51 protein-coding genes and 1 pseudogene (2 of these 52 only partly in view) are annotated in these 56,758 nt (G+C 73.7%); 40 read left to right on the top strand and 12 right to left on the bottom strand.

From position 1 onward, the window contains the following. From D7294_RS25535 to mshC, 5 genes are all read left to right on the top strand, one after another. Positions 1 to 199, top strand: partial view of an LLM class F420-dependent oxidoreductase gene (locus D7294_RS25535; protein ID WP_120683775.1) — the end only. The gene continues 851 nt to the left of window position 1, outside the view; 199 of the gene's 1,050 nt are visible here — the last part of the coding sequence; its start codon lies off the left edge, out of view; the stop codon is at positions 197 to 199. A gap of 68 nt (positions 200 to 267) precedes the next feature. Beyond that, positions 268 to 969, top strand: a complete 702-nt coding sequence (locus D7294_RS25530; RefSeq protein ID WP_120683773.1) for an MSMEG_4193 family putative phosphomutase — start codon at positions 268 to 270, stop codon at positions 967 to 969. Positions 970 to 1,044: 75 nt separating this feature from the next. After that, positions 1,045 to 1,638, top strand: a complete 594-nt coding sequence (locus D7294_RS25525) for a DUF3090 domain-containing protein (protein ID WP_120683771.1) — start codon at positions 1,045 to 1,047, stop codon at positions 1,636 to 1,638. Beyond that, entirely contained in the window at positions 1,599 to 2,510 is a 912-nt protein-coding gene (locus D7294_RS25520; RefSeq protein WP_120683769.1) for an SCO1664 family protein, read from the top strand. The genes D7294_RS25525 and D7294_RS25520 overlap by 40 nt, the downstream gene beginning before the upstream one ends. A gap of 198 nt (positions 2,511 to 2,708) precedes the next feature. Continuing rightward, positions 2,709 to 3,938, top strand: a complete 1,230-nt coding sequence (mshC, locus tag D7294_RS25515; protein WP_120683767.1) for a cysteine--1-D-myo-inosityl 2-amino-2-deoxy-alpha-D-glucopyranoside ligase — start codon at positions 2,709 to 2,711, stop codon at positions 3,936 to 3,938. Between the two features lie 198 nt (positions 3,939 to 4,136). Here mshC and D7294_RS25510 read toward each other — a convergent pair whose 3' ends face one another. The 5 genes from D7294_RS25510 to D7294_RS25490 form a co-directional block, all read right to left on the bottom strand. After that, the gene (locus D7294_RS25510) at positions 4,137 to 5,123 is read right to left on the bottom strand and encodes a PAC2 family protein (protein ID WP_120683765.1); all 987 of its coding nucleotides are present in this window, start codon (positions 5,121 to 5,123) and stop codon (positions 4,137 to 4,139) included. A gap of 168 nt (positions 5,124 to 5,291) precedes the next feature. Continuing rightward, positions 5,292 to 6,899: a glycerol-3-phosphate dehydrogenase/oxidase gene (locus D7294_RS25505; protein ID WP_120683763.1), complete on the bottom strand. Its 1,608-nt coding sequence runs from the start codon at positions 6,897 to 6,899 to the stop codon at positions 5,292 to 5,294. Positions 6,900 to 6,904: 5 nt separating this feature from the next. Continuing rightward, the gene (gene glpK / locus D7294_RS25500; RefSeq protein WP_120683761.1) at positions 6,905 to 8,428 is read right to left on the bottom strand and encodes a glycerol kinase GlpK; all 1,524 of its coding nucleotides are present in this window, start codon (positions 8,426 to 8,428) and stop codon (positions 6,905 to 6,907) included. Positions 8,429 to 8,464: 36 nt separating this feature from the next. Then, positions 8,465 to 9,277: an MIP/aquaporin family protein gene (locus tag D7294_RS25495; RefSeq protein ID WP_120683759.1), complete on the bottom strand. Its 813-nt coding sequence runs from the start codon at positions 9,275 to 9,277 to the stop codon at positions 8,465 to 8,467. A 148-nt stretch (positions 9,278 to 9,425) separates the two neighbouring features. Then, positions 9,426 to 10,190 carry an IclR family transcriptional regulator gene (locus D7294_RS25490; RefSeq protein WP_120683757.1) on the bottom strand — a complete coding sequence of 255 codons (765 nt, stop codon included), beginning with the start codon at positions 10,188 to 10,190 and terminating at the stop codon, positions 9,426 to 9,428. A 218-nt stretch (positions 10,191 to 10,408) separates the two neighbouring features. Here D7294_RS25490 and metH point away from each other — a divergent pair, with 218 nt between their 5' ends. The 3 genes and pseudogenes from metH (at position 10,409) to D7294_RS25475 (ending at position 16,612) form a co-directional block, all read left to right on the top strand. Continuing rightward, on the top strand, positions 10,409 to 13,921 hold the full coding sequence (gene metH, locus D7294_RS25485; RefSeq protein ID WP_120683756.1) for a methionine synthase: 3,513 nt from the start codon (positions 10,409 to 10,411) through the stop codon (positions 13,919 to 13,921). A 125-nt stretch (positions 13,922 to 14,046) separates the two neighbouring features. Then, positions 14,047 to 14,730 (top strand): annotated as a pseudogene (locus tag D7294_RS25480) (HAD family hydrolase); the annotation flags it as partial. A gap of 283 nt (positions 14,731 to 15,013) precedes the next feature. Next, positions 15,014 to 16,612, top strand: a complete 1,599-nt coding sequence (locus D7294_RS25475) for an ABC transporter substrate-binding protein (RefSeq protein WP_241562612.1) — start codon at positions 15,014 to 15,016, stop codon at positions 16,610 to 16,612. Between the two features lie 76 nt (positions 16,613 to 16,688). On the opposite strand, the gene D7294_RS25470 is transcribed toward D7294_RS25475, so the two are convergent. Beyond that, positions 16,689 to 17,357 carry a response regulator gene (locus D7294_RS25470; RefSeq protein ID WP_120683752.1) on the bottom strand — a complete coding sequence of 223 codons (669 nt, stop codon included), beginning with the start codon at positions 17,355 to 17,357 and terminating at the stop codon, positions 16,689 to 16,691. Positions 17,358 to 17,429: 72 nt separating this feature from the next. Next, positions 17,430 to 18,494 (bottom strand): RecB family exonuclease, encoded by a 1,065-nt coding sequence (locus D7294_RS25465; protein WP_120683750.1) that lies wholly within the window; start codon positions 18,492 to 18,494, stop codon positions 17,430 to 17,432. Between the two features lie 77 nt (positions 18,495 to 18,571). On the opposite strand from D7294_RS25465, the gene D7294_RS25460 reads away from it, so the two are divergent. The 3 genes from D7294_RS25460 (at position 18,572) to D7294_RS25450 (ending at position 21,615) form a co-directional block, all read left to right on the top strand. Then, entirely contained in the window at positions 18,572 to 19,894 is a 1,323-nt protein-coding gene (locus D7294_RS25460; protein WP_120683748.1) for a site-2 protease family protein, read from the top strand. A gap of 31 nt (positions 19,895 to 19,925) precedes the next feature. Continuing rightward, positions 19,926 to 20,813, top strand: coding sequence for a tRNA (adenine-N1)-methyltransferase (locus D7294_RS25455; protein ID WP_120683746.1), 888 nt, complete (start codon positions 19,926 to 19,928; stop codon positions 20,811 to 20,813). A gap of 160 nt (positions 20,814 to 20,973) precedes the next feature. Further along, positions 20,974 to 21,615: a hypothetical protein gene (locus D7294_RS25450; RefSeq protein ID WP_120683744.1), complete on the top strand. Its 642-nt coding sequence runs from the start codon at positions 20,974 to 20,976 to the stop codon at positions 21,613 to 21,615. Positions 21,616 to 21,667: 52 nt separating this feature from the next. Here D7294_RS25450 and D7294_RS25445 read toward each other — a convergent pair whose 3' ends face one another. Then, positions 21,668 to 21,979, bottom strand: a complete 312-nt coding sequence (locus D7294_RS25445; protein ID WP_120683742.1) for a ferredoxin — start codon at positions 21,977 to 21,979, stop codon at positions 21,668 to 21,670. A 224-nt stretch (positions 21,980 to 22,203) separates the two neighbouring features. On the opposite strand from D7294_RS25445, the gene arc reads away from it, so the two are divergent. The 16 genes from arc to D7294_RS25360 all read left to right on the top strand — a co-directional run bounded on the left by arc (position 22,204) and on the right by D7294_RS25360 (position 39,853). Beyond that, positions 22,204 to 23,988: a proteasome ATPase gene (gene arc / locus D7294_RS25435; protein WP_422070740.1), complete on the top strand. Its 1,785-nt coding sequence runs from the start codon at positions 22,204 to 22,206 to the stop codon at positions 23,986 to 23,988. A 194-nt stretch (positions 23,989 to 24,182) separates the two neighbouring features. Beyond that, a complete protein-coding gene (gene dop, locus D7294_RS25430) occupies positions 24,183 to 25,694 on the top strand; it encodes a depupylase/deamidase Dop (RefSeq protein ID WP_120683738.1) in 1,512 nt (503 codons plus the stop codon). Between the two features lie 123 nt (positions 25,695 to 25,817). Then, positions 25,818 to 26,036, top strand: a complete 219-nt coding sequence (locus D7294_RS25425) for a ubiquitin-like protein Pup (RefSeq protein WP_120683736.1) — start codon at positions 25,818 to 25,820, stop codon at positions 26,034 to 26,036. 141 nt (positions 26,037 to 26,177) lie between these two features. Then, entirely contained in the window at positions 26,178 to 27,023 is an 846-nt protein-coding gene (prcB, locus tag D7294_RS25420; RefSeq protein WP_120683734.1) for a proteasome subunit beta, read from the top strand. Positions 27,024 to 27,112: 89 nt separating this feature from the next. Continuing rightward, positions 27,113 to 27,919, top strand: a complete 807-nt coding sequence (prcA, locus tag D7294_RS25415; protein WP_120683732.1) for a proteasome subunit alpha — start codon at positions 27,113 to 27,115, stop codon at positions 27,917 to 27,919. A 110-nt stretch (positions 27,920 to 28,029) separates the two neighbouring features. Then, the gene (locus D7294_RS25410; protein ID WP_120683730.1) at positions 28,030 to 29,295 is read left to right on the top strand and encodes an MFS transporter; all 1,266 of its coding nucleotides are present in this window, start codon (positions 28,030 to 28,032) and stop codon (positions 29,293 to 29,295) included. Between the two features lie 9 nt (positions 29,296 to 29,304). Continuing rightward, the gene (gene pafA, locus D7294_RS25405) at positions 29,305 to 30,666 is read left to right on the top strand and encodes a Pup--protein ligase (protein ID WP_120683727.1); all 1,362 of its coding nucleotides are present in this window, start codon (positions 29,305 to 29,307) and stop codon (positions 30,664 to 30,666) included. Between the two features lie 105 nt (positions 30,667 to 30,771). Next, the gene (locus tag D7294_RS25400; RefSeq protein ID WP_120683725.1) at positions 30,772 to 31,767 is read left to right on the top strand and encodes an FKBP-type peptidyl-prolyl cis-trans isomerase; all 996 of its coding nucleotides are present in this window, start codon (positions 30,772 to 30,774) and stop codon (positions 31,765 to 31,767) included. A gap of 73 nt (positions 31,768 to 31,840) precedes the next feature. Beyond that, a complete protein-coding gene (locus D7294_RS25395) occupies positions 31,841 to 32,212 on the top strand; it encodes an FKBP-type peptidyl-prolyl cis-trans isomerase (protein WP_120683723.1) in 372 nt (123 codons plus the stop codon). A gap of 117 nt (positions 32,213 to 32,329) precedes the next feature. Next, positions 32,330 to 33,286 carry a helix-turn-helix transcriptional regulator gene (locus D7294_RS25390; RefSeq protein ID WP_120683721.1) on the top strand — a complete coding sequence of 319 codons (957 nt, stop codon included), beginning with the start codon at positions 32,330 to 32,332 and terminating at the stop codon, positions 33,284 to 33,286. Between the two features lie 16 nt (positions 33,287 to 33,302). Beyond that, a complete protein-coding gene (locus D7294_RS25385) occupies positions 33,303 to 34,343 on the top strand; it encodes a helix-turn-helix transcriptional regulator (RefSeq protein WP_120683719.1) in 1,041 nt (346 codons plus the stop codon). Between the two features lie 12 nt (positions 34,344 to 34,355). After that, entirely contained in the window at positions 34,356 to 34,583 is a 228-nt protein-coding gene (locus tag D7294_RS25380; RefSeq protein WP_120683717.1) for a hypothetical protein, read from the top strand. A gap of 138 nt (positions 34,584 to 34,721) precedes the next feature. Then, on the top strand, positions 34,722 to 35,000 hold the full coding sequence (tatA, locus tag D7294_RS25375; protein WP_120683715.1) for a Sec-independent protein translocase subunit TatA: 279 nt from the start codon (positions 34,722 to 34,724) through the stop codon (positions 34,998 to 35,000). Between the two features lie 115 nt (positions 35,001 to 35,115). Continuing rightward, the gene (tatC, locus tag D7294_RS25370; RefSeq protein WP_241562611.1) at positions 35,116 to 35,994 is read left to right on the top strand and encodes a twin-arginine translocase subunit TatC; all 879 of its coding nucleotides are present in this window, start codon (positions 35,116 to 35,118) and stop codon (positions 35,992 to 35,994) included. Between the two features lie 18 nt (positions 35,995 to 36,012). After that, positions 36,013 to 36,963 carry a diacylglycerol kinase gene (locus tag D7294_RS25365; protein ID WP_120683711.1) on the top strand — a complete coding sequence of 317 codons (951 nt, stop codon included), beginning with the start codon at positions 36,013 to 36,015 and terminating at the stop codon, positions 36,961 to 36,963. Between the two features lie 82 nt (positions 36,964 to 37,045). Further along, positions 37,046 to 39,853 carry a DEAD/DEAH box helicase gene (locus D7294_RS25360; RefSeq protein WP_120683710.1) on the top strand — a complete coding sequence of 936 codons (2,808 nt, stop codon included), beginning with the start codon at positions 37,046 to 37,048 and terminating at the stop codon, positions 39,851 to 39,853. 69 nt (positions 39,854 to 39,922) lie between these two features. Here D7294_RS25360 and D7294_RS25355 read toward each other — a convergent pair whose 3' ends face one another. Further along, positions 39,923 to 40,852, bottom strand: a complete 930-nt coding sequence (locus D7294_RS25355; protein WP_241562610.1) for a 5'-3' exonuclease — start codon at positions 40,850 to 40,852, stop codon at positions 39,923 to 39,925. Positions 40,853 to 41,018: 166 nt separating this feature from the next. Here D7294_RS25355 and D7294_RS25350 point away from each other — a divergent pair, with 166 nt between their 5' ends. The 3 genes from D7294_RS25350 (at position 41,019) to mycP (ending at position 44,395) form a co-directional block, all read left to right on the top strand. Continuing rightward, complete coding sequence (locus D7294_RS25350; protein ID WP_120683706.1) at positions 41,019 to 42,074, top strand: DUF2510 domain-containing protein; 1,056 nt, start codon at positions 41,019 to 41,021, stop codon at positions 42,072 to 42,074. A 67-nt stretch (positions 42,075 to 42,141) separates the two neighbouring features. Next, entirely contained in the window at positions 42,142 to 43,092 is a 951-nt protein-coding gene (locus D7294_RS25340) for a hypothetical protein (protein WP_158674692.1), read from the top strand. Between the two features lie 70 nt (positions 43,093 to 43,162). Beyond that, positions 43,163 to 44,395 (top strand): type VII secretion-associated serine protease mycosin, encoded by a 1,233-nt coding sequence (mycP, locus tag D7294_RS25335; protein WP_120683700.1) that lies wholly within the window; start codon positions 43,163 to 43,165, stop codon positions 44,393 to 44,395. On the opposite strand, the gene D7294_RS25330 is transcribed toward mycP, so the two are convergent. Next, positions 44,358 to 45,485, bottom strand: a complete 1,128-nt coding sequence (locus D7294_RS25330; protein WP_206619567.1) for a serine hydrolase — start codon at positions 45,483 to 45,485, stop codon at positions 44,358 to 44,360. The genes mycP and D7294_RS25330 overlap by 38 nt on opposite strands. Before the next feature lie 196 nt (positions 45,486 to 45,681). Here D7294_RS25330 and D7294_RS25325 point away from each other — a divergent pair, with 196 nt between their 5' ends. Both D7294_RS25325 and D7294_RS25320 read left to right on the top strand, forming a co-directional pair. Beyond that, entirely contained in the window at positions 45,682 to 46,407 is a 726-nt protein-coding gene (locus D7294_RS25325) for an SseB family protein (RefSeq protein WP_174248440.1), read from the top strand. Positions 46,408 to 46,541: 134 nt separating this feature from the next. After that, complete coding sequence (locus D7294_RS25320) at positions 46,542 to 47,288, top strand: MIP/aquaporin family protein (protein ID WP_120683691.1); 747 nt, start codon at positions 46,542 to 46,544, stop codon at positions 47,286 to 47,288. Here D7294_RS25320 and D7294_RS25315 read toward each other — a convergent pair. Beyond that, positions 47,242 to 47,712, bottom strand: coding sequence for a DUF1844 domain-containing protein (locus D7294_RS25315; RefSeq protein WP_241562609.1), 471 nt, complete (start codon positions 47,710 to 47,712; stop codon positions 47,242 to 47,244). The genes D7294_RS25320 and D7294_RS25315 overlap by 47 nt on opposite strands. 361 nt (positions 47,713 to 48,073) lie before the next feature. On the opposite strand from D7294_RS25315, the gene infC reads away from it, so the two are divergent. The 7 genes from infC (at position 48,074) to pheT (ending at position 55,687) form a co-directional block, all read left to right on the top strand. Continuing rightward, positions 48,074 to 48,688 (top strand): translation initiation factor IF-3, encoded by a 615-nt coding sequence (gene infC, locus D7294_RS25310; protein WP_120683689.1) that lies wholly within the window; start codon positions 48,074 to 48,076, stop codon positions 48,686 to 48,688. A gap of 61 nt (positions 48,689 to 48,749) precedes the next feature. Next, on the top strand, positions 48,750 to 48,944 hold the full coding sequence (gene rpmI, locus D7294_RS25305) for a 50S ribosomal protein L35 (RefSeq protein WP_120683687.1): 195 nt from the start codon (positions 48,750 to 48,752) through the stop codon (positions 48,942 to 48,944). Between the two features lie 112 nt (positions 48,945 to 49,056). Then, positions 49,057 to 49,443: a 50S ribosomal protein L20 gene (gene rplT, locus D7294_RS25300; protein WP_120683685.1), complete on the top strand. Its 387-nt coding sequence runs from the start codon at positions 49,057 to 49,059 to the stop codon at positions 49,441 to 49,443. A 363-nt stretch (positions 49,444 to 49,806) separates the two neighbouring features. Beyond that, a complete protein-coding gene (locus D7294_RS25295; protein ID WP_120683683.1) occupies positions 49,807 to 50,688 on the top strand; it encodes a TrmH family RNA methyltransferase in 882 nt (293 codons plus the stop codon). Between the two features lie 87 nt (positions 50,689 to 50,775). Then, positions 50,776 to 51,855, top strand: a complete 1,080-nt coding sequence (locus D7294_RS25290; RefSeq protein ID WP_120683681.1) for a sensor histidine kinase — start codon at positions 50,776 to 50,778, stop codon at positions 51,853 to 51,855. 179 nt (positions 51,856 to 52,034) lie between these two features. Continuing rightward, on the top strand, positions 52,035 to 53,165 hold the full coding sequence (gene pheS, locus D7294_RS25285) for a phenylalanine--tRNA ligase subunit alpha (protein WP_120683679.1): 1,131 nt from the start codon (positions 52,035 to 52,037) through the stop codon (positions 53,163 to 53,165). Further along, positions 53,165 to 55,687: a phenylalanine--tRNA ligase subunit beta gene (pheT, locus tag D7294_RS25280; protein WP_120683677.1), complete on the top strand. Its 2,523-nt coding sequence runs from the start codon at positions 53,165 to 53,167 to the stop codon at positions 55,685 to 55,687. The genes pheS and pheT overlap by 1 nt, the downstream gene beginning before the upstream one ends. Positions 55,688 to 55,813: 126 nt before the next feature. On the opposite strand, the gene ligD is transcribed toward pheT, so the two are convergent. Continuing rightward, positions 55,814 to 56,701 carry a non-homologous end-joining DNA ligase gene (gene ligD, locus D7294_RS25275; protein ID WP_120683675.1) on the bottom strand — a complete coding sequence of 296 codons (888 nt, stop codon included), beginning with the start codon at positions 56,699 to 56,701 and terminating at the stop codon, positions 55,814 to 55,816. 30 nt (positions 56,702 to 56,731) lie between these two features. On the opposite strand from ligD, the gene ku reads away from it, so the two are divergent. After that, positions 56,732 to 56,758 carry the beginning of a non-homologous end joining protein Ku gene (gene ku, locus D7294_RS25270; RefSeq protein ID WP_120683673.1) on the top strand. Its footprint extends 1,086 nt past the window's final position, so only the first 27 of its 1,113 coding nucleotides appear in the window; it begins with the start codon at positions 56,732 to 56,734; the stop codon falls past the right edge of the window.

Below are 56,758 nucleotides of genomic sequence, written 5' to 3'. Positions count from 1 at the left end.
CGCGGCGGCGGTGCCGGCGGCCCTGCTGCGCGCCACCACGCTGACCGGGCCCGTCGCCGCCGTCGCGGACCGGATGCGGGCCTACGCGGATGCCGGGGTGACCACCCTGACCCTGGCCCCGGCCGGGTTCACCCTGGCGGAGCGGCTGGCCGGGCTGCGCGCCGGGGTCGAGGCCCTGGAGTCGGCCGGCCTGGGCTGACGCGGGCCGCGCCCGCCGCCCCGGCGGGGGCCATCGGGGCCGCCCGCCGCTCGCCTAGGCTTGGCGGCATGCCCACCCTGCTGCTTCTCCGGCACGGCCGCACCACCGCCAACTCCTCGGGCCTGCTCGCCGGGCGCGCCCCCGGCGTCGGCCTCGACGAGTACGGCGCCGCGCAGGCCGCCGCCCTGCCCGGGCGCCTGACCGGCATCCCGCTCGCCCTCGTCGTGCACAGCCCGCTCCAGCGGTGCGTGGAGACGCTGGCTCCGCTGCTCGCCAGGCGAGGCGACCTGCCCACGCACGCCGACGAGCGGATCACCGAGTGCGAGTACGGCGAGTGGACGGGCCGCGCGCTCGGGGAACTCGCCGGGGAACCCCTGATGGCCACCGTCCGCAGCCACCCCTCCGCGGCGGTCTTCCCCGGCGGCGAGTCGCTGCGCGGCATGCAGGCCAGGGTCGTGGAGGCGGTGCGCGACTGGGACGCCAGGGTCGCCGCCGAGCACGGCCAGGAGGCGATTTGGCTGATGTGCACCCACGGTGACAACATCAAGGCGATAGTGGCCGACGCGCTCGGCCTCCACCTCGACCTCTTCCAGCGCATCGCCCCCCACCCGGCCTCCGTGACCGCCATCCGCTACGGCGCGCCGCCCACCGCCCCCCTCCTCCTGCGGTTCGGCGACACCGGCGACCTCGCCGAGTTCGTCCCGCGGACCGAGGCCGCGGCGCGGGATGCGGCGGAGGCGACCCGGGCCCCGGTGGGGGGCGGGGCCTGAACCCGTGAGGGCACCCGTGATCGCCAGGCGCAGTAGGGTGCCAGTGTCCCCAGCAGTCGACCCCCGGAGCAGTGCGTGTCCCGTCAGGTGTTCCTCTACGACCCGCCCGACCGCTTCGTCGCCGGGACGGTCGGGCTGCCTGGCCGCCGTACCTTCTTTCTGCAGGCATCGGCGGCGGGCAGGACCACCAGCGTCGCCCTGGAGAAGGCCCAGGTGGAGGCGCTGGCCGAGCGCATCGACGAGCTACTGGACGAGGTGGTGCGGCGCTCCGGCGGCAACACCTCGGTGCCGGCGGTGGCCCCCGCGGAGCTGACCGACACCGGCCCCCTCCAGTCCCCCGTCGAGGAGGAGTTCCGGGTGGGCACCATGGCCCTCGCCTGGGACAGCGAGAACGAGCGCATGATCGTCGAGGCCCAGGCACTCGTGGAGCTCGACGCGGACTCCGAGGAGGAGTTCGCCGAGGCCGAGGAGCGCCTGCTGCGCGACGACGAGAACGGCCCGCCGATGCTGCGGGTGCGCCTGAGCGGGACGATGGCGCGCGCCTTCGCCAAGCGCGCCCTCGAGGTGGTCAACGCAGGACGGCCGCCGTGCCCGCTGTGCAGCCTGCCGCTCGACCCGGAAGGACACGTATGTCCGCGCCAGAACGGATACCGCCGCAGCCGGAGCTGACCGCCGACGACGCCCAGACGCTGGCCCGCGGCGAGCTGACCGTGCACGGCCGCATCACCTCGGCCTCCAACACCGTGCTGTACGCCACCGCCGACCTGGCCGGGCACCGCCTGCCCTGCGTCTACAAGCCGGTGGCGGGGGAGCGGCCGCTGTGGGACTTCCCCGACGGCACCCTGGCCCAGCGGGAGGTCGCCGCCTACGAGGTCTCGCGGGCCCTCGGCTTCGACCTGGTGCCGCCCACGGTGCTGCGCGACGGGCCGCTGGGGGAGGGCATGGTCCAGCTGTGGGTCGGCCCGGCGCCCGGCGCCGCGCGGGAGGAGGACGAGGAGGCGGAGGAACTCGCCCGCAAGGAGGCCGCGGAGGCCGAGGCGGGCGGCGGCGCGGGCCCCGGGCAATTGCTCGCGCTGCTCGACGCCGAGGAGCCGGGGGAGGGCTGGAAGGCGGTCGGCTTCGCCCGGCTCGACGAGCACAGGACGGCCCTGCTCGTGCACGCCGACGACGAGCGCCTCGCCCGCGTCGCCGCCCTCGACGCGGTGATCAACAACGGCGACCGCAAGGGCGGCCACCTGCTGCCGCTCCCCGACGGCCGGCTCTACGGCATCGACCACGGGGTCACCTTCCACACCGAGAACAAGCTGCGCACCCTGCTGTGGGGCTGGGCCGGCGAGCCGCTGCCCGCCCGCGTGCTGTCCGCGCTGCGCCTGCTCGACGCGGAACTGGCCGAGGGCCGGCCGCTGGCGGACCGGCTCCGGGAGCTGATCACCGCGCAGGAGTGCGCGGCGCTGCGGGCCAGGACGGCCGGGCTGCTGCGCAGCGGCCGCTTCCCCGAGCCGAGCGGCGAGTGGCCCGCGATCCCCTGGCCCCTGGTCTGAGGCCCGGCGCCTCCCGGGGCCAGGCCGGGGCCGGGCCCCCGCCGCTCCCGGACCGCAACCGGCCGCGCCCGCATGGCCGCTTGGCCGCAACCGCCGCGCCCGCCCGGCCGCACCGCCCGCCTCGGCCCGGGACCCGGCCCCGCGGGCGGCGGGCACCGCGCTGTCGTCCCGGCGCGAGGCGCCGGTTAGGCTCGGATCATGTACGCCTGGCCCGCTCCCTCAGTCCCCGTTCTGCCCGGTCAGGGCCCCGACGTCGCCATCCACGACTCGTCGCGCGGTGGCCGGGTGACCCTCGCCCCTGGACCGGTCGCCCGCCTCTACGTCTGCGGCATCACCCCCTACGACGCCACCCACCTCGGCCACGCGGCCACCTACACCGCCTTCGACCTCCTGCAGCGGCTGTGGCTCGACTCCGGCCGCCAGGTGCACTACGTGCAGAACGTCACCGACGTCGACGACCCCCTGCTGGAGCGCGCCGCCGCCACGGGCGAGGAGTGGACGGCGCTCGCCGAACGGGAGACCGCCCTGTTCCGCGAGGACATGACGGCGCTTCGGGTGCTGCCGCCCCGGGACTACCTGGGGGCGGTGGAGTCGATACCGCTGATCGTCCCGCTCGTGGAGCGGCTGCGTGAGACGGGCGCGGCCTACGAACTCGACGGCGACGTCTACTTCTCGGTCGAGTCCGACCGGCGGTTCGGCACCGTCTCCGGGCTGGACGCCGCGGCGATGCGCGCGCTGTCGGCGGAGCGCGGCGGGGACCCGGAGCGGCCGGGCAAGAAGCACCCGGTGGACCCGCTGCTGTGGCGCGCCGCCCGTCCCGGCGAACCCTCCTGGGACGGCGGCGCGCTGGGCGCCGGGCGGCCCGGCTGGCACATCGAGTGCGTCGCCATCGCCCTGGACCGGCTCGGCATGGGCTTCGACGTGCAGGGCGGCGGCTCCGATCTGGTCTTCCCGCACCACGAGATGGGCGCCTCGCACGCCCAGGTGCTCACCGGCGAGCAGCCCTTCGCCCAGGCCTACGTGCACGCCGGCATGGTCGGCTACGAGGGCGAGAAGATGTCGAAGTCCAAGGGCAACCTGGTCCTCGTCTCCCGGCTGCGCGAGGCCGGGGTCGACCCGGCGGCCATCAGGCTGGCGCTGCTCGCCCACCACTACCGCACCGACTGGGAGTGGACCGACGCCGTGCTCGACGAGGCCCTCGGGCGCCTCGCGCGCTGGCGGGCCGCCGTCTCCCGTCCCGACGGGCCCTCGGCCGAGGAGCTGCCGGGACGGGTGCGTGCGGCCCTGGCCGACGACCTCGACGCGCCCGCCGCCCTGGCCGCCGTCGACCGCTGGGCGGAACTCCAGGAACGCGAGGGCGGCCAGGACACCGGCGCGCCCGGCCTGGTCTCCCGCACGGTGGACGCGCTGCTCGGCGTCGCCCTCTAGGCCACGGCGTTCGCGCGCGGGCCCGCCGCTCCCGGCCCAAGTGGGCCGGGAAAGCCGGGCCTTGACCACGCGCCCCCCGGGGGCCGGACGGCCCGGTGCCCCACCGCCCCCGCCCGGCACGGGCACGGCCCGGCCGCCCCGCGGTGCGCGGGGCGGCCGGGCCGTGCCGGGTCTGCCCGCGGGGCCGCGGGCCTCCGGCTACTCCTCGTTCTCTCCCGGGCCCTGCTCCTGCGGCCCTGACTCGCCGCCCTCGGGCGGCCGCCGCCTGGGCCGCGGGTGACCGCTGCCCGGGTCGCGCAGGTACGAGCCGGGGTCGCCGCCCGCGGGGGGCTGCCCGTCGCGCCGCCGCAGATAGCGCTCGAACTCCTTGGCGATCGCCTCGCCCGAGGCCTCCGGCAGCTCCGCGGTGTCCCTGGCCTCTTCCAGGGACTTCACGTACTCGGCGACCTCGCTGTCCTCGGCGGCGAGTTGGTCCACCCCGATCTGCCAGGCCCTGGCGTCCTCCGGCAGGTCGCCGAGGGGCACGCCGAGTCCGAGCAGGTCCTCGAGCGAGTGCAGCAGGGCCAGCGAGGCCTTGGGATTGGGCGGCTGCGCGACGTAGTGCGGCACCGCCGCCCACAGCGTCACGGCGGGCACCCCGGCGTGCGTGCACGCCTCCTGGAGGATGCCCACGATCCCGGTCGGGCCCTCGTAGCGCGACTCCTCCACGTCCAGCGTCCGCGCCAGGTCCTCGTCCGAGGTCACGCTGGTCACCGGCACCGGCCGGGTGTGCGGCGTGTCGCCGAGCAGGGCGCCGAGCACCACCACCATCTCCACGCCGAGTTCGTGGGCGAAGCCCAGGATCTCGTTGCAGAAGGAGCGCCAGCGCATGCTCGGTTCGATGCCGCGCACCAGCACCAGGTCGCGCCGGCGCACCGGGCCCTCCTCCGAGCCGATCCTGACCACGGAAAGCCGCGTGGTCGGCCAGGTGACGCGGCGCACCCCGCCGTCCAGCCAGATGTGCGGCCGGTTGACCTGGAAGTCGTAGTAGTCTTCGGCGTCCAGCGCGGCGAACACCTCGCCCTTCCACTCGCGCTCCAGATGAGCGACCGCGGCGGAGGCGGCGTCACCGGCATCATTCCAGCCTTCGAACGCGGCCACCATGACCGGGTCGACCAGCTCGGGAACTCCTTCGAGCTCGATCACCCAGCGCCTCCTCCCGGCCGGGTCGAGGCGCTGCGCCCGGCCCGGCTGCCGATTGTTCTCTGCGGGCCCAAGCCTACGGCGTGACGGTGCCGTGACCGCAGCCCTCCAACGCCTGGTGAGGGCCCGGGAAGGCAAGCTTTTCGCCGCCCGCGAACGCCCCGGGGGCCGTCAGCCGTTCTCGCCGCCCAGCGTCCCGGCGACCCGGGCCCTGACCTCCTCGGTGTCAAGGCCCCGCACCGTCAGGGTGGTGCGCCTGCGCAGCACGTCCTCCACGGTCTCGGCCCACTCGTGGTCGCGGGCGTAAACGACCTGCGCCCAGATGTCGGGCCCCTCGGGGTGGACGCGCTCGCCCAGCGCGGGGTCCTCGCGGACCAGCCGGGCGATCTCGAAGGCGAGCGAACCGTAGTGGGTGGCCAGGTGCCTGGCGGTCTCCGGGGCGAGGGCCGGGGCGCCGTCCCGGCCGTGGTCGGTGAGCAGCCGGTGGGCGACGGCGTTGGGATTGGCCACGCCGGGCAGCGGGACCCGCCGCACCAGGTCGGAGACCGGCTCCATCTCGGCGGCCAGGGGACCGCCCGGCAGCTTGGCCACCCGGTCCAGCACGGTGCGCCCGATGTGCCGGTACGTCGTCCACTTGCCGCCCGCGACCGAGAGCATGCCGCCCCTGCCCTCGGTGACGACCGTCTCGCGCCTGGCGGACTCGACCCCGCCCGGGCCGCCGGGCAGCACCCGCAGCCCGGCGAAGGCGTAGCCGACCAGCGAGCGGTCCAGGTGCTCGGGGCGCACCGAGATCGCGGCCTCGTCCAGGATCTGCGCGATGTCGGCCTCGGTGGCGCGCACGTCGGCCGGGTCGCCCTCGTACTCCTGGTCCGTGGTGCCCAGCAGCAGCCGGTCCTCCCAGGGCAGGGCGAAGGTGATCCGGTACTTGTCGACCGGGGTGGCCATCGCCGCGCCCCAGGGGGCCCGGGTCCGCAGCACCAGGTGGGCGCCCTTGGACAGCCGGATGCTCGGTGCCGCCCCCGGGTCCTCCAGGCGCCGCAGGTGGTCCACCCAGGGGCCGGTGGCGTTGAGCACCAGCCTGGCCTCGATGCCGAACTCGGCGCCGCCGAGCCGGTCCCTGACCTCGGCGCCGGTGACCCGGCCGCCGGTGTGGCGCAGCCCGACGACCTCCGCGTGGTTGAGCACGGTGGCCCCGGACTGGACGGCGGCCCGCACCGTCATCACGGCGACGCGGGCGTCGTTCATCTGGTGGTCCTGATAGACCGCCACGGCCCGCAGGCCCTCGGTGCGCAGCGCCGGGTTGACCGCGGCGGCCCTGGCGGGCGAGATGACGCGGCCGACGCCGTCGCGGAAGGCGGAGAGCGCCGAGTAGGCGAAGACCCCGGCCCCGAGCTTGGCGGCGCCGTGCGGGCCGCCCCGGTAGACGGGCAGGTGGAAGGTCAGCGGGTTGACCAGGTGCGGGGCGACGTCCCTGGCGAGGACCTGCCGTTCGTGGTGGTTCTCGGCGACCAGCCTGACGGCGCCCGTCTGCAGGTAGCGCAGCCCGCCGTGCACGAGCTTGGAGGAGGCGGAGGAGGTGGCGCCGGCGAAGTCGCCGGCGTCCACCATCGCCACCCGCAGCCCCGACTGCGCGGCGTGCCAGGCCACGGAGGTGCCCAGGATGCCGCCGCCGACGACGAGCAGGTCGAAGGCCGCCTCCGCGAGCCGCGCCCTGGTCTCGGCTCGCCGCCGCGCTCCCGCTATGGCGGCGGAACGGGCGGCGGGGTGCGGGGTGTTCATCCGGTTCAGCTCTCCTCGCCCAGCCAGCCCATGGTCCGCTGCACGGCCTTGAGCCAGAACTGGTACTCCTTGTCGCGTTCCGCCGGGTCCATGTCCGGGGTCCACTCCGCCGCCCGGCGCCAGTTGCGGCGCAGGTCCTCGACGTCCGACCAGAAGCCGACCGCGAGACCCGCGGCGTACGCGGCCCCCAGGCAGGTCGTCTCGGAGACCATCGGGCGCACCACGGGCACGTCGAGGAAGTCCGAGATGCTCTGCATCAGCAGGTTGTTGGAGGTCATGCCGCCGTCCACCTTGAGGGTGGTGAGCTCCATGCCCGAGTCCTTCTTCATGGCGTCGACGATCTCCCTGGTCTGCCAGGCGGTCGCCTCCAGCACGGCCCGGGCCAGGTGCGCCTTGGTGACGTACCGGGTCAGGCCGGCGATGACCCCGCGGGCGTCGGCGCGCCAGTAGGGGGCGAACAGGCCGGAGAAGGCGGGCACGAAGTACGCGCCCCCGTTGTCCTCCACGGAGAGGGCCAGCGTCTCGATCTCGGCGGCGCTCTTGATGAGCCCCATCTGGTCGCGCATCCACTGCACCAGGGCGCCGGTGACGGCGATGGAGCCCTCGAGCGCGAAGACCGGCTGCTGGTCCCCGATGCGGTAGCCGACGGTGGTGACCAGACCCGCGTAGGAGTTGATGGCCTCGGTTCCCGTGTTCATCAGCAGGAACGTGCCGGTGCCGTAGGTGGACTTGCCCTCGCCGACGGAGTAGCAGGTCTGGCCGAACAGCGCCGCCTGCTGGTCGCCGAGCGCGGAGGCGACCGGGACGCCGTCGAGGACGCCGCCCTTGGCGGTGCCGTAGATCTCCGAGGAGGACCTGATCTCGGGGAGGACGGCGGCGGGGACCTCCATGGAGGCGAGGATGCTCTCGTCCCAGGCGAGGGTGCGGAGGTTCATCAGCATGGTCCTGGAGGCGTTGGTGACGTCGGTGACGTGCACGCCGCCGTTGACGCCGCCGGTGAGGTTCCAGATGACCCAGGAGTCCATCGTGCCGAAGAGCAGTTCGCCGCGCTCGGCGCGCTCGCGCAGGCCCTCGACGTTGTCGAGCAGCCAGCGGATCTTCGGCCCGGCGAAGTAGGAGGACAGGGGCAGGCCGGTCTGCCTGCGGAAGCGGTCCTGGCCGACGTTGCGGCCCAGCATCCGGCACAGGGCGTCGGTGCGGGTGTCCTGCCAGACGATGGCGTGGTGCACCGGGACGCCGGTGTTCTTGTCCCACAGCAGGGTGGTCTCGCGCTGGTTGGTGATGCCGATGGCCTTCACCTGGTCCTTGGTGATCTTGGCCTTCTCCAGGGCGCCGGCGACGACTTCCTGGACATTGGCCCAGATTTCGAGGGCGTCGTGTTCCACCCAGCCCGGCTTGGGAAAGATCTGCTCGTGCTCCTTCTGGTCGACGGAGACGACGCGTCCGTCGTGGTCGAAGACGATGCAGCGGCTGGAGGTCGTGCCCTGGTCGATGGCGGCGATGTACTCGCGGTCGGCGGTGTCCGGCATGGTGCGGCTCCTGATCGGGATCTGTGCGGCTTGGGGTCAGAACAACGCGTGGTGAATGCCGGCTCCGAGGACGCCACCGACCAGCGGGCCGACGACGGGTATCCAGGAGTACGACCAGTCGGAGCCGCCCTTGTTCGGCAGCGGCAGCAGCTGGTGGACGATGCGCGGGCCGAGGTCGCGGACCGGGTTGATGGCGTAGCCGGTGGGGCCGCCGAGCGAGAGGCCGATGCCGACGACGACGAGGGCGACCATCAGCGTGCCGGTCCCGGAGACGGCCAGGGCGTCGTTGAGGCCGATGCCGAGGACCAGCAGCACCAGCACGGTGGTGGCGATGATCTCGGTGGCCAGGTTCTGCACCACGTTCCTTATCTCGGGCGCGGTGGAGAACACGCCGAGCACGGGCCCCGGTTCGTCGGCGGCCGGCGCGCGGCGCTCGGCGACCTGGCCCTTGCCCTTGAACGCCTTGGCCCCCGGCGTCTGCGCGCCGCCGAACTCCTCGCGGCCGGCCAGGTGCTCCTGGAAGTGGCCGTAGTAGGCGACCCAGACGAGCAGCGCGCCGATCATGGCGCCGATCAGCTCGCCCGCCATCTGGACCGGCACGTGGTCCCAGTCGCCGCTGTCCACGGCGATGGCCAGGGTCACCGCCGGATTGAGATGCCCGCCCGACAGCTGTCCGGAGACGTATCCGCCGGCCAGGACGGCGACGCCCCAGCCGAGGGTGATCGCCACCCAGCCGGCCTCGAACGCCTTGGATTTCTTGAGCACGACGCCGGCGACCACGCCGCAGCCGAGCAGGGTCAGCACGGCGGTGCCGAGGACCTCGCCGAAAAAGATGTCGGAGCTGGACACCGTGACTCCTTCGTCCTCGTCCAGGTGTTTATCCGGCCGACCTCCGTCCAGTGTTCGACAATGTCGACCATTGACCGGCAGTTTTCTCCCACCCGCACCGTGCGTCAAGGGTCCTGCGGCAGGGAAACGCGCAGGCGTCTGAATTGTCCTAGAAGCGCCCAGCTCCGAGGTCACGCGACACGGACCTGGCGCAGTCCCGCACGGCCGCGACCAGCCGCTGATGCAGGCCCTCGGGGCCCAGCATGCGCTCCTCGGCCCCGGTGATCCCCACGGCGCCCACCGGCACCTTCCTGCGGTCGAGGATCGGCGCCGCGACGGAGGCCACGCCCTCCCAGGTCTCGCCCACGTCGCTCGCCCAGCCGCGGGCCCTGACGTCGTCGAGCAGCGCCTCGAAGTCCGCCGGCTCCGTGACCGTCCGCTCGGTGATCGCCTCGAAGCCGGTCTCCAGCGCCTCGTTGTGCGCCACCGGGTCGAAGGCCGCGAGCACCTTGCCGAGCGCCGTGCTGTGCAGCGGCTGCATGGCGCCGACCTCGAGCACCTGGCGGCTGTCGTCCGGCCGGAAGACGTGGTGCACGATCAGCACCCCCTGCTGGTGCAGCACCCCCAGGTAGGCGCTCTCGCCGCTGGAGCGGGCCAGGTCGTCGGTCCAGACCAGGGCCCGGGCGCGCAGCTCGTGGACGTCCAGGTAGCTGTTGCCGAGCCGCAGCAGCTCGGCGCCGAGCTGGTACTTGCCGGAGTGCGGGTCCTGCTCGACGAAGCCCTCCTGCTGGAGGGTGCGCAGCAGGCCGTGGGTGGTGCCCTTGGCCAGTCCTATGGAGGAGGCGATGTCGGACAGGCCCAGGCGACGCTCCCCGCCCGCCAGCAGGCGCAGCACCGCCGCGGCACGCTCAAGCGACTGGATGGTCCGAGCCATCTGCGTCCGCCCCTTCCCGCTCCACACTCGTCTGCCGTTCGACATTGTCGAACGGCAGGGGGTGATGTCGATACCCCCCAGACCGGAAACGAGTTTATGGCCGCCGGCCGGCCCGAAAGTCCCGCGGCCGTCCGCGCGCCAGCCGTTAGGCTGACCTGGTGCGCTTCCCAGGCCGGAAACGCATAGCCGACAGCCGTCGCACCCGAGGGAGCTTCCCCATGGCCTCGTCCAGCCTTCCCGCCCTCAGCCAGTCCCAGCGAGCCGCGGCCCTCCGCGAGGCGTTCGCCTCCCGCGTGGTGGTCGCCGACGGCGGCATGGGCACGATGCTGCAGGCGCACAACCCCACGCTCGAGGACTTCCGGCAGCTCGAGGGCTGCAACGAGATCCTCAACCTCACCCGCCCCGACATCGTCCGCGCCATCCACCGCGCCTACTTCGACTCGGGCGTGGACTGCGTGGAGACCAACACCTTCGGCGCCAACCTCTCCGCCCTCGGCGAGTACGACATCGCCGACCAGGTGCGGGAGTTGTCCGAGGCGGGCGGCAGGCTGGCCAGAGAGGCCGCCGACGCGTGCACCGCAAAGGACGGCAGGCTGCGCTGGGTGCTCGGCTCGATGGGCCCCGGCACCAAGCTGCCCACCCTCGGCCACGTCCCCTACCCGAAGCTGCGCGACGCCTACCAGCGCAACGCCGAGGGCCTGATCGAGGGCGGCGCCGACGCGCTCATCGTGGAGACCAGCCAGGACCTGCTGCAGGCCAAGGCGGCCGTCCTCGGCGCCCGGCGCGCCCTCACCGCCGCGGGCGCCGACCTCCCCCTCCTGGTCCAGGTCACCGTCGAGACGACCGGCACCATGCTGCTCGGCAGCGAGATCGGCGCCGCGCTGACCGCGCTGGAACCGCTGGGCATCGACATGATCGGCCTCAACTGCGCCACCGGCCCCGCCGAGATGAGCGAGCACCTGCGCTACCTGGCCGGGCACGCGGGCCTCCCGCTGTCCTGCATGCCGAACGCGGGCCTGCCCGTGCTCGGCAAGGACGGCGCCCACTACCCCCTCACGCCCGCCCAGCTGGCCGACGCGCACGAGCGGTTCATCGGCGAGTTCGGCCTCAGCCTGATCGGCGGCTGCTGCGGCACCACCCCCGAGCACCTGCGGCTGGTCGTGGAGCGGGTGCGCGAGCTGACGCCGGCCCCCCGGGACCCGCGGCCCGAGCCCGGGGCCGCCTCGCTCTACCAGAACGTGCCCTTCCGGCAGGACACCTCCTACCTGGCGATCGGGGAGCGGACCAACGCCAACGGCTCGAAGAAGTTCCGCGAGGCCATGCTCGCCGGCCGCTGGGACGACTGCGTGGAGATGGCGCGCGAGCAGATCCGCGAGGGCGCCCACATGCTCGACCTGTGCGTGGACTACGTCGGCCGGGACGGCACGGCGGACATGGCGGAGCTGGCCGGCCGGCTGGCCACCGCCTCGACCCTGCCCCTCGTGCTGGACTCCACCGAGCCCGAGGTGCTCCGGGCCGGCCTCGAAAAGCTGGGCGGCCGGGCCGTCGTCAACTCGGTCAACTACGAGGACGGCGACGGCCCCGACTCCCGCTTCGCCAGGGTGGCCGCGCTGGCCGCCGAGCACGGCGCCGCGCTGATGGCCCTCACCATCGACGAGGAGGGCCAGGCCCGCACCGCCGAGCGCAAGGTGGCCGTGGCCGAGCGGCTGATCGCCGACCTCACCGGGAACTGGGGGATCGCCGAGTCCGACATCCTCGTCGACTGCCTGACCTTCACCATCTGCACCGGGCAGGAGGAGTCCCGCGGCGACGGGGCCGCCACCATCGAGGCCATCAGGGAGCTGAAGCGGCGGCACCCGGACGTGCAGACCACCCTGGGCCTGTCGAACATCTCCTTCGGCCTCAACCCCGCCGCCCGCCTGGTGCTCAACTCGGTCTTCCTCGACGAGTGCGTGCGGGCCGGGCTCGACTCGGCGATCGTGCACGCCGCGAAGATCCTGCCCATCGCCCGCATCGACCCCGAGCAGGTCCGGGTGGCCCGCGACCTGATCTACGACCGGCGCGCCGAGGGCTACGACCCGCTCCAGCGCTTCCTGCAGCTCTTCGAGGGCGTGGACGCGAAGTCGATGCGGGCCGGCAAGACCCAGGAGCTGCTGGCCCTTCCGCTGGAGGAGCGGCTGCAGCGGCGCATCGTCGACGGCGAGCGCAACGGCCTGGAGGCCGACCTGGAGGCGGCCCTCGCCGAACGGCCCGCGCTCGACATCGTCAACGACACCCTGCTCGCGGGGATGAAGACCGTCGGCGAGCTGTTCGGCTCCGGGCGGATGCAACTGCCCTTCGTCCTGCAGTCGGCCGAGGTGATGAAGGCCGCGGTGGCCTACCTGGAGCCGCACATGGAGAAGAGCGAGGAGGGTGCGGGCAAGGGCACCATCGTGCTGGCCACCGTCCGCGGCGACGTCCACGACATCGGCAAGAACCTGGTCGACATCATCCTCACCAACAACGGCTACCAGGTGGTCAACCTCGGCATCAAACAGCCGGTGGCGGCCATCCTGGACGCCGCGGCCGAGCACCGCGCGGACGTCATCGGCATGTCGGGGCTGCTGGTGAAGTCGACCGTCGTGATGAAGGAGAACCTCGAGGAGCTCAACCGCCGCGGCATGGCCGCCGACTACCCCGTCATCCTCGGCGGCGCCGCCCTCACCCGGGCCTACGTGGAGCAGGACCTCCACGAGATCTACGAGGGCGAGGTCCGCTACGCCAGGGACGCCTTCGAGGGACTGCGCCTGATGGACGCCCTGGTGGCCGTCAAGCGGGGCGTGCCGGGCGCCACGCTGCCCGAGCTGAAGCCGCGCCGGGTGCCCCGCAGGAGCGCGCCGCTGCCCGAGCCGGAACCCGGGCGGCCCGCCCGCTCGGCCACGGCCACCGACGTGCCCGTGCCGGCCGCCCCCTTCACCGGCACCAGGATCGTCAAGGGCATCCCGCTGAAGGACTACGCGGAGTGGCTGGACGAGGACGCGCTGTTCAAGGGCCAATGGGGCCTGAAGGCGGGCCGGGGCGACGACGGGCCCTCGTACACCGACCTCGTCGAGAACGAGGGCAGGCCGCGGCTGCGCGGCTGGCTGGACCGGCTGCACACCGGGAACCTCCTGGAGGCCGCGGTGGTCTACGGCTACTTCCCCTGCCACGCCGAGGGCGAGGACCTGGTGATCCTCGACGAGGAGGGCAAGGAGCGCACCCGCTTCACCTTCCCGCGGCAGCGCCGCGGGCGGCGGCTGTGCCTGGCCGACTTCTTCCGCCCCGCGGAATCGGGCGAGACGGACGTGGTCGCCCTGCAGACGGTCACCATCGGCGGGCGGATCAGCGAGGAGACCGCGCAGCTGTTCGCCGCCGACTCCTACCGGGACTACCTGGAGCTGCACGGCCTGTCCGTCCAGCTCGCCGAGGCGCTCGCCGAGTACTGGCACGCCCGGGTCCGCGCCGAGCTCGGCATCGCCGGCGGGGACCCGGCCGACCTGGCGGGAATGTTCCGCACCGAGTACCAGGGCTGCCGCTACTCGCTGGGCTATCCGGCCTGTCCCGACCTGGAGGACCGGGCGAAAATCGCGGAACTGCTCCAGTCGGAGCGCATCGGCGTCACCCTTTCCGAGGAATTCCAGCTTTCCCCGGAACAGTCGACCGACGCCCTGATCCTTCACCACCCGGAAGCGAACTATTTCAACGCCCGCTAACCCGGACGGATGAGATGGCGGCCGACGCTTTGTGCGCCGGTCACGTAAACTGATCGGTCCGGTACAGGCCGGCCGCCCCCACCCGGGGCGGCCGGCCTTCTCGCCCCTTACGGAGGTGCGTGCGGATGACGAGTTCCCTTCCGGCCCTCGACACCCTGATTCCCCTCGGCCCCACTCCCGGGGCCGTGCTCCTCGACATGGACGGCACCCTGGTCGACACCGAGGGCTTCTGGTGGGAAGCCGAGGTCGAGGTCTTCGGCGACCTCGGCCACGCGCTCGCGGACGAACACCGCGAGGTCGTGGTCGGCGGCCCCATGACCAGGAGCGCCGGCTACCTCATCGAGGTCACCGGCGCGGACATCGCGCTGGACGAGCTGCGCGACCTGCTGAACGGCGCCTTCCTGCGCCGCCTGGAGCGCGGCGTGCCGCTGATGCCGGGGGCCAGGCGGCTGCTGACCGAGCTGGCCGCCCACCGGGTGCCGACCGCCCTCGTCTCCGCCTCGCACCGCGAGGTCATCGACCGCGTGCTGGCCTCGCTCGGCGCGGAGAACTTCGCGCTCACCGTCGCGGGCGACGAGCTGCCCCGCAGCAAGCCGCACCCCGACCCCTACCTCGCCGCCGCGCGCGGCCTGGGCGCCGACCCCGGCCGCTGCGTCGCCGTCGAGGACACCGCCACCGGCGTCGCCTCGGCCGAGGCCGCGGGCTGCCGGGTGATCGCCGTCCCCTCGGTCGCGCCCATCGCCCCGGCCGCGGGGCGGACGGTCGTCTCCTCGCTGGAGGAGGTGGACCTCGCCCTGCTGCGCTCCGTGGCGGCCTCGCCCTCCCCTCTGACCCCCGAGGCCCGGCCCCCCGGCGCCCTGCCCCCCGGCTCCCCGGTCCCCGAAGCAGCGGAGCCCGCCACGGGCCGCGGGCCGGCCGCCCAGGGCCCCGCCGCGGCGCCCGCGGTGCCGTGACCTTCCTCACCCGGGGCGGGATCGTCCGCTACGGCGGATAAGGTCGGATCGTCCCCGGAACGCCCCGGCCCGCGGCCCGGCCGCGGGCAGGCCGCCCGGAGGCGGAGCGCCGAGGCAACCGAGGAAAAGGACACGACACGTGAGGAAGCGCGCCCCGGGCACGGTCTTCCCGCTGGTCGCGGCGCTCGCCGCGGCCCTGCTCGCCGGCTGCGGATGGGCCGGCGACGACGGCCCAGGACGGGGCGAGCCGATCGTCATGGGGATGACGGACGACGTGCTGTCCACCGATCCTGCCTCCGGGTACGACCCCGGCTCCTGGCTCGTCTTCAACAACGTCTTCCAGTCCCTGCTGAGCTTCCCCGCGGGCGGCACGGAGCCGCAGCCCGAGGCGGCCGAGAAGTGCGGGTTCACCGACCGGATGAGCCAGCGCTTCACCTGCCGGCTCCGCGACGACCTGCACTTCAGCAACGGCGACGAGCTGACCTCGCGCGACGTCAAGTTCTCCTTCGAGCGGACGCTGCGGATCAACGATCCGGACGGGCCCGCCGTCCTGCTGTCCACGATCGACACCATCGAGACGCCCGACGACACCACGGTCACCTTCCACCTCACGCAGCCCGACGCGACGTTCCCGCAGAAGATAGCCTCGGGCGCCGGCTCGATCGTCGACCACCGCGCGTACCCGGCCGACGCGCTGCGCACCGACGGCGAGGCGGTCGGCTCCGGCGTCTACACCCTCGACAGCTACACCGGCGACGAGGCCGTCTTCGAGGTCAACTCCGGCTACCAGGGCCCGGCCGAGGTGAAGAACTCCGGCATGACGATGCGCCTCTACCACGGCGACCAGCAGGCGCTGAAGGACGCCGTCGAAAACGGCGAGGTGGACGTGGCCTACCGGGGCCTGGCCGGGGAGGACATCGAGGCCCTGGACGCCGCCGCCCGCTCCGGCCGGGGCGAGGGCCTCAAGGTGGTGGACGGCACCAGCGCCGAGGTGCAGCACCTGGTGTTCAACCTGGACGACCCGGTGGCAGGCAACCGAGCCGTCCGCGAGGCCATCGCCTGGCTCATCGACCGAGGCGCCCTGGTGCGCGACGTGTACCACCGCACCGCCGAGCCGCTCTACTCGATCATCCCGGCCGGGATCACCGGCCACAACACGGCCTTCTACGACGCCTACGGCGACGAGCCGCGCCCGGACAAGGCCGAGGAGGCGCTGCGCGCCGCCGGGATCACCGAGCCGGTCGACCTCACGCTGTGGGCCACCCCCGTCCGCTTCGGCCCCGACACCGTGGCCGCCTTCGAGTACCTCGCCGACGAGCTCAACGACAGCGGCCTGTTCCGGGCGCGGGTGCGCAGCGTGGACGCCGCCGCCTTCGCCGAGGGGGTGGCGAACGGCGAGTTCGGCGTCTACGTCCGCGGCTGGGTCCCCGACTACCCCGACCCGGACAACTTCACCGCGCCCTTCTTCGGCCCGGGCAACGTCCTCCAGGGCGGCTACGAGTCCGAGCGGATCACCGGGGAGCTCCTGCCGCACACCGAGACGCTCGGCGACCGGGCGGAGACCCTCGGCGACTTCACCGAACTCCAGGACATCGTCGCCCGGGACCTGCCGCTGATCCCGCTGTGGCAGGGCCACCAGTACGCCGTCGCCGCCGAGGAGATCGACGGCCTCCAGTGGTCTCTCGACGCCTCGACGGTCTTCCGCTTCTGGGAGATCGGCAAGTCCACCGACGGCTAGCCCGCCGGCGGCCGGTGCGCCGCAGGCCGGGCCGGAGCACGCCGGCGGCCGGGCCGCCCCGGCCGCGCCCGCCCGCTCAGCTGCCGGGCCGGACCAGCCCGCTCTCGTAGGCGAACACCGCCGCCTGCACCCGGTCCCGCAGCTCCAGCTTGGTCAGCACGTGGCCCACGTGCGTCTTCACCGTCGTCTCGCTGACGAAGAGGTCCGCCGCGATCTCCGCGTTCGACAGGCCGCGGGCGACGAGCTTCAGCACCTCGACCTCCCGCTCCGTCAGCCGTTGCAGCGCGTCCGGCAGGGGCTCCTCGCCCGAGGGCAGCCGTTCGGCGTACATGTCGAGCAGCCGCCTGGTGACGCTCGGCGCCAGCATCGCCTCGCCCGCCGCCACCACCCGGATCGCCTGCACCAGCTCCGCCGCAGGCGCGTCCTTCAGCAGGAAGCCGCTGGCCCCCGCCCGCAGCGCCTCCACCACGTACTCGTCCAGGTCGAAGGTGGTCAGCACCAGGACCTTGACCGGCCCGTCCTTGGCCGGGCCGGTGATCTGCCGGGTCGCCTCCACGCCGTCCATCCGCGGCATCCTGATGTCCATCAGCACCACGTCGGGCTGCAGCGCCCGCACCTGCTCCAGCGCCTGCAGGCCGTCCCCGGCCTCGCCCACGACGGCGACGTCCGGCTCCGCCTCCAGGATCATCCGGAACCCGGTGCGCAGCAGCGGCTGATCGTCGACCAGCAGTACGCGGATCGGCATGTGGGGACCCTTCCTCCGGGGCACGGCGAACGCCGCGAGAGCAGGCCCCCATTCTCCCGCACGGCCGCCGCGTCACCGCGCCGGGGCGGCCCCGGCCGGCTCCTGCCCAGGGCCGTCCTCCCCGGCCTCGCCCTCGCCTCCCGCCGGGTCCCCGGCGCGGTCCCCGGCCGTGACCCCGAAGCCGTCGCCCTCCGCCTCGCCCGGCAGGGCCAGCGGCAGCTCCCGCTGCACCGTCAGCGGGTAGGGCGGGGGAGTGCCGCCGAACTCGGGGCAGCGCGACTGGTGATCGCACCAGTCGCACAGACGCCCCCGGTTCGGCCGCCAGTCGCCGCTCTCGGTGGCCCGCCTGATCGCCTGCCACAGCGCCACCAGCTTGCGCTCCACCCCCCGCAGGTCCTCCTCGTCCGGGTCGTAGGTGAGCACGTCCCCGCTGCCCAGGTAGACCAGCTGGAGCCGCCGTGGCACCGAGCCGCGCAGCCGCCACAGCACCAGGGCGTAGAACTTCATCTGGAACAGCGCGCCGCCCGCGTACTGGGGGGAGGGCGCCTTGCCCGTCTTGTAGTCCACGATCCGCACCTCGCCCGTCGGTGCGACGTCCACCCGGTCGATCACCCCGCGCAGCCGCAGCCCGGACTCCAGCCTGGTCTCGACGAACAGCTCCCGCTCCGCCGGCTCGAGGCGCGTGGGGTCCTCCAGCGTGAACCACCGCTCGACCAGCGCCTCGGCCTGCGCCAGCCATTGCGCCAGGCGCTCCCGGTCCACCTCGCCGCCCGCCGGGTCCCCCGACCCGCCCGCGCCCGCCCCGTCCTCCGCCCCGCCCCCGCCTTCCGCGCCTTCGGACTCGCCCGCGTCCCGGGCCGCGGCGAACAGCTGCGCCAGCTCGGGCCGCCTGGCCAGCAGCCGCTCCCACTCGGGCACCACCAGGGCCCGCGCCCGGCGCGGATCGCGCTGCTCGGGCGGCGCGTCGAAGATCCGCTCGAGCACCGCGTGCACCACCGTGCCGCGCGTCGCCGCCTCGCTCGGCGCCTCGGGCAGTTTGTCGATCACCCGGAAGCGGTACAGCAGGGGACACTGCATGAAGTCGGCGGCCCTGGAGGGAGAGAGCGAGTCGGGAGGCGTGGCGATGGACCCAGTCATGGAGCGAACCCTACGGCGCGTCACTGACAGGTAGCCCATACCATCGACTCGGAGCCCGAGAGCACGGCGTCAGCGTCATGCAGGAGCGAGGCGCCGCACCCGATGACGACGAGGCCGAGAGGCGACGAGGGGAACCGGTGGGAGACTCGGACAGCGACCGCACGGCGTCGGCCGCCCAGGGCCCTGAGGCCGGGGGCGTGGACGCGGACGGCCCCCGGCCCCCCGAGGGCGCCGGCGGCGGCTTCCTCATGGGCAGGCTCTTCGGCGTACCCGTGTACGTGGCCCCCAGCTGGTTCCTCGTCGCCGCCCTGATCACCTGGTTCTTCGGCAACCAGCTGGGCCGCGTGCTCCCCGAACTCGGCGGCGGACGGTACCTCGTCTCGCTCTTCTTCGCGGTGGCCTTCTACGCCTCCGTGCTGGTCCACGAGCTGGCCCACACGGTGGCCGCCCTGCGCTTCCGGCTCCCGGTGCGCCGCATCCAGCTCCAGTTCTTCGGCGGCGTCTCCGAGATCGAGAAGGAGTCGCCCACGCCCGGCCGGGAGTTCGTGCTGGCCGGCGTCGGCCCCCTGCTCTCCCTGCTGCTCTCCGGCGTCTTCTACCTCGGCATGCTCGCCGTGGAGTCAGGCACCGTGCCCGGCGTGCTGCTGGCCGGCCTGATGATCTCCAACCTGGTCGTCGCCGGGTTCAACCTGCTCCCCGGGCTGCCCCTGGACGGCGGCCGGATGCTGCGGGCCGTCGTGTGGAAGCTCTCGGGCAGCCCCATGTCCGGCACCGTGGCCGCGGCCTGGACCGGCCGCGCCCTGGCCGTCGCCGTCCTGGTCGGCTTCCCGCTCGCCACCCACGTCGGCGCCGGCGAGAACGAGTCCTACACGGGCCTGGAATCCCTCACCGACGCCCTGCTCGCCGCGATCCTGGCGGCCATCATCTGGACCGGCGCCGGCAACAGCCTGCGGATGGCCAGGCTCCGCGAGCGCCTGCCCGCCCTCAACGCCCGGGCCCTCACCCGCCGGGCCGTGCCGGTCACCGCGGAGACCCCGCTGTCCGAGGCCCTGCGCCGGGCCAACGACGCCGGGGCGCGGGCGCTGGTCGTCGTCGACGGACAGGGCGACCCCGTCTCCGTCGTCCGCGAGACCGGCATCGCCGGCGTGCCCCAGCACCGCCGGCCCTGGGTCGCCGTCAGCAGCCTGGCCAACGACCTGACCGAGGGCATGCGGGTGCCCGCCGACCTCACCGGCGAGGGCCTCCTCGAACACCTGCGGGCCACCCCGGCGACCGAGTACCTGGTGGTCGAGCCGACCGGCGAGATCTACGGCGTCCTGTCCACGAGCGACGTCGAGCGGGCCTTCATCGACGCCATGGCCAGGCCCCCCGCCCACCCGCAGGCCCCGCCCGCGGCCTGAGCCCCTCCCCGCGTGGACTAGGCTTGCCGCCATGTCCGAACCGACCGGTGCAGCCCGCCGTCGCGGGCCCTTCGCGGTCGGGGACCAGGTCCAGCTCACCGACCCCAAGGGACGCCACTACACGTTCACGCTCGAAGCAGGGAAGAGCTTCCACACCCACAAGGGCGCCTTCCCGCACGACGAGCTGATCGGCGCCCCCGAGGGCACGGTCGTCCGCACCACCGGGAACGTCGCCTACCTCGCGCTGCGCCCCCTGCTCCCCGACTACGTCCTGTCCATGCCGCGCGGCGCCGCCGTGGTCTACCCCAAGGACGCGGGGCAGATCCTCGCCATGGCGGACATCTTCCCCGGCGCCCGCGTCGTGGAGGCGGGAGTGGGCTCGGGCTCACTCAGCATGTTCCTGCTGCGCGCGATCGGCGACCAGGGCATGCTGCACTCCTACGAGCGCCGGGCCGACTTCGCCGCCATCGCCCAGGAGAACGTCGCCAGGTACTTCGGCGGCCCGCACCCCGCCTGGCAGGTCACCGTCGGCGACCTCCAGGACGAGCTGTCGGACACCGAGGTGGACCGCGTCATCCTCGACATGCTGGCCCCCTGGGAGTGCCTGGACGCCGTCTCCAAGGCGCTGGTGCCCGGCGGCATCCTGTGTGCCTACGTCGCCACCACCACCCAGCTGGCGCGCACGGTGGAGACCATCCGCGAGCACGGCACCTTCAACGAGCCGACCGCCTGGGAGACGATGGTCCGCACCTGGCACGTCGAGGGGCTCGCCGTCCGCCCCGACCACCGCATGATCGGCCACACCGGCTTCCTGCTCACCGCCAGGCGCCTCGCCGACGGGGTGGAGCCGCCGCTGCGCCGCCGGCGCCCGGCCCCCGGCGCGTACGGAGCCGACTACACCGGCCCTGGCGGCGCCTGACGGAGGGCACCCCGCCGTTCACCGCGGGTGAGACCTGTGACACGATGCGGTGCGCCCGCCACGGCGGGCGAACCGCGCCCCCGCCGCACCCGGCGGCCCCCCACCCCGCGGAGCCCCGTGGCTCCGGCAGCTGTCCGTCTCTCCCGGAGGAGTCACCCACGTGCCACTCCCGGCAGGCCACGACGCGCTCCCGCACACCCGCACCCGCCCCGCCCACTGGCTGATCACCGCGGCCGCCCTCGCCGCCGCGGCCGGGCTCGCGGTGCTGCTCCAGCCCTCCGACGCCGGCGCCACCGCGGAGGCCACCCCGGGCGCCGCCGCGGAGAGCCCTCCGCCCGGCGAGCCGGAGACCCCGGCACCCGGCGCCTCGCAGGAACCGGCCGGGGCGCCGCAGGAGGCCCCCGACGCCGCCGAGGCCACCTACCCGCTCGACTGCGGCCCCTTCGAGGTGGCGGTGACGGATCAGGCCGTCGTCGACCTCGAATCCGACGGGCAGCCCGAGACGGTGGCGGTGGTCCGCTGCGACGCCGCCTCCGGCAGCCCGCCCAACGGCGTGTACCTGCTCACCGCCCCCGCACGCGCCGGCGACCCGCCGCGGGTCGAGGCCACCCTGGTGGACCCGGCGGAGCGGATGACCGTGGACCGGCTGCGGGCCGAGGACGCCTCGATCTCCCTGCGGCTGTTCGGCTACTCCTCGCCCGACGTGCCGCGCTGCTGCCCCGACCTGCAGCGCGACGTCAGCTGGAGCCTGCGGGACGGGGTCCTGACCCTGGACCCGGCGCCCCCGCCGAACAGCATCTGAAGGGCCCCGCGGAACGCCGTCCGGGGCGCCGGGCCGCCGGCGCCCCGGCGGCTCAGGCCGCGTCGGGGCCGTAGACCTCCGCGCCGTCCGCCCTGCGGCGCACGTGGATGCACTGCCCCGGGCAGTCCTTCGCCGAGGCCGCCACGTCGCGCAGCAGCGGCAGCGGCACCCGCGCGGTGGCCCCGGGCTCGGTCAGCAGCTCCGCCTCCGTGCCCGCGGGCACCGGGGGCTTCACATAGGCAAGCCCGTCGATGTCAAGTTCGAACACCTCGGGGGCGTACTGGGCACAGATCCCATCCCCCGTGCAGAGGTCCTGATCGATCCAGACCTCAAGATCCTCGGCGGCGTCGTTCTGGGCGGACATAGGGCCTGCCGTTTCTCATCGGAGCACTTCAAAGACGGCCATCCCTGACGGGTGTTGACCGGTTACGACCATACAGCCGCCCGCTTTCCCCCGGAGCACGGTGGGTATTCCCTGGCATGAGGGAGTGCGCAAGGGTGAAGATCGGACACGCCCCGACCGTCTTTGTGATCTAGGGGTTTCGAACTACACCGGTCCAGGTAGGGTCTGAAAGCGTCCAGCTCCCCTTGGAGGAGGTGAGGACCGTGGTATCCCAGAACGACGACAGCAACCGCGGCTTCCGGCCCGGCAACGGGTCGGACGACCCGGCCCGGCAGGTGGCCGACCTTGAGCAGGAGATCACCGTCCTGCGCCGAAAGCTCGCCGACTCTCCGCGGCACACTCGGATTCTCGAGGAGCGGATCGTCGAGTTGCAGACGAATCTGGCGGGGGTCTCCGCGCAGAACGACCGGCTCGCCGCCACCCTGCGCGAGGCCAGGGACCAGATCGTGGCCCTCAAGGAGGAGGTCGACCGCCTGGCGCAGCCGCCCTCCGGCTTCGGGGTCTTCCTCCGCGGCAACGAGGACGGCACGGCCGACATCTTCACCGGCGGCCGCAAGCTGCGGGTGAACGTCAGCCCCAGCATCGAGCTCGACGACCTGCGCCGCGGCCAGGAGGTCATGCTCAACGAGGCCCTGAACATCGTGGCCGCGATGGAGTTCGAGCGCGCCGGCGACATCGTCACCCTCAAGGAGGTCCTGGAGGACGGCGAGCGCGCCCTGGTCGTCGGCCACACCGACGAGGAGCGCGTGGTCAAGCTGGCCGACCCGCTCACCGGGGTCACCCTGCGGGCGGGCGACGCCCTCCTGCTCGAGCCCCGCTCCGGCTACGTCTACGAGGTCGTGCCCAAGAGCGAGGTCGAGGAGCTCGTCCTCGAAGAGGTCCCCGACATCGACTACACGCAGATCGGCGGCCTCGGCGGTCAGATCGAGCTGATCAGGGACGCCGTCGAGCTGCCGTACCTCTACCCCGACCTCTTCCGGGAGCACGAGCTGCGCCCGCCCAAGGGCGTGCTGCTCTACGGCCCGCCCGGCTGCGGCAAGACCCTCATCGCCAAGGCGGTCGCCAACTCCCTGGCCAAGAAGGTCGCCGAGGCCACCGGGAAGCCCGCGGGGAAGAGCTTCTTCCTCAACATCAAGGGCCCCGAGCTGCTGAACAAGTACGTCGGCGAGACCGAGCGGCACATCCGGCTGGTCTTCCAGCGCGCCAGGGAGAAGGCGAGCGAGGGCACGCCCGTCATCGTCTTCTTCGACGAGATGGACTCGCTCTTCCGCACCCGCGGCTCCGGCGTCAGCTCGGACGTGGAGAACACGATCGTGCCGCAGCTGCTCTCGGAGATCGACGGCGTGGAGGGCCTGGAGAACGTCATCGTGATCGGCGCCTCCAACCGCGAGGACATGATCGACCCGGCGATCCTGCGCCCGGGGCGGCTCGACGTGAAGATCAAGATCGAGCGCCCGGACGCCGAGGCCGCCAAGGACATCTTCTCCAAGTACCTCACGCCGCGGCTGCCGCTGCACGCCGACGACCTCAGCGAGCACAAGGGCAACGCCGAGGCCACCGTCGCCGGCATGATCCAGACCGTCGTGGAGCAGATGTACGCGGAGTCCGAGGAGAACCGCTTCCTCGAGGTCACCTACGCGAACGGTGACAAGGAGGTCCTCTACTTCAAGGACTTCAACTCCGGCGCCATGATCGAGAACATCGTGGACCGGGCGAAGAAGATGGCGATCAAGGACTTCCTCGACCACGACCAGAAGGGCCTTCGGGTCTCCCACCTGCTCTCCGCCTGCGTGGACGAGTTCAAGGAGAACGAGGACCTGCCCAACACGACCAACCCGGACGACTGGGCGCGCATCTCCGGCAAGAAGGGCGAGCGGATCGTCTTCATCCGCACGCTCGTCACCGGGAAGCAGGGCGGCGACACCGGCCGCTCGATCGACACGGTCGCGAACACCGGTCAGTATCTGTAGTCAATCTGTAGTCACGTGTCGGCTACCGGCTGCGTGGGCACGCGAGGGCGGCCTTCGCAGCCGGTCGCTTTCCCGGACAGTTCCCACAGAGTCTCGAGGAAACCCGCAGTGATCTCCTCACCGCACCCCGTGTCGCCTAGGCTCGTACCCAGCGACGGGACGGTGCAGGACCACCCCCGGGCAAGGAGGGCCGCATGACTGTACGGCGAGTGATGGGCATCGAGACCGAATACGGAGTCTCCGTCCCCGGCCACCCCAACGCCAATGCCATGCTCACCTCCTCCCAGGTGGTGAACGCCTATGCGGCGGCCATGCACCGTGCCAGGCGGGCCCGTTGGGACTTCGAGGAGGAGAACCCACTGCGCGACGCCCGCGGCTTCGACCTCGCGCGGGAGAACGCCGATGCCAGCCAGCTCACCGACGAGGACATCGGCCTGGCCAACGTCATCCTCACCAACGGAGCCCGGCTCTACGTCGACCACGCCCACCCCGAGTACAGCTCCCCGGAGACCACCGGCCCCAGGGACGCGCTGCTGTGGGACAAGGCGGGGGAGCGGATCATGGCCGAGGCGGCGCGGCGGGCCGCCGAGGTCCCCGGCGCCCAGCCGATCCACCTGTACAAGAACAACACGGACAACAAGGGCGCCTCCTACGGCACCCACGAGAACTACCTGATGAAGCGGGAGACGCCGTTCTCCGAGATCGTGCGCCACCTGACGCCGTTCTTCGTCTCGCGCCAGGTGGTGTGCGGGGCGGGCCGGGTCGGCATCGGCCAGGACGGCAGCGAGCACGGCTTCCAGCTGAGCCAGCGCGCCGACTACTTCGAGGTCGAGGTCGGCCTGGAGACCACACTCAAGCGGCCCATCATCAACACCAGGGACGAGCCGCACGCGGACGCCGAGCGGTACCGCAGGCTCCATGTCATCATCGGCGACGCGAACCTCGCCGAGCTCTCCACGTACCTGAAGCTCGGCACCACCTCGCTGGTGCTCTCGATGATCGAGGACGGCTTCATCGCCGTGGACCTGGCGGTCGAGCAGCCGGTGCGCACCCTGCACCGGGTCAGCCACGACCCGTCGCTCAAGGAGCTGGTGACCCTCCGCAGCGGCCGCACGCTCACCGCGGTCCAGCTCCAGATGGAGTACTACGAGCTGGCCCGCAAGTACGTCGAGGAGCGCTGGGGCGCGGACGCGGACGCGGAGACCAGGGACGTGCTCGGCCGCTGGGAGGACGTGCTGACCCGGCTCGAACGGGACCCGATGAGCCTGGCGGGGCAGCTGGACTGGGTGGCCAAGCGCGAGCTGATGGAGGGCTACCGGCGCCGCGACGGCCTGGGCTGGGACGCGGCGCGGCTGCACCTCGTGGACCTCCAGTACGCCGACGTGCGCCCCGACAAGGGCCTGTACAACCGTCTCGCGGCGCGGGGGCGCATCACCCGCCTGCTGTCCGACGAGGAGGTCGCCAGGGCGGTGAGCGCCCCGCCCGAGGACACCAGGGCCTACTTCAGGGGCCGCTGCCTCGACCAGTACGCGGACGACGTGGCCGCGGCCTCCTGGGACTCGGTGATCTTCGATCTGCCGGGCCGTGACTCGCTGCAGCGGGTGCCCACGATGGACCCGCTGCGCGGCACGAAGGAGCACGTCAAGGAGCTGCTGGACCGGTCGGCGACCGCGGAGGATCTCGTGCGGGCGCTCTCCGGTGGCTGATTCGGCGCCGATCAGGGAATCATGCGGGTGGCACCCGGACGTTGTAGGAATCGAAGAGCCGATGTCAGCCCCGGCTAGTAGGGTCTGATCTTGATACGTCGAAGCTGAGCAGGGGTGAGGGAGATGGCGACCAAGGACACCGGCGGCGGCCAGCAGAGGGCGTCGCGCAGCAGTGAAGAGACCGAGGAGCAGGTCCAGGAGCCCGAGGTCTCCGAGGAGCTCAAGGAGCGCCAGGAGGCCCTGACGGACGACGTGGACTCGGTGCTCGACGAGATCGACGAGGTCCTGGAGTCCAACGCCGAGGACTTCGTGCGCAGCTTCGTCCAGAAGGGCGGCGAGTAGCCGGCCCGTGCCGCCGGGAGCGCGCCCTCGAGTGGATCATCAACACCGTCTGACGGGTAGGGTCCGTGGCGTAGTCTGCCGCTGCCCCGGCCGCGACCGCCGACCGGGGCAGCGGACCGTCCACCACCTGGAAGGAACCCTGTGGCAGCCAACTCCCACCACCAGGGGCGACTCCCGGCGGCCTTCCTGCGGCCCGGGTCGTCCTCGTTCTTCGACTTCCTGACCGACCACGCGCCCGACCGCCTGCCGGGCCGCCAGGCGCTGCCCGCCGTCGAGGGGGCGATCGAGGCCGTGCACGGCACCACGATCGTCGCCGCCACCTTCGACGGGGGCGTGGTGGTCGCCGGCGACCGCCGCGCCACGATGGGCAACATGATCGCCCAGCGCGACGTGCAGAAGGTCTTCCCGACCGACGAGTACTCGGCGGTCGGCATCGCGGGGACCGCCGGCATCGCCGTCGAGCTGGTGAAGCTCTTCCAGCTCGAGCTGGAGCACTTCGAGAAGGTCGAGGGCCACGTGCTCTCCCTGGAGGGCAAGGCCAACCGGCTGTCCACCATGATCCGCGGCAACCTGGGCATGGCCATGCAGGGGCTGGCCGTGGTGCCGCTGTTCGCCGGCTACGACCTGGAGCGGGAGAAGGGCCGGATCTTCTCCTACGACGTGACCGGCGGCCGTTCCGAGGAGCTCGGCTTCGCCGCCGTCGGCTCCGGCTCGGTCTTCGCCCGCGGCGCGCTGAAGAAGATGCACCACGAGGAGCTCTCCGAGCGGGAGACCGCCACGGTCGTCCTCCAGGCGCTCTACGACGCGGCCGACGACGACTCCGCGACCGGCGGGCCCGACCTGGCGCGGCGGATCTACCCGATCGTCTCGGCCATCACGGCGGACGGGTTCCGCAGGCTGAGCGACACCGAGGTGGGCGAGCTCGTCGGCTCCGTGCACGAGGGCCGGCTCCGGCTGCCCAACGGCCCCCAGGCGCCGGTGCTGTGAGCGCCCGCCGGGTCGAGGCGAGCCGGGAAGATCGGGCAGACTCAGACACACATCGCGGATATCGAGGACTTCGAAGGGACGAGTAGCCGGTGTCGACGCCGTTCTATGTCTCACCCCAGCAGGCCATGGCGGACCGCGCCGAGTACGCCCGCAAGGGCATCGCGCGCGGGCGGAGCCTGGTCATGCTGCAATACGCCGACGGCATCGCGTTCGTCGCCGAGAACCCCTCGCGCGCGCTGCACAAGGTGAGCGAGATCTACGACCGGATCGCGTTCGCCGCGACCGGCAAGTACAACGAGTACGAGAGCCTGCGCATCGGCGGCACCAGGTACGCCGACCTGCGCGGCTACACCTACGACCGGGAGGACGTCACCGCCCGGGGCCTGGCCAACATCTACGCCCAGACGCTCGGCAACATCTTCTCCAGCGCCGCCGAGAAGCCCTACGAGGTCGAGCTGCTGGTCGCCGAGGTCGGCGAGACCCCCGCCGAGGACGAGATCTACCGGCTGCCGCACGACGGCTCGATCATCGACGAGCACGGTTCGGTCGCCGTCGGGGGCAACTCCGATCAGATCGGCAGCTACCTCGGGCAGCGCCACCGCGGGGAGATGAGCCTGGGCGAGGCCGTCAGGCTCGCCGTCGAGGCGCTGTCCCGGGACAGCAACGGCAGCGAGCGGGAGCTGACCGCCGACCAGCTCGAGGTGGCCGTCCTGGACCGGAAGCGGCCGCAGCAGCGGAAGTTCAAGCGGGTGCTCGGGCGCGAGCTCGCCGCCCTGCTGCAGCGTCCCGAGGAGCAGGCAGGGACCGAGGCGGGCGCCGGGGAGTCCGGGGGCGCGGAGACCTCCGGGGACCCGGAAGGCTCCGGGGACTCCGGGGACTCCGCCGCCGGGGACTGACCCCGCGAGGGCGCGCCGCCGCCGCGCACCCCGGGGCCGCAAAGGCCCAGGGCGCGCGGCGGCGTCTGCTCGTCAGGCACCACCCGTCCGACACACCGGAGGCGAACCGCATGGCCGCGGGCTACGGGGAGTTGCTGCGCGCCAGGCACGTCGTGCGGCTGCTCGCCGGCACGCTCACCGGGCGGCTGCCCAACGGCACCGCCGCCCTGGCGATCCTGCTCTTCACCCGCGCCGAGGGCGGCGGCTACGCCCTCGCCGGCGCGTTCTCCGCCCTCTACGGCCTGGGCACGGCGCTGGGACAGCCGCTGCTCGGCAGGCTGGTCGACCTCCGCGGGCAGCCGCGGGTGATCCTGCCCGCCGCCGTGCTCTCCGCCCTGGGGATGGCCCTGTTCGCCCTCTGCGGCATTCGGCCCGTCGCCCTGGCCTGCGCCGCCGTTCTGCTCGCCGGCCTCGCCACGCCGCCGCTCGAGGGCGCGCTGCGCGCCCTGTGGCCGCACGTGGTCTCCGGCGGCGCCCAGGTGCAGCGCGCCTACGCCCTGGACGCGGTCGCCCAGGAGGTCATGTTCACCACCGGGCCGCTGATCGTCATGCTTCTGGTGGCCACCTGGTCCGAGGCCGCCGCGGTCCTGGTGATCAACGCCCTCGGGCTGCTCGGTGCCCTCTCCGTCGTGCTCTCCGGCCCCTCCCGGCGCTGGCGGGCGGCGGCCAGGGAGGCGCACTGGCTGGGCGCGCTGCGCTCCGCCGGGCTGCTGGCCCTGCTCGGCTGCTTCTTCTTCGTCGGCGCCGCGCTGGGCGCGATCTCGGTGGCCGCCGTCGCCTACGCGGACGCCCACGGCGGCGGGGACGCCGTGGCCGGCGGGCTGCTGGCCGCCCTGGGGGCGGGCGCCCTGACCGGTGGCCTGGCCTACGGCGCCCGCCCGTGGGCGGGGCCGCCCGAGCGGCGGCTGCGGCTGCTGGTGGCCGCCCTCGCGGCCGGCTATCTGCCCCTCTCGCTCGTCCCCGGGGCGGTGCCCGTGATGACGCTGCTCGCCGGCCTGTCGGGCCTGTTTCTCGCGCCCGCGCTGGCCTGCGCCTTCGTCGTCATAGACCGCCAGGCCCCCTCGGGCACGGTGACCGAGGCCTTCTCCTGGCTGGTCACGACCTTCGGCGTCGGTGCCGCCGCGGGCACCGCCGCCGCCGGTCCGGCCGCGGAGTGGGGCGAGGCCCCGGCCGGCTTCGCCGTGGCGAGCGCCTCCGGCCTGCTTGCCGTGCTGGTGCTGCTGCTCACGCGTGGCGTTCTCGCAGTTCCGGCGGGTGCCGACGGCCCGGCCGGGGAATCGCAAAATGATCGAAACGCCGCACTCGAACCCGGTTTCAGAACCGGGCATCAGGCGTAATGTTCACTCATGGATCGCCGAATCTTCGGGTTGGAGAACGAGTACGGGGTCACCTGTACCTTCCGCGGGCAGCGAAGGCTGTCCCCGGACGAGGTGGCGAGGTACCTCTTCCGCCGGGTCGTGTCGTGGGGCCGCAGCAGCAACGTGTTTCTGCGCAACGGCGCCCGGCTGTACCTGGACGTCGGTTCGCACCCCGAATACGCGACGCCGGAGTGCGACAACGTCGTGGAGCTCATCACGCACGACAAGGCGGGTGAGCGCATTCTGGAAGGGCTGCTGGTCGATGCGGAGCGCCGGCTGCACGAAGAGGGGATCGCCGGCGACGTCTACCTGTTCAAGAACAACACCGATTCCGCGGGCAATTCCTACGGCTGTCACGAGAACTACCTCGTCGCACGGCACGGGGAGTTCTCCCGGCTCGCGGACGTGCTGATTCCCTTTCTCGTCACCCGCCAGCTGATCTGCGGCGCGGGCAAGGTGCTGCAGACGCCGCGCGGCGCGGTCTTCTGCGTCAGCCAGCGGGCCGAGCACATCTGGGAGGGGGTCAGCTCCGCGACCACCAGGTCGCGGCCGATCATCAATACGAGGGACGAGCCGCACGCGGACGCGGAGCGCTACCGCAGGCTGCACGTCATCGTGGGCGACTCCAACATGTCGGAGACGACCATGCTGCTCAAGGTCGGGGCCACCGACCTCGTGCTGCGCATGATCGAGGCCGGGACGGTCATGCGCGACCTCACCCTGGAGAACCCGATCCGGGCCATCCGCGAGGTCAGCCACGACACCACGGGTCAGCGCAAGGTGCGGCTGGCCACCGGGCGCGAGGCCTCCGCGCTGGAGATCCAGCAGGAGTACTACGAGAAGGCCCTCGACTTCTGCGAGCGCCGCGGAATGCGCACCGGGCTGACCGAGCAGGTCCTCGAGCTGTGGGGCCGGGCCCTGGAGTCGATCCGCAGCCAGGAACTCGACAAGATCAACACCGAGATCGACTGGGTCATGAAGTACCAGCTGATCGAGCGCTACCGCGCCAAGCACAACCTCACCATGTCCCACCCGCGGGTGGCGCAGATAGACCTCGCGTACCACGACATCCACCGCCGCCGCGGCCTGTACTACCTGCTGGAGCGCAAGGGCCAGGCCCAGCGGGTGTGCAACGACCTCAAGATCTTCCAGGGCAAGTCGGTGCCCCCGCAGACGACCCGGGCCAGGCTGCGCGGCGACTTCATCAGGCGGGCGCAGGAACAGCGGCGGGACTTCACGGTCGACTGGGTGCATCTGAAGCTCAACGACCAGGCGCAGCGGACGGTTCTGTGCAAGGACCCCTTCAGGTCGGTGGACGAGCGGGTGGAGAAGCTGATCGCCGGGATGTGACCCCCGCGCGGGGGAGCGGACCGGCCCGGCAGCCGGCCGGAGGCCGTAGGGTGGGGCGGGACCAGCGGGGTCCCGCCCCGACCGCCCCTACTCCGAGTTGGACAGATGATCCCCACGAAACGAGCGCGCCGCATTGTCGCGGTGCTGGCCGTTCCGGCCATCCTGCTGCCCGTGGCCGCCTGCGGCTCCGACGACTCCGGTTCGTCCGATTCCTCGGGGCCGGTCGCCACCGTCTCCGGCAAGCCCGGTGAACAGCCGGACATCTCGATCGACGAGGACGCCTCGGTTCCTGAGGAGACCAAGACCGAGGTGCTCGAGCAGGGGGACGGGGCCGAGGTCCAGGAGGGCGACTACCTCCGGCTCGACGTCGTCGGCAAGACCGTCGAGGGCGGTCAGGACCTGGTCAACACGTGGGTGGACCAGAACGGCCAGCCCACCACCGACACCGAGGGCCCGCGCTCGCAGGTGATCGCCCAGGCCGGCACGGAGTCCTCGCTGCCGGCCTCGGTCACCGCGCCGATCGTCGGGACGAAGGTCGGCAGCCGGGTCCAGGTCGTGGGGCGGGCCAGCGAGCTGCTCGGCGACGCCGCCCAGCAGGTGGGCCTGTCCGAGGACGACGGCGTGGTGTGGGTCTTCGACGTCATCGGCGCCGCCGGCGTCGACCCGCAGGCCGCCGCCCAGGGCGAGCAGGCCGAGCCGGAGGAGGGCATGCCCGAGGTCGAGGCCGACGGGCAGGAGCCGGCCACCATCACCATCCCCGAGGGCCAGGACCCGCCGGAGGAGCTCCGCGACCAGGTCCTCATCCAGGGCGACGGCCCCGAGGTCACGGGCGGGCAGGCGCTCGTCGTCCAGTACACGGGCGTCACCTGGGCCGACGGCACCAAGTTCGACTCGTCCTGGGACCGGGACAGCGCCTCCGCCTTCCAGATCGGCACCGGCTCCGTCGTGCCCGGATGGGACCAGGGCCTGGTCGGCAAGCACGTCGGCGACCGGGTGCTGCTGGTGATCCCGCCGGACATGGGCTACGGCGACCAGGAGCAGGGGAGCATCCCCGCCAATTCGACGCTCGTCTTCGTGGTGGACATCGTCGGCGCCGCCTAGGCGCACCCCCGTGGGCGGGCCCGCAAGGGGCCCGCTTTCGTACCGAGCACGTCCGTGTAGGAGTGGATCACACGTGAACATCGACAAGCCCGAGGTGGACTTCCCCGGCGGGCAGCCCCCGGCCGACCTGGAGATCAAGGACATCTGGCAGGGCGACGGGGCCGTTGCCCAGCCGGGTGCCCAGGTCTCCGTGCACTACGTCGGCGTGGCCTTCAGCACCGGCGAGGAGTTCGACGCCAGCTGGAACCGGGGCGCCCCGCTGCGGTTCCAGCTGGGCGCCGGGCAGGTCATCCCCGGCTGGGACCGCGGGGTGCAGGGGATGCGGGTCGGCGGACGGCGCCAGCTGATCATCCCGCCGCACCTGGCGTACGGCGACGCGGGAGCGGGCGGGCGGATCAAGCCGGGGGAGACGCTCATCTTCGTCTGTGACCTGGTCTCGGTCTGATCGCACAAGCGGTACCGTGGGCCCATCCCGACGCGGGGTGGGCCCGCGGCATTGCCGGGTGTCCCGGGGCAGGCCGATGCCCGGGAGGAGACGGGAGTAGGAAGGGGCGGCGCGCCGATGGCGATCGCCAAGGCAGAGCGGCTGATGAACCTCGCCCTGTGTCTGCTGGGCGCGAGCCGCCCGCTGAGCAAGCGCGAGTTGCGCGCGTCCATCGAGGCCTACCTGGAGGTCACCTCCGAGGAGGCCTTCAACCGGATGTTCGAGCGGGACAAGGACGACCTGCGCGAGCTGGGCATGGTCCTGGAGACCGTGGAGAGCATCGACGGCGAGATCGGCTACCTGGCCCGCCGCGACCGCAACCAGCTGCCCCCGGTCACCCTCGACGCCGAGGAGGCCGCCGCGCTCCAGCTCGCCGCCAGCGTGTGGCAGCAGGCCAGGCTCGCCGGGGCCGCCAGCGGCGCCCTGCAGAAGCTGCGGGCGGCCGGAATGCCGCTGGCCGAGGAGGAGCGGGAGGCGTACAGCGCGCTGGAGCCGCGCGTTCCGGCCGGGGAGGCGGCCTTCGAGCCGTTGATGCTCGCCTGCCGGGACCGGCGCCCGGTCACCTTCGACTACCGCAAGTCCAACGCGGTGCGGCCGCAGACCAGGCAGGTGGAGCCCTGGGCCCTGGAGTGCTGGCGCGGCCACTGGTACCTGGCCGGCTTCGACCGGGACCGGGGCGCCGAGCGGGTCTTCCGGCTCTCGCGGATCGTCGGCCGGGTGCGCTCGCGCGCGGGGAGCTTCACCGCCGAGGTGCCCGGGCAGGTGGCGGTGCGGGAGAGCGTCGCCAGGTGGGCGGGGGAGCACGCCACGGCCCAGGCGAGGATCCGGCTGCGGGCCGGGGCGGGGTACCCGCTGCGGGCCAGGGCCACCCGGGTCAGTGCCGCGGCGCAGGAGGGCTGGGACGAGCTGGAGATCCCGTACGGGCACGGACTGGACGCCTGGCTCGCGGAGTTCGGCCCCGACGTGCTGGTGCTGGAGCCGGCCGAGCTGCGCGCGGACGTGGTGGACCGGCTGCGCGCCGTGGCCAAGGGCTGAGGAGGGGAAGAACGACATGGCGACCACCGCCATCGACCGCACGCGGCGGATGCTGTCCCTGGTGACCTACCTCAAGGAGCGGCCCGGCGCCCGGGTCGAGGAGGTCGCCCGGGCGTTCGGCATCTCGCCCGGGGAACTCATCTCCGATGTCAACGTGCTGCCGATGTGCGGCACCAGCTTCCGCGGCGGGGACCTGCTCGACATCGACACCGACGGCGAGCACATCTGGTGGCACAACGCCGACGCCCTCGACTCGGGAACGGGCCAGCCGCTGCGCCTGGCCGCCGACGAGGCCACCGCGCTGCTCGTCGCCGCCAGGGCCGTGGCCACCCTGCCGGGGCTGCGCGACGGCGACCGCGACGCCCTGCTGCGGGCCACCGCCAAGCTGGAGGCCGCGGCCGGCGAGAACGCCGGGGCCAGCTCCAGGCTCTCGGTGACCTTCGAGTCCGAGGGCGGGGTCTTCGCCGACGTGGACCGGGCCATCACCGAACGCCGCAGGCTCCGCATCCGCTACTACTCGCCGGGCCGCGACGAGCTCACCGACCGGGAGATCGACCCCATCCGGCTGTTCGCCGTCGGCCACACCTACGTCGAGGCCTGGTGCCACAGGTCCGAGGCGCGGCGCACCTTCCGGCTCGACCGGGTGGCGCGGATCGAGCTGCTTGACACCGCGGCCGATCCGCCGCCGGTGGAGCCGCGCGACCTGAGCGAGGGCCTGGTCCAGCCGGCCCCCACGGACCCCGAGGTGGTGATCGAGGTGGGGCCGGGGGGCCGCTGGGTGGCGGAGTACTACCCGCACGACACGGCCGAGGAGCTGCCGGACGGCGGGCTGCGGGTCACGCTGCGCACCCCGGACCCGGCGACGCTGCGGCGGCTGGCGCTGCGGCTCGGCGGGGACGGCCGGATCGTCGCGCCGCCCGAGCTGGCCGACAGCGCCCGCGAGGCGGCGCGCGCCGCCCTGGAGCTGTACGAGCAGGCCGAGCGCGCCGAGGCCGCCCCCGCCGCCGCCCCGGCCCAGCGGGCGGGCGAACCCGAGCCGTCCGTGGAGAGGGCATAGGAGGCCACCGTCATGTTTTGGCCAATGTTTCAGCTGGTCCTGGCCTTCCTCGGCGTCGCCGTCCTCGGGGTGCTCGCCGTCCGGGTGGGCCTGGAGGCCCGGCGCCTGGCCAGGGCCGTGGCCGACAGCGCGGCCCGGATCAGCGGCGCCGCCGAGGACCTCGAGCGCGCGGCCGCTCCGCTGGCCGCCCGGGCCGGGGCGGCGCGGAAGGCATACCCCTGGCATACCGCGGGAAAATAGAGGGATGCCCAAGCATTGATTTGTGTTCACCCTTGCGCGTTAAGATTGCTGCTCGTGTGGGACGGTCGGGAATGTCCGTGTCCCCCACGGCTCGAAGGTCATTCCCGAAGATTCCCGAAGAGAAGGTAGAGGGAGAAAATGGGCTCGCTCTCCGTTTGGCACCTGCTGCTCGTCTTCCTCGTCGTCGTGCTCGTCTTCGGCTCGAAGCGGCTGCCGGACACCGCCCGCTCGCTGGGCAAGTCGCTGCGCATCCTCAAGAGCGAGACGGCGGCCATGAGGAGCGAGAGCCGTACCGAGACCTCCGACGCTCCCGCGTCCGACCCCCAGGCCGCCCCGCGGACCATCCAGGCCGCCCCCGGCGACACGGCGTCCGCACGGCCGGTCGAGGAGCCCAAGGGCACCACCGCCCAGAGCTGACGTCACGGTGGGCAGTGCGAGGTCCGGCGGCCGGCGCCGTTCCGGCCGCCCTACGAGATGAGGACGTGGGGTGCCCAAGGCCGCACAGAAAAGGGTGAAGGACCCCGAGGGGCGGATGCCCCTCACCGAGCACCTGCGTGAGCTGCGCAACCGGCTCGGGATCTCGGTCGCGGCGGTCCTGGCCGTCACGATCGTGGCGATGTTCTTCGCGAAGGACATCATGGACTTCCTCACCGACCAGGTGCCGCGCTGCAGCAACGAGGACATCGCCAACAACACGGCAGAGAACTGCGCGCTGCTGCAGCAGCACGGCCTGACCTCGCCGTTCGCGACCTACTTCCGGGTCTCGCTGCTCGCCGGGCTGATCGCCGCCTCCCCGGTGTGGCTGTACCAGGTGTGGGCGTTCATCGCCCCCGGCCTGCACCGGAACGAGAAGAAGTACACCCGCGCCGTGGTGAGCGTGGGCGTGCCGCTGTTCTGCGCCGGCGTCTACTTCGCCTACTGGCTGCTGCCGCGGGCGACCAAGATGCTCCTCAGCTTCACGGCGGACAACGCGACCAACGTCGTCACCGTCGAGCAGGTGCTCGACATGACCGTCCGCCTGGCCCTCGCCTTCGGCCTCTCCTTCGAGCTCCCGCTCGTGCTGGTCCTGCTGAACTTCGGCGGGGTCGTCACCGGGCGGCGCATGCTCAGCTGGTGGCGCTGGATGGTGGTCGGCATCGCCGTCTTCGCCGCGGCGATCACCCCGACCGACCTGATGTCGATGATCGCCCTGCAGATCCCGGTCACCGGCCTGTACTTCATCGCCTGCGGGATCTCGGTCGTCCACGACTACCGCAAGGGCCGCAGCGCCGCCAGGGAGCCGGAGCTGAGCGACGACGAGGCCTCGCCGCTCGACCTCACCCCCGAGGACATCGAGCCGCCGGAACGCGTCACCTCCGCCTCGCTCGACGACGGCGGGCAGCGCCTCAACGGCTTCGATGACGCCACCTGACGCGCCGGCCGGGCTCGGGTGACCGGCCGGCCGGGGGCGGCCCAGGGCCCAGGGCCCGAGGCCACCCCCCGCACCCACGAGATCACCCTCCTGGTGAACCCGGCGGCCGGCCGGGGCAGGGGCGCCCGGGCCGCGGCCCCCGCCGCCGCGGCGCTGCGCGAGGCGGGGCTCAAGGTGCACCAGGTGGTCGGCGAGGACGCGGCGGACGCCGTGCGGCGCGCGCGGGAGGCGGTCGCGGGCGGCACCGGGGCGCTGGTCGCCGTCGGCGGCGACGGCATGGTCTCGCTGGCCCTCCAGGCCGTCGCCGGGACCGCGACGCCGCTGGGCGTGGTGGCCGTCGGCACGGGAAACGACCTCGCCAGGGCCTGCGGGCTGCCACTGCGGGAGCCGGTGGCCGCGGCGCGCGCCATCGCCGCCGCGCTCGCGGCGGGCCGGGCCAGGCGGCTCGACCTCGGCCTGGCGGGCGGCACCTGGTTCGGCGGCGTGCTGGCCTCGGGCTTCGACTCCCGGGTCAACGACCGGGGCAACCGGATGCGCTGGCCGCGGGGCAGGCTCCGCTACGACGTGGCACTGCTGGCCGAGCTCGCGGCGCTGCGCGCCGTCCCCTACCGCCTCCGGCTCGACGACGGCCCCTGGCAGGAGCTGGACGCCACCCTCGTGGCCGTCGGCAACGGGCCGAGCTACGGCGGCGGCATGCGCATCTGCGCCGGGGCCAGGCTCGACGACGGGCTGTTCGACGTGACGGTCGTGGGCCCGTGCAGCCGCAGCACGCTGCTGCGGGTCTTTCCCCGGGTGTACCGCGGCACCCACCTCGGCCATCCGGTGGTCACGGTGCTCAGGGCCTCCCGGGTGACGCTGGAGGCCCAGGGGGTGACCGGCTATGCCGACGGCGAACCGCTCGGGCCGCTGCCGCTGAGCGCCAGGTGCGTGCCGGGCGCGGTCCGGGTGCTCGCGGCGGCGGGAGCGTAGCGGGGGCCGCGGCCGGGCGCCACCGGGGCCGGGCCATAAAGATCTCGCGCTGTCACAGGGGGCCGGTAGGCTCGTAAGCACGATGACCGAGGACATGTCTCCTGCCGAGCGTTATTCGGCCGCTCGACGGCGCGCCATCGAGCAGGCCACCGCGCTCGCCCCGTTTCGCGAGCTGTACGACTTCGAGCTCGACGCCTTCCAGATCGAGGCCTGTCAGGCCCTGGAGGCGGGGAAGGGGGTGCTGGTCGCCGCGCCCACCGGCTCCGGCAAGACGATCGTCGGCGAGTTCGCCGTCCACCTGGCGCTGAGCCAGGGGCGCAAGTGCTTCTACACCACCCCCATCAAGGCCCTGTCGAACCAGAAGTTCACCGACCTCGTCAAGCGCTACGGCGCCGACCGGGTCGGCCTGCTCACCGGGGACAACAGCGTGAACTCCGACGCCCCCGTGGTCGTGATGACCACCGAGGTCCTGCGGAACATGCTGTACGCCGGCTCCCAGGCCCTGAACGGCCTCGGGTACGTGGTGATGGACGAGGTGCACTACCTCTCCGACCGCTTCCGCGGCGCGGTGTGGGAGGAGGTCATCATCCACCTCCCCGACTCCGTGACCCTCGTCTCGCTGTCCGCCACCGTCTCCAACGCCGAGGAGTTCGGCGACTGGCTCGACACCGTCCGCGGCGACACCAGGGTCATCGTCTCCGAGCACCGCCCGGTCCCGCTGTGGCAGCACGTGCTCGCCGGCCGCAGGCTGCACGACCTCTTCGAGGAGACGGGCGAGAAGCGCGAGGTCAACCCCGACCTGCTGCGCATGGCCCGGATGGAGAACAGCCGCCCCTGGGCGCGCGAGCGCCACCGCACCGGCCGGGACCGCAGGCGCGCCGCCGAGCGGGAGCGCGACCGGCGCCAGCGCGCCCGGGTCTACACGCCGAGCCGCCCCGAGGTGATCGACCGGCTGGACGCCGAGGGCCTGCTGCCCGCGATCACCTTCATCTTCAGCCGGGCCGGCTGCGAGGCCGCCGTCCAGCAGTGCCTGCACGCGGGGCTGCGGCTGAACGACGCCTCGGCGCGCAGCCACGTGCGGGAGATCGTCGAGCGGCGCACCGCGGCGATCCCCGAGGAGGACCTGCACGTCCTGGGGTACTTCGAGTGGCTGGAGGGCCTGGAACGCGGGATCGCGGCGCACCACGCGGGCATGCTGCCGACGTTCAAGGAGATCGTCGAGGAGCTGTTCGTGCGCGGCCTGGTCAAGGCCGTCTTCGCCACCGAGACGCTCGCCCTCGGGATCAACATGCCGGCCCGCTCCGTGGTGCTGGAGAAGCTGGTGAAGTGGAACGGCGAGCAGCACGCCGACATCACCCCCGGCGAGTACACGCAGCTGACCGGGCGCGCGGGGCGGCGGGGCATCGACGTCGAGGGGCACGCCGTCGTGCTGTGGCAGCGCGGCATGGACCCCGGGGCGCTCGCGGGCCTGGCGGGGGCGCGCACCTATCCGTTGCGCTCCTCCTTCAAGCCCTCGTACAACATGGCGGTCAACCTGGTCTCCCAGTTCGGGCGGCACCGCTCCCGCGAGCTGCTGGAGACCTCCTTCGCGCAGTTCCAGGCCGACCGGGCCGTGGTGGGCATCTCCCGGCAGGTGCAGCGCAACGAGACGGGGCTGGCCGGCTACCGCGAGGCCATGACCTGCCACCTGGGGGACTTCGAGGAGTACTCGCGGCTGCGCAGGCAGCTGAAGGACCGGGAGACGGAGCTGGCCAGGCAGGGCGTCGCCCAGCGCCGGGCCGCCGCGGCCGCGGCGCTCGAACAGCTGCGCCCGGGGGACATCATCCACGTGCCGACCGGCAAGTTCGCCGGGCTCGCCCTCGTCCTCGACCCCGGCGTCGCGGCGGCCCGCGGCACCGGGCGCCGCGGCATCGAGTACCAGGAGGGGCCCAGGCCGCTGGTGCTCACCTCGGAGCGGCAGGTCAAGCGGCTCGGCTCGATGGACTTCCCCGAGCCCGTCGAGCCGCTGGACCGGATGCGCATCCCGAAGTCGTTCAACCACCGCAGCCCGCAGTCCCGGCGCGACCTGGCCGCGGCGCTGCGCACCAAGGCCGGGCACCACGAGCCGCGCAGGCACCGCAGGACGCGGGCGGCGGCGGCCGACGACGCCGAGATCGCCCGGCTGCGCGCCGCCATACGCGCCCACCCGTGCCACGGCTGCGACGAGCGCGAGGACCACGCCCGCTGGGCCGAGCGGTACCACCGGCTGAAGCGGGACACCCGGCAGCTGGAACGCCGCATCGAGGGCAGGACGAACACCATCGCCCGCACCTTCGACCAGGTCTCCGCGCTGCTGACCGAGCTCGGCTACCTGCGGGGCGACGAGGTCACCGCGGACGGCAGGCGGCTGGCCAGGCTGTACGGGGAGCTCGACCTGCTGGCCAGCGAGTGCCTGCGCGACGGCGTGTGGGAGGGACTGGGCCCGGCGGACCTGGCGGCCTGCGCCTCGGCGCTGGTGTACGAGGCGCGCAACGCGGACGACGCGCCCGCGCCCGAGCTGCCCGGCGGCCGCGCCAGGCAGGCTCTGGGGGACATGGTGCGCATCTGGGGCCGGCTCGACGCCCTGGAGGAGGAGCACCGGATCAGCCAGGCGACCGGCGTCGGGCAGCGCGAGCCCGACCTGGGCTTCGCCTGGCCCGCCTACCGCTGGGCGCAGGGCGACGGCCTCGACACGGTGCTGCGCGACGCGGACATGCCCGCCGGGGACTTCGTGCGCTGGTGCAAGCAGGTCATCGACGTGCTCGGCCAGATCGCGGCGGCGGCCCCCGAGGGCGGCACCGTGGCGAAGAACGCCAGGCGCGCGGTCGACAAGCTGCTGCGCGGGGTCGTGGCCTACAGCTCGGTCGGCTGAGGCGGACCCGCGGCCGCGCCGGGGGCCGGCGCGGCCAGGCCGTGCCTCCCCGGCGGCGCGGCCCCGGGCTCAGCCGAGCAGGGCGCTGAGCAGCCGGGTCAGCGAACCCCCGAGGCCCCAGCGCTGGTTGAGGCGTTCCAGGGCATCCGGGTGGCGGGGCGTCCTGGGCAGCGTCGCCGTCCGGAGGGGGTGGCCGGGCAGCGGCACGTCGGTGGCCACCCGCACCACCCGCGGCGCCACGGCCAGGTAGTCCCTTGCCTCGGTCAGCCGCCTGCGCTGCGCCGGGGTGAGGGCGGCGGCCGGGTCGTCGAGGGCGGCCAGCAGCCCGGCCAGGTCGCCGAAGCCGGCCAGCAGCTTGGCGGCCGTCTTCTCGCCGATCCCCGGAACGCCGGGCAGCCCGTCGCTCGGGTCCCCGCGCAGCACGGCCAGCTCGGCGTAGCCGGGGCCGTTCACCCCGTACTTCTCGCGCAGCGCCGCCTCGTCGTAGGCGGCGAGCGTGCTCATGCCCTTGACCGGGTACAGCACGCGGACGGCCCGCGCGTCGTCGATCAGCTGGAAGAGGTCGCGGTCGCCGGTCACGATGTCCACCGGGCCGGCGGCGCGGTGGCTGAGGGTGCCGATGACGTCGTCCGCCTCGTAGCCGGGCGCGCCGAGCCTGGCGATGCCCAGCGCGTCGAGCACCTCCTCGATCACCGGGACCTGGGGGGTCAGGGTGTCGGGCACGGTCTCGGCGCCGGGGCCCTCGGGGCTCTCCTCGGCCACCCGGTGCGCCTTGTAGGAGGGGATCAGCTCGACCCGCCAGGCCGGGCGCCAGTCGGCGTCCAGGCAGGCGACCAGGTCGTCGGGGCGGTGGTCGGCGACCAGCCGGGCGATGAAGTCGAGCAGGCCGCGGACCGCGTTCACCGGGGTGCCGTCCGGCGCGCGCACGGTCTCCGGCACCCCGAAGTAGGCGCGGAAATACAGGGAGGCGGTATCGAGCAGCATCAGGCGTCGGGTCACACCGGGATCATGCCGCACCTCCCGCGGGCGCGCGCGGACAGGCCCCGCCCATGTCCGCCGCGGCCCGCGCCGGCCCGCGCCGACTCCCTTGCGGGGGCCGGGAGATGGCCTGTTCCCGCGGGCCGGGGTGGTGGCCGCGGCGGTTCCCGTGTGAGACCTTCAGGGCATGGGCATGACGACACCGCCCGGCTGGTACCCCGACCCGGATCACCCGGGCGACGGCCCCGCTCCCGAACGCCGGTGGGACGGCACGGCGTGGACCGGCCTGCCGCGCGCCCCCGGGGAGGCCGCCGCCACGGGGCCGGCGCCGGCCGCGTTCCCGCCCGCCGGGCGGCCCACCCCGCCGGGCGGCGCGCCCCTCGTGTCGGCGAAGCCCGTGCGGCCATCCGGCCGCGGCCCGCTGATGGCGCTTCTCCTCAGCGGGGCGCTGCTGCTCACCGCGCTGCTGGTGGCGGGCGCCCTCGTGTTCGGCGCCGACGGCCACCCGGGCGGCGGTCCCCTGGACGCCGGCCCCCCGCCCGGCCACCCGCACGAGGGGAACCGGCCGCCCCCGGGCGGGGACGGCGGGCGGGGCCCGCAGGGCGAGGGCCGGGACGAGGGCGGAGGCGGCGAGGAGGACGGCGACCCCGGGCCGGGAGACGGGAGCGGGGAGGACGGGCTGACCCTGGCCGAGGCGGGCGGCGTGGCGCTGCCGGTGCCCGAGGGCTGGCGGGAGGGCGTGCTGGAGGGCGGCGTGGCCGTCACCACCGTCTCCGGCTACCCCTGCCCCGGCCGGCCGGCCGACTCCTGCGTGGACGGGGGCGCGTTCCTCTTCCTGGCGCCGGGCGCCGCCGGCACCTCCCCGCGGGACGCGGCCAGGGCCGACATCGCAGGCAACGAGCGGGCCGCCTACAGCGACGAGGCGTACGGCGGCATCCTCGACTCCCGGGAGGTGCTCGACGAGCGGATCACCGTCGCCGGGCAGGAGGGCCATCACGTGCGCACGCGGATCGAGACCGCCGAGGGCACGGCGGCCTTCGTCGAGTCGGCCGCCTTCCCGGCCCCCGACGGCTCGGGGGCGATGGTCCTCCTCAGGCTCGGCGTCGACATCGGCGACGAGGGCGGCGAGGACGGCGGTGACCAGGGCGGCGAGGACGGCGGCGAGGAGGGGGCCGCCGCGCAACTTGACCGAATCCTCTCCGGAGCGCGTGCCCTGTCGGCCGGGCCCGGTACCGAAGCCTGAGCCAACGACCGTAAAGTGACCCCGTCAGGGTGACCAGCGGGCCGCCGGGTGGCCGGGGAGTGTGCGGATGAACACCGAGCAGGGTCCGCGGCACATGCCGCTGCCGCCCCAGCGTTCGACCCCCGCCGCGGTGCCCCCCGCTCCCGCCGCGCCCCCCAAGCCGGGCGCCCCGCCCCCGCCGTCCGTTCCGCCGTCGCCTTCCGTTCCTCCGCCGCCCGCCGCCGAACCGGCCGTGCCCTCCTTCGTCCTGCGCTCCTTCACCCGGCGTACCTCCCTGCGGCTGGTGGGCACCGTCGTCTGCCTGATCCTGGGCACCGGGCTGCTCGGCGGCGCCGCCGCGGGCGCCTGGCTGAACGGCGACGCCGAACCGAGCGCCGCCGAGGTGGCCTACGACGCCGGGCGCGAGCTGTGGCGCAACCTGCCGGTCGACCGGCTCTTCCCGCCGGAGGTCAGCGCCGAGGAAGCGGGGCCCGGCGGCGCCGACCGGCGCTGGGTGCGGGTCGCGGTCGCCCCCGACAGCGCCTGCGGAGACGACGCGTTCGACCCGTTGCTCGCCCGGGTGCTCGGCGCGGTCGGCTGCCACCGGCTGGTCAGGGCCACCTACGTGGACGAGACGGAGAGCAGCGTGATCACCGTCGGCCTGATGTTCGCGCAGGGCGACGCCGGGGACATGGCCGCGCTCCACGACCGCTTCGCCGACGAGGACTTGGGCACCCGCGCCGACCTGATGCCCAGGACCTACCCGGCCCCCGGCACGCCGGCGGAGGACTTCGGCGACGCGCAGCGCGCCTCCTGGACGATCCGCGTCCTGGAGGAACTCCCCGTCGTGGTCTACTCGGTGAGCGGCTTCGCCGACGGCCGCACGGTGGAGGACCCGCAGCCGGCCGCCGAGGCCACCGCCGAGGGCGAGGAGGGCACGGTCGCGCTGTCCGGGCTCGGCCACGACGCGCGGGGCCTCGCCGAGCGCATAGGCGACGGGCTGCGCGCGGCGGCCCGGGAGAGGCGGCAGGATCGGTGAGGGCCGCAGCCGGGATCAGGGCCGAGGCGAAGCCCGCCGCACCGGCGGGGGAGACGGGGGACGGCGAGACATGAGGACACCGGTGCGCAGCGGGCGCGTGCTCGCCGTGGCGCTCGCGGCCGGGCTGCTGGCGGGGGCCGGGCTGCTGCCGGGGGCCGCCCAGGCCCGGGCCGACTCCGTGCGGGAACAGCAGCAGTGGGCGCTCGACGCGATCAACGCGCCCGCGGCCTGGGAGACCACCCGGGGCGAGGGCGTCACCGTGGCGGTGCTCGACACCGGCGTCGACGCCGACCACCGCGATCTGGCGGGCGCCGTGCTGCCCGGCCACGACTTCATCGGGCTCGGCGCCGAGCCGGGCGACCCGACCTGGGCCGCGCACGGGACCGCCATGGCCGGGATCATCGCCGGCCGCGGGCACGGGCCGGGCCACGACAGCGGAATCATCGGCGTCGCCCCCGAGGCCACCATCCTGCCCGTCCGGGTGCTCCTGGAGGACGACGACCCCGAGCGGGACACCGCGCGCGAGACCCGCTCCGGCGCCCTGGCCGAGGGCATCCGCTGGGCCGCCGACCAGGGGGCCGACGTCATCAACCTCTCGCTGGGCGACGACAGCGAGTCCGCGCACCCCGACGCGGAGGAGGACGCCGCGGTGCGCTACGCCCTGGGCAAGGGCGCCGTCGTCGTCGCCTCCGCGGGAAACGGCGGCGAGCGCGGCAACCCGGTCTCCTACCCGGCCGGCTACCCCGGGGTGATCGCCGTCGCCGCGGTCGACCGCACCGGCGTCCCCACCGAGTTCTCCACCCGCCGCTGGTACGACACGATCAGCGCCCCGGGCAAGGACGTCATCGTGGCCGATCCCGACGGCCGTTACTACGCGGGCTGGGGCACGTCCGCGGCGGCGGCCTTCGTCTCCGGATCGGCCGCCCTGCTGCTCGCCGCCCACCCGGACCTCACGCCGGCCCAGGTGCGCAGCCTGCTCACCGAGACCGCGCAGGACCCGCCGGAGGGGGGCCACAGCGACGCCCTGGGCAGCGGGGTGGTGGACCCGGCCGCGGCGCTCGCCGCCGCGGAGGAGGTGACCGCCCGCCCGCTGGCGCCGGCCTCCGAGCCCTACGGCTCCGAGTACTTCGGCCCCGGCCCCGTGCCCGCCGCCGAGGAGGGGGACGAGCGGGGCTGGCTCGCCCCGGTGACGGCGGTGCTCGGCGTCACGCTGGTCGCCACGGCGGCCGCGCTCGGCGGCGGCGCCACCCGGCTGCGGGCCAGGCTCAGACGCCCCGGCCCGCAGTCCCCTGCGGAGTGGTGACCGCGGCCACCGCCGCCTCGGCGGCGGCCTCCACGGCCGCTATGCCGTCCGCCTCTGTGGGGTGCCCGTCGGAGACGACGGCGATCAGGAAACGCTGACCGCCCCAGGTGATCCGGCCGATGCTGTTGACGTCCCACAGATCGGTCTGGCTGCGCGGCAGCCAGCCGTTCTTCAGCTCGAACTCCCCGTCGGCCGCCGCCGATATCCCCCACTGCTGGTCGTCGACGACCGTGCCCATCAGCTCCTGGACGTAACGCCTGGAGTCGGCGTCCAGCGGGGAGCGGGCGCTGAAGACCGCCTGCAGCAGGCTTATCTGGTCGGCGCTCGTCGTCTGCGTCAGCCCCCAGTGCCCCTCGGGGCCGCCGCTGGTGTGGCCGAGGCCGAGGCGCTCGTTGGCCGCGTCGAGCCCCTCGGCCCGGCCGATGGAGTCCCACAGCGCGTCGGCCGCGTCGTTGTCGCTCTCCCGGATCATGACCGCGGCCAGGTCCCGCTCCTCGGCGGTCAGCGCGCGCTCCTCGTCCTGCGCCTGCAGCAGCAGGGCGGCCAGGATGTCGACCTTGACGATGCTCGCCGTGTCGAAGGACTGGCTGCCGTAGGTGGCGCTCAGGCCGCTGCCCAGGGCGAGCACCGAGACCGACAGGCGCACCTCGCGCCGCACCGAGGCGTCCGAGTCCCCGGCGTCCCCCGCGCTCCCGCCGTCCCCGGCCGCCCCGCCGTCCCCCTCGCTGCCGGCGTTCCCTCCGGCCTCCGAGCCCGAGCCGGAGTCCGGGCCGTCCCCCGGGGCCGACCCCGCGCCCGATCCGGGGCCGGTGGCCCCGGAGCCGGCGGACAACTCGTCGAGCAGCGCGCCGATCCCCTCGGCGAGCCTGGCGTTCGCGGCGCTGGTCAGCCCCGCCTGGGGCGCCGCCGGGCCGCCGTCCCCCGGCACCGCTCCCGACGGCGGGGCGCTCACCGCGTCCGCCACCGTCTCCTCGCTCCCGAAGGGCGAATCGCCGGCCGTCGCCGCGGCCAGCAACGCGGTGGCGAGCGCGGCGTTCACGACCAGCGCGGGCCTGATCCGCCGCGGCAGGTGACGGGGCACTCGACTCATGTGGTGCACGCTATACCGCACACCTGGCCGAGTCACCCGCGGTCCTGAGGAAGACCGCGTAACGGACGGTGACGACAAAGGCGGCATCGGGTCATCACCCCCGCCGCCCCCGTGGGACGGCGCCCCGGCCGCGCGGAAATCACTCCAACTACCGTCCCGGAACGGACCAAGCCGGTTACTGGATACCCTCGGGGCCGTGGCCATGAAGAACATCCCCCAGCCCGCCTTCGCCGGCGACGACGGCTCGGCCGATCCCACGCTGCGCCGCGCGCTCGGCGACTGGGCCCGCGACCCGGGGACCGAGCCCGCCCTCCTCGCGGCCCTGGCCCGGGCCAGGCTGCTGGTCCCGGTCGTCGCCGTCCTCGGCGAGGCCGAGACGGGCGAGGACGGGCTGCGCCGCGAGAAGTCGAGCGACATGGCCGTCCTCACCCTGCAACTCCCCGACGGGAGGCGGGCCCTGCCGGTCTTCACCGCGGTCGCCACCCTCGCCGCCTGGCGGGCGGACGCCCGGCCGGTGGCCGTGACCACCCGGCAGGCGCTCCAGGCCGCCGTGCAGGAGAACGCGGGCGCCCTGGTGATCGACGTGGCGGGACCCGTGAGCTACGAGTTGTCGGGCGCGGCCCTGCGCGCCGTCGCCACCGGCGGCGCCCCGGCCGCAGATCCCGAGGTCGCCGCCGCCGTGCGGACGGCCCTGGCCGCCGAACCCGCCGTGCGCACCGGGCACCTGGTCCCCGGGGGGCGCGCCGACGGGGTGCTCGCGCTGGTCCTGGACGAAGGCGCCCCCGCCGCCGAGACGGTCGGCAGGCTGGCCCGCGCCCTGGCCGCGGACGAGGTGCTGCGCGGCCGCCTCGTGCGCGGCCTCGAACTCGCCGTGCTGCCCGGGGACGGCGCCCTCCCCGACCGGCCGACGTACCGGCGCTGACCCCGCCCGGCCCCGGCCCCTCCGCCGCGCCGGCGGCCCGCGCGCACGTCACCCGCACGACCGCCCCGGAGTGCGGCGCCGGGTGCCGCGCCCGAAACTGCCACAGACACCACCGTCAGGCACTGGAGGGCGTCATGTCCGTCGAGACAGAACCGCAGCCGCTCGCGGCCGAGCTGGTGGGAACACTCGTCCTGGTCTTCTTCGCCGTCGGCTCCGCCGTGCTCGCCGGCGAGTTCATCGGAAGCCTGGGCATCGCCGTGGCCTTCGCCTTCACGCTCATCGGACTGGCCTTCATCCTGGGCCCCCTCTCCGGCGCACACCTCAACCCCGCGGTCACCTTCGGCATGCTGCTGGCCGGGCGGATGGACCTGATCACCGCGGTGATGTACTGGATCGCGCAGTTCATCGGCGCCTTCGCGGGCGCGGCCCTGCTCTTCCTCGTGGCCAAGCAGGTGCCGGGCCTGTCCACCCACGAGGCCTTCGGCAGCAACGGCTTCTCCGACCGGTCGGCGGTGGGCCTCTCGCTCGGCGGCGCCTTCGTCGCGGAGGCGATCCTCACCTTCCTGCTCGTCTTCGTGTACCTGTCGGTGACCAGGAGCTACCTGCTGCGCGGCCACGACGCGATCCCGGTCGGGCTGACCCTCGGCGTGGTCAACCTGATCGGCATCCCGCTCACCGGCGCCGGGGTGAACCCGGCCCGCAGCCTCGCGCCCGCGGTGTTCGCGGTCGGGGCCGCCCTCACCCAGGTGTGGCTGTTCATCGTCGCCCCCCTCGTCGGGGCGGCCGTCGCCGTGGTGGTGCACCGCCTGGTGCACGCGCAGGACGAGAACTGGCTCAGCGACTGGGACTGGCAGCGCGTGGGCCGTGGACGGGCCCGGTGAACTTCTCGCCCGGGCCCTGGCCGGGCGCGTCCGGCACCGCGGAGGCCTCGCGGAAGGCGAGCTGGAGCGATTTCAGCCCGTCCCGCAGGGGCGCGGCGTGGTAGGAACCGATCTCCGGGGCCCCGGCCGTCACCAGGCCGGCGAGCGCCGTGATCAGCTTGCGGGCCTCGTCCAGATCGAGGTGCCGCTCCCCGTCCTCGGCCAGCCCCAGGTGCACCGCGGCGGAGCTCATCAGGTGCACCGCCACCGTCGTGATGACCTCGACCGCGGGCACCTCGGCGATGTCACGCGTCAGGCCCGCGACGTCGGGGGTGCCGGGGGTGCCGGGCGCGGCGGGGCCGGCTGCGGACTCGGGGGCGGGCCCGGCACCTGGCGCGGGCGCATGCGCCGGGGCGGGCCCGGCGGAAGGGGCGGCGTCACTCATGCGGACCAGCGTAGGCGGCCCGCGGGCGCATCCCGGCCCGGGCCGCCGCTCGCCCGCGCGGAGGCGACCCGCCCGGCTGCGGTCCGCCACGATCGTGGTGTAGCCTGGTATGTGACCGGTCGGACATACGCGTGTCCGACCCGCAAGTGGAGGCTCCGCTCTCCCACCTCACCGGCCCTCCGGGTCGGCAGGTCTCAGGTCAGGCTGCGCCCCGCGGTGTTCTGCGGCGGTGCTCCCGGTCGATTGTGGAGCCCCGCCTGCGTGCCGTCCGGGGCGTTTTTCGCGTGTTTCGCGTGGTCAGCGCCACCGCACGGCGGCTCATCACGAACCCTATCCCGGCACGGCTGTCCGCCAGGCAACCGTGCGGCGCAACCGAGGAGGCCCCATCAGCGCCGAGCCCCGCATTAACGACCGGATTCGCGTCCCCGAGGTGCGACTCGTCGGTCCCAGCGGCGAGCAAGTGGGCATCGTGCCGCTTGCCAAGGCCCTGGAGCTTGCCCAGGAGTACGACCTGGACCTGGTCGAGGTGGCGGCGAACGCCCGCCCGCCGGTGTGCAAGCTCATGGACTACGGAAAGTTCAAGTACGAGTCGGCCATGAAGGCCCGTGAGGCGCGCAAGAACCAGGCGCACACGGTGATCAAGGAGATGAAGCTCCGGCCGAAGATCGACCCGCACGACTACGACACCAAGAAGGGTCACGTCGTCCGGTTTCTCAAGCAGGGGGACAAGGTCAAGATCACGATCATGTTCCGCGGTCGTGAGCAGTCCCGCCCCGAGCTGGGCTATCGGCTGCTGCAGCGGCTCGCGGAGGACGTCCAGGACCTGGGGTTCGTCGAGTCCAACCCCAAGCAGGACGGGCGGAACATGATCATGGTTCTCGGACCGCACAAGAAGAAGACCGAGGCCATGGCCGAGGCGCGGGAGGCACAGGCCGCCCGCAAGGCCGAGCGGCAGCAGGGCAGGGCGTCGGCCTGAGGCGCCGACCACCCGCCCGGCTCGCCGGAAGACAGTTGAAGGACGAGGAGAGAACGGCGACATGCCGAAGAACAAGACGCACAGCGGTACCAGTAAGCGGTTCAAGATCACTGGTTCCGGCAAGGTGATGCGCCAGCGCGCCGGTCGCCGTCACTACCTGGAGCACAAGCCCTCGACGCTGACGCGTCGCCTCGCGGGCACGACGGAGACGGCTCCGGCCGACGCCAAGAGGATCAAGAAGCTCCTCCGCAAGTGATTCCGGCGGCGGCGCCCGCCGGCACCCGGTGGCGCCCGCCGCAAGGCAGACCGGACCCATCCGCCTCCGGGCCGCGTGAGCACCCCGCGGCCCCGCAACAAGGAGTACACACGTGGCACGCGTCAAGCGGGCGGTCAACGCCCACAAGAAGCGCCGGGCGATTCTCGAGCAGGCCAGCGGATACCGCGGCCAGCGGTCACGGCTCTACCGCAAGGCGAAGGAGCAGGTCACCCACTCCCTCGTCTACAACTACAACGACCGCAAGAAGCGCAAGGGCGACTTCAGGCAGCTGTGGATTCAGCGGATCAACGCCGCCGCCCGTGCCAACGGCATCACGTACAACCGCTTCATCCAGGGCCTGAAGGCCGCCGAGATCGAGGTGGACCGCAAGATGCTGGCCGAGCTCGCGGTCAACGACCCGAACGCCTTCTCCGTTCTGGTCGAGACGGCGCAGAAGGCGCTGCCGAGCGACGTCAACGCCCCGCGCGCCGTCGCCTGAGCGACGCCGCAGCCGACCGGACCCGCAGGCCCCGCCTGCGGGTCCGGCCCTTTCCGGCGGCGGGGCGCCGCGCGGCTGTTCCCGGGCCCGCGAGCCGCTCGGATCCCCGGGGCTCCCGAGTTCCCCGGGGCGCCGAGGAGCCGAATGCCCGGGGAGCCGCCCCCCGGCGTTGCCGTACCCGGCAGAACTCGTCAGAGTCCCGCCAGAACCCCGCCAGAACCCGGTCGCATCCCGTCGTAGCCCGTCGTGGCCCGTCGATCCCGGTCGCACCCGTCCGGCTCGCGACCGCCCGGCGCCCGCCGCCCGGGCGGCGCCCGCGCCATGCCCCCGCCCCCAGCCCCGCCGAGAGGTGAGCCACCGCCCATGGGACCCGCCGCCGAGCTGACCTCCCCGCGCTCCCCGCGCGTCGTGGCCGCCAGAAGGCTCGCCAGGCGCAGCTTCCGCGGCAAGGAGCGCAGGTTCCTCGCCGAGGGGCCGCAGGCGGTGCGCGAGGCCGTCGCCCACCGGACCGGGGAGGGCCGCACGCTGCTCGAACTCTTCGCCACCCCGGAGGCCGCCGAGCGGCACGGCGAGCTGGTGGACGACGTGCGGGCCGCCGGGGTGCCGGTACACCGGGCGAGCCCCGAGGTGGTCGGCGGCATCTCGCAGACGGTCACCCCCCAGGGCCTGGTCGGCGTCTGCCGCTTCCTGGACCGGCCGCTGGACGAGATCCTCGCCGCGCGCCCCCGGCTGATCGCGGTCCTCGCCCACGTCCGGGACCCGGGCAACGCCGGAACCGTGCTGCGCTGCGCCGACGCCGCGGGCGCCGACGCGGTGATCCTCACCGACGCCTCGGTCGACCTCTACAACCCGAAGGCCGTGCGGGCCTCCGTCGGCAGCCTCTTCCACCTGCCGGTGGCCGTCGGCGTCCCGGTGGAGCGGGCGGTCGCCGGGCTGGCCGCGGCGGGGGTGCGGGTGCTGGCCGCCGACGGGGGCGGCGAGCGGGACCTGGACGAGGAGCTGGACGCGGGCACCATGGGCGGCCCGACCGCCTGGGTGTTCGGGAACGAGGCCTGGGGGCTGCCCAGGGAGACGAGGGAGCTCGCCGAGGCCGTGGTGCGGGTGCCGATCCACGGCCGGGCCGAGAGCCTCAACCTCGCCACCGCCGCCGCCGTGTGTCTCTACGCCTCGGCGCGCGCCCAGCGTGCGCCCGGGGGCTGCCGCGCCCGGGGCGGCGCCGCGGCCGGTCGGCCATTGGAGCGGTGACGCGGTCATTGCGCATTCAACCGGGGAGAGATGTATCCGACGGGGCCCTAGTAGGCTGACCCGCACTGGGAGAGGGGCGAACAGGGGATGGACAGCGCGTCCGGTGCCGGGGAACTCGACCTGCGGCCAGACGACCTTCCCGACGGCCTGGTCGTGGCCGACCGGCTCGGGCTGGTCACCTGCTTCAACGCGGAGGCGGCCCGGCTCACCGGCGAGGCGCCCGAGAAGGCGCTCGGCCGCCCCATCGAGCGGGTCCTGCCGCTGGAGATGTCCGACGGCCGCCGCTGGTGGCAGCTGACCGACCCCTACCGCGGCGCCGCCACCAGGACCGGCCAGCCGGAGCGGAACCTGCTGCTGCCCGGCGGGCGCGAGGTGCTGGTCTCGGCGCGCTACGTGCGCTGCCGCCCGCGCGGCCCCGTGCAGCGGCTGGTCGTCAGCATGCGCGGCACCGAGGCCAGGATGCGCACCGAGCGCAGCAACGCGGAGCTGATCGCGACCGTGGCGCACGAACTGCGTTCCCCCCTCACCTCGGTCAAGGGCTTCACCGCCACGATGCTCGACAAGTGGGACCGGTTCACCGACGAGCAGAAGCGCCTGATGCTGCAGACCGTGGACGGCGACGCCGACCGCGTCACCCGGCTGATCACCGAACTGCTCGACGTCTCCCGCATCGACTCGGGACGCCTGGAGATCAGGCGGCAGCTGGTCAGGCTCGACGACGCGGTCCGCCGCCACGTGGAGACGATGGTCAACGGCGGGCTGCGGGCGGACCGTTTCGACCTGCGCATCGCCGAGGGACTGCCGGGGCTGTGGGTCGACCCCGACAAGATCGACCAGGTGCTGGGGAACCTGCTGGAAAACGCCGTGCGCCACGGCGCGGGAACCGTCACCATCGAGATGGACCAGGTGCCGGCGGGGAGGACCCGCCAGGAAGGGACGGCGGTGACCGTGAGCGACGAGGGCCCCGGCATCCCGGAGGATGTCATGCACCGGGTCTTCACCCGCTTCTGGCGGGGCAGCGACCGCGGCGGCACCGGGCTCGGCCTCTACATCGTGAAGGGCATCGTGGAGGCGCACGGCGGGACGGTCACGGTGGGCCGCTCCGCGGGCGGCGGCGCCCGCTTCCGATTTATTCTGCCCACGGGCACCCCCGCGTTCCTCTCCTGACCCGGCCGGAAGCCTCCGGCCCGCGGCGGAGCAGGCCGGGGCGCTCCCCGTGGGCTCTCCCCGCGTACGCCTCCCCACGGACCGCGTACGAACACCTTCGCCTGCCCCTTTAGACTCGGTCCCCGGGAACCCCGGGGCGCGCAGCGGGGGCGCCAAGCCAAACGGAAGCACGGGAAGAGATGTCGGCACCCAACAAGTCGTACGACCCTGTCGAGGTCGAGGCACTGCAACCGGAAGTGGTCGAGCGGGTGCGCGACGAGGCGCTCGCGGCGATCGCCGCGGCGGACAGCCTCGACGCGCTGCGCGAGGCCAAGGCCGCGCACGCCGGTGACCGCTCGCCCCTCGCCCTGGCCAACCGCGAGATCGGGGCGCTGCCGCCGCAGGCCAGGGCCGCGGCGGGCAAGCGCGTCGGCCAGGCCAGGAGCGAGGTCGGCAAGGCACTCGCCGCCAGGCAGGAGGAGCTGGAGGCCGAGCGCGACGAGCGGGTACTGGTCGAGGAGGCGGTGGACGTCACGCTGCCCTACGACCGTGCCCCGGCCGGCGCGAGGCACCCGATGACCACGCTCTCCGAGCGGATCGCGGACATCTTCGTGGCCATGGGCTACGAGGTCGCCGAGGGGCCCGAGGTCGAGGCCGAGTGGTTCAACTTCGACGCCCTCAACATCGCGCCCGACCATCCGGCGCGCACCACGAGCGACACCTTCTTCGTCGAGCCGCTCGCCGAGGCGGGCGCCGAGCAGGACGCGGGCCTGGTGCTGCGCACCCACACCTCGCCCGTGCAGATCCGCTCGATGCTGGAGCGCAAGCCGCCGATCTACGTGATCTGCCCCGGGCGCGTCTACCGCACCGACGAGCTCGACGCCACCCACACGCCCGTCTTCCACCAGGTGGAGCTGCTCGCGGTGGACGAGGGCCTCACCATGGCCGACCTCAAGGGCACCCTGGACCACATGGTCCAGTCGCTCTTCGGGCCCGGCATGCGCACCCGGCTGCGGCCGGACTACTTCCCCTTCACCGAGCCGTCCGCCGAGATGGACATGCTCTGCTTCCACTGCCGCGGCGAGTCGGTCGGCAACCCGGACCGCCCCTGCCGGACCTGCTCGAGCGAGGGCTGGATCGAGCTGGGCGGCTGTGGCGTGGTGAACCCGAAGGTGCTGGTCGCCTGCGGCATCGACCCGGACAGGTACAGCGGCTTCGCCTTCGGCTTCGGCATCGAGCGGATGCTGATGTTCCGCCACAACGTGACGGACATGCGAGACATGATCGAGGGTGACGTGCGGTTCACCCGGCCGTTCGGGATGGAGATCTGATGCGCGCCCCGCTTTCCTGGCTGCGTGAGTACGTCGACCTGCCGGCCGGCGAGACCGGCAGGGACGTCGCGGCCAAGCTCATCTCCGCCGGCCTCGAGGTCGAGACCGTCGAGCGCCTGGGAGCCGACCTGACCGGCCCGCTGGTCGTCGGGCAGGTGCTGGCGTTCGAGGAGCTGACCGGGTTCAAGAAGCCGATCCGCTACTGCCAGGTCGACGTCGGCAAGGCGAACGGCACGGGCGAGCCGCAGAACATCATCTGCGGCGCGACGAACTTCCTGGTCGGCGACAAGGTCGTCGTCGTGCTGCCGGGCGCGGTGCTGCCCGGCGGGTTCGCGATCTCGGCCCGCAAGACCTACGGGCACGTCTCCGAGGGCATGATCTGCTCGGCTCGCGAACTCGGCATCGGCGACGACCACGACGGCATCCTCGTGCTGCCGCCCGAGCACGAGGTCGGCACCGACGCCGTCGAACTGCTCGAACTCGTCGACGAGGTCCTGGACATCGCGGTCACCAGCGACCGGGGCGACTGCCTCTCGCTGCGCGGCATCGCCCGCGAGACCGCCATCGCCTACGGCCTGCCGCTGCGGGACCCGGCGCTGCTCGACGTGCCCGAGCCCAACGGCGAGGGCCACCCGGTGCGCGTGGACGACCCGGGCTGCGACCGGTTCACGGCCCGCACGGTCCGGGACGTGCGGCCGGAGGCGCACTCCCCGATCTGGCTCAAGCGCAGGCTCCAGAAGGCCGGGATGCGTCCCATCTCGCTCGCCGTCGACATCACCAACTACGTGATGCTGGAGACCGGCCAGCCCCTGCACGCCTACGACCGCTCCCGGCTCAGCGGCCCCCTCGGCGTGCGCAGGGCGCGGCAGGGCGAGGAGCTGACCACCCTGGACGGCGTCAAGCGCGTCCTGGACGCCGGGGACCTGGTGATCATCGACGGCAACGGCCCGGTCGGCCTGGCCGGCGTGATGGGCGGCGCCGACACGGAGATCGCCGACGCCGTCGAGGCGCCCTCGCCCCTCGGGCAGGCCCAGGGCACCACGGAGATCGTGCTGGAGGCCGCGCACTTCGACCCGGTGTCGATCGCGCGCACCGCGCGCCGCCACAAGCTCTCCACCGAGGCCTCGCGCCGGTTCGAGCGCGGCGTGGACCCGCAGGCGGCCGCGGCGGCGGCGCAGCGCGCCGTCGACCTCCTGGTCCTGCTCGCCGGGGGCACCGCCGACCCGGGCGTCACCCAGCTCGGCCGCGACGGCGGGCCGCGTTCGATCACCATGAAGGCCGACCACCCCGACCGGGTCGCCGGGGTCGCCTACGGGTGGGAGACCGTGGTGCGCCGCCTGCGCGAGGTGGGCTGCACGGTCACCGGCACGGACGTGCTGACCGTCACGGTGCCGAGCTGGCGCCAGGACCTGGCCGAGCCCAACGACCTCGCGGAGGAGGTCATCCGCCTCGAGGGCTACGAGAACCTCCCCTCCACCCTGCCCAGGCCGTCGGCCGGGCGTGGCCTCACCGAGCGGCAGCGCCTGCACCGCCGGGTGGGCCGCGCGCTGGCCGGGGCCGGTTACGTGGAGGCGCCCACCTACCCGTTCCTCGGACCTGCCCAGCTCGACGCGCTGCAGGTGCCGGGGGACGACCCCCGCCGCCGCACCGTGCGGCTGGTCAACCCGATCTCCGACGAGGAGCCCGCGCTGCGCACCACGCTGCTGCCCGGGCTGCTGGAGGCGCTGCGCCGCAACGTCGGGCGCGGCGGCCAGGACCTGGCGCTCTTCGAGACGGGCCTGGTCTTCCTGCCCACGGGTGAGGAGCCGTCCCCGGTGCGGCTGCCGGTCACCGGGCGCCCCTCGCCGGAGGAGCTCGCCCGGCTGGACGCCGCGCTGCCGCGGCAGCCGCGGCGGGTGGCCGTCGTCATGGCCGGGGCCCGGGAGCCCTCCGGCTGGTGGGGCCGGGGCCGCCCGGCCGGCTGGGCGGACGCCGTCGAGGCGGCCCGCACGGTCGCCCGCGAGGCCGGCGTGGAGCTGACGGTCGAGGCCGGCCGGTACGCGCCCTGGCACCCGGGGCGGTGCGCCGCGCTGTACGCGGTGGTGCGGGGCGAGAAGCGGCCGGTGGGCCACGCGGGCGAGCTGCACCCCCGGGTGGTGAAGGCGCTGGGGCTGCCCGAACGCACCTGCGCGATGGAGGCGGACCTCGACCTGATCACCGAGGCCGGGACGGGGCCGGTGGCCGCGCCGCAGGTGTCCACCTTCCCGGTGGCCACGCAGGACGTCGCGCTGCTGGTCGACGGGCAGGTGCCGGCCGCCGACGTGGCGGCGGCGCTGCGCTCGGGCGCGGGTGAACTGCTGGAGTCGCTGCGGCTGTTCGACGTCTTCACGGGCGAGCAGGTGGGCGCGGGCCGCAAGTCCCTCGCCTACACGCTGCGCTTCCGCGCCCAGGACCGGACGCTGACCTCAGAGGAGGTCACGGCCGCCCGCGAGGCGGCGGTGGCCGCCGCGGCGGAGCGCACCGGCGCCACGCTGCGCGCCTGAGCGCACCCGCACCGGGGCCCGCCGGCCGGCAGTCACGCCGGGCGGCGGGCCCCGGGCGTCTTCGCACGTGGCCTTCGCGCGCGGCGTTCGCGCGTGACCCTCGCGCGTGGCCTTCGCGCGGGGAGGTCAGCGCGAGCCGGGCAGGGGGCGGGCCTGGCGCGGGTCGGCGAGCGGGGCGAGCAGGTCGCCGTGGGCGTCGAGGCGGGCGGGCATGTCGCCGAGGCGGATGTCGAGCTGCCGGGGCTCCGCGCAGTTCTCGACCTCATCCCAGGTCACCGGCGCCGAGACCATGGGGGCGTGCCTGGCGCGCAGGGTGTAGGGCGTGGCGGTCGTCTTGCGGGCGGCGTTCTGGCTGTGGTCGATGAAGACCTTTCCCGGGCGCAGCCGGCGGGCCATCGCGGCGACGACCCGCCGCGGCATGGCCGCGGCGGCCTCCAGGGCGAGGGCCTTCGCGTATCCGGACGCCGCCTCGGAGGACACCGGCCGCAGCGGGCACAGCAGGTGCAGGCCCTTGGAGCCCGAGGTCTTGGCGTAGGCGGTCAGCCCGTCGGCCGCCAGCCGCTCGCGCAGCCACCCGGCCACCTCGCAGCAGTCGACGATCGTGGCGGGCTCGCCCGGGTCGAGGTCGAAGACCAGCCGGTCGGCCAGCCCCGGGGTGCCCACCCGCCACTGCGGGGTGTGCAGCTCCACGACCAGGTTGGTGACCCAGACCAGGGCGGGGAGGTCGCCGATCACCAGCTGCCGCATGGTGCCGCCGCCCGAGCGCGGCACCTCGTGGACGGTCACCCACTCGGGGGTGCCGGGGGGCACGCGTTTCGTGAAGAACAGCTCTCCCTCCGGGCCGTCCGGGTAACGCAGCAGGCTCAGCGGGCGATCGCGGAGTTCGGGGAGGAGCACCGCCCCGTTGCTCGCGTAGTAGTGCAGCACCTCGCCCTTGGTCGTGCCGTCCGGGTAGACGGCCTTCTCCAGGTTGGACAGCGTGAGACGCCGCCCCTCCACGCTGACGACAGGCATAACCTGAGACTGGCACGAAAGGGGCAGACGATGCGAACCATCTGGAAAGGGGCTATT

The sequence above is a fragment of the Streptomyces hoynatensis genome (assembly GCF_003626535.1).
Taxonomy (GTDB): domain Bacteria; phylum Actinomycetota; class Actinomycetes; order Streptomycetales; family Streptomycetaceae; genus Streptomyces; species Streptomyces hoynatensis.
Note: the sequence above shows the minus strand (reverse complement) of the source record. Positions and strands in the feature narration are given on the sequence as shown.

What these genes read in the sequence shown, in the direction of transcription:
- D7294_RS25315 (WP_241562609.1), bottom strand. Translation starts at nt 47,712, where the DNA reads ATGAGTGACGCCGCCCCTTCCGCCGGGCCCGCCCCGGCGCATGCGCCC.
- D7294_RS25350 (WP_120683706.1), top strand. Translation starts at nt 41,019, where the DNA reads ATGGGCATGACGACACCGCCCGGCTGGTACCCCGACCCGGATCACCCG.
- ligD (WP_120683675.1), bottom strand. Translation starts at nt 56,701, where the DNA reads ATGCCTGTCGTCAGCGTGGAGGGGCGGCGTCTCACGCTGTCCAACCTG.
- D7294_RS25295 (WP_120683683.1), top strand. Translation starts at nt 49,807, where the DNA reads ATGGGACCCGCCGCCGAGCTGACCTCCCCGCGCTCCCCGCGCGTCGTG.
- rpmI (WP_120683687.1), top strand. Translation starts at nt 48,750, where the DNA reads ATGCCGAAGAACAAGACGCACAGCGGTACCAGTAAGCGGTTCAAGATC.
- dop (WP_120683738.1), top strand. Translation starts at nt 24,183, where the DNA reads ATGACTGTACGGCGAGTGATGGGCATCGAGACCGAATACGGAGTCTCC.
- D7294_RS25490 (WP_120683757.1), bottom strand. Translation starts at nt 10,190, where the DNA reads ATGGCTCGGACCATCCAGTCGCTTGAGCGTGCCGCGGCGGTGCTGCGC.
- D7294_RS25505 (WP_120683763.1), bottom strand. Translation starts at nt 6,899, where the DNA reads ATGAACACCCCGCACCCCGCCGCCCGTTCCGCCGCCATAGCGGGAGCG.
- pheS (WP_120683679.1), top strand. Translation starts at nt 52,035, where the DNA reads ATGTCGGCACCCAACAAGTCGTACGACCCTGTCGAGGTCGAGGCACTG.
- D7294_RS25380 (WP_120683717.1), top strand. Translation starts at nt 34,356, where the DNA reads ATGTTTTGGCCAATGTTTCAGCTGGTCCTGGCCTTCCTCGGCGTCGCC.
- D7294_RS25520 (WP_120683769.1), top strand. Translation starts at nt 1,599, where the DNA reads ATGTCCGCGCCAGAACGGATACCGCCGCAGCCGGAGCTGACCGCCGAC.
- D7294_RS25460 (WP_120683748.1), top strand. Translation starts at nt 18,572, where the DNA reads ATGCAGGAGCGAGGCGCCGCACCCGATGACGACGAGGCCGAGAGGCGA.
- tatC (WP_241562611.1), top strand. Translation starts at nt 35,116, where the DNA reads ATGCCCCTCACCGAGCACCTGCGTGAGCTGCGCAACCGGCTCGGGATC.
- D7294_RS25340 (WP_158674692.1), top strand. Translation starts at nt 42,142, where the DNA reads ATGAACACCGAGCAGGGTCCGCGGCACATGCCGCTGCCGCCCCAGCGT.
- D7294_RS25360 (WP_120683710.1), top strand. Translation starts at nt 37,046, where the DNA reads ATGACCGAGGACATGTCTCCTGCCGAGCGTTATTCGGCCGCTCGACGG.
- D7294_RS25400 (WP_120683725.1), top strand. Translation starts at nt 30,772, where the DNA reads ATGATCCCCACGAAACGAGCGCGCCGCATTGTCGCGGTGCTGGCCGTT.
- pheT (WP_120683677.1), top strand. Translation starts at nt 53,165, where the DNA reads ATGCGCGCCCCGCTTTCCTGGCTGCGTGAGTACGTCGACCTGCCGGCC.
- D7294_RS25470 (WP_120683752.1), bottom strand. Translation starts at nt 17,357, where the DNA reads ATGCCGATCCGCGTACTGCTGGTCGACGATCAGCCGCTGCTGCGCACC.
- glpK (WP_120683761.1), bottom strand. Translation starts at nt 8,428, where the DNA reads ATGCCGGACACCGCCGACCGCGAGTACATCGCCGCCATCGACCAGGGC.
- D7294_RS25290 (WP_120683681.1), top strand. Translation starts at nt 50,776, where the DNA reads ATGGACAGCGCGTCCGGTGCCGGGGAACTCGACCTGCGGCCAGACGAC.
- D7294_RS25320 (WP_120683691.1), top strand. Translation starts at nt 46,542, where the DNA reads ATGTCCGTCGAGACAGAACCGCAGCCGCTCGCGGCCGAGCTGGTGGGA.
- D7294_RS25425 (WP_120683736.1), top strand. Translation starts at nt 25,818, where the DNA reads ATGGCGACCAAGGACACCGGCGGCGGCCAGCAGAGGGCGTCGCGCAGC.
- D7294_RS25465 (WP_120683750.1), bottom strand. Translation starts at nt 18,494, where the DNA reads ATGACTGGGTCCATCGCCACGCCTCCCGACTCGCTCTCTCCCTCCAGG.
- mshC (WP_120683767.1), top strand. Translation starts at nt 2,709, where the DNA reads ATGTACGCCTGGCCCGCTCCCTCAGTCCCCGTTCTGCCCGGTCAGGGC.
- D7294_RS25410 (WP_120683730.1), top strand. Translation starts at nt 28,030, where the DNA reads ATGGCCGCGGGCTACGGGGAGTTGCTGCGCGCCAGGCACGTCGTGCGG.
- D7294_RS25385 (WP_120683719.1), top strand. Translation starts at nt 33,303, where the DNA reads ATGGCGACCACCGCCATCGACCGCACGCGGCGGATGCTGTCCCTGGTG.
- mycP (WP_120683700.1), top strand. Translation starts at nt 43,163, where the DNA reads ATGAGGACACCGGTGCGCAGCGGGCGCGTGCTCGCCGTGGCGCTCGCG.
- metH (WP_120683756.1), top strand. Translation starts at nt 10,409, where the DNA reads ATGGCCTCGTCCAGCCTTCCCGCCCTCAGCCAGTCCCAGCGAGCCGCG.
- D7294_RS25390 (WP_120683721.1), top strand. Translation starts at nt 32,330, where the DNA reads ATGGCGATCGCCAAGGCAGAGCGGCTGATGAACCTCGCCCTGTGTCTG.
- tatA (WP_120683715.1), top strand. Translation starts at nt 34,722, where the DNA reads ATGGGCTCGCTCTCCGTTTGGCACCTGCTGCTCGTCTTCCTCGTCGTC.
- D7294_RS25445 (WP_120683742.1), bottom strand. Translation starts at nt 21,979, where the DNA reads ATGTCCGCCCAGAACGACGCCGCCGAGGATCTTGAGGTCTGGATCGAT.
- D7294_RS25330 (WP_206619567.1), bottom strand. Translation starts at nt 45,485, where the DNA reads ATGAGTCGAGTGCCCCGTCACCTGCCGCGGCGGATCAGGCCCGCGCTG.
- pafA (WP_120683727.1), top strand. Translation starts at nt 29,305, where the DNA reads ATGGATCGCCGAATCTTCGGGTTGGAGAACGAGTACGGGGTCACCTGT.
- D7294_RS25530 (WP_120683773.1), top strand. Translation starts at nt 268, where the DNA reads ATGCCCACCCTGCTGCTTCTCCGGCACGGCCGCACCACCGCCAACTCC.
- D7294_RS25455 (WP_120683746.1), top strand. Translation starts at nt 19,926, where the DNA reads ATGTCCGAACCGACCGGTGCAGCCCGCCGTCGCGGGCCCTTCGCGGTC.